Source organism: Amycolatopsis sp. M39 (genome assembly GCF_001651785.1).
In the GTDB taxonomy this organism is placed as follows: Bacteria; Actinomycetota; Actinomycetes; order Mycobacteriales; family Pseudonocardiaceae; genus Amycolatopsis; species Amycolatopsis rubida.
Window position 1 is genome coordinate 168,944 of the sequence record NZ_LWSF01000018.1, and the last position, 51,565, is coordinate 220,508.

Annotated in this window: 53 protein-coding genes, 2 pseudogenes and 7 riboswitches; of the genes and pseudogenes, 34 read left to right on the plus strand and 21 right to left on the minus strand. The window is 70.3% G+C overall.

Annotated features, from left to right (window positions below; genetic code table 11):
• From A4R44_RS30630 to A4R44_RS30640, 3 genes are all read left to right on the plus strand, one after another.
• On the plus strand, positions 1 to 2,441 hold a 2,441-nt coding region (locus A4R44_RS30630), incomplete at its 5' end, for an amino acid adenylation domain-containing protein (protein WP_067588456.1).
• The gene (locus tag A4R44_RS30635) at positions 2,438 to 3,127 is read left to right on the plus strand and encodes a thioesterase II family protein (protein ID WP_067588458.1); all 690 of its coding nucleotides are present in this window, start codon (positions 2,438 to 2,440) and stop codon (positions 3,125 to 3,127) included. The genes A4R44_RS30630 and A4R44_RS30635, both read left to right, overlap by 4 nt.
• A 16-nt stretch (positions 3,128 to 3,143) precedes the next feature.
• Positions 3,144 to 3,482, plus strand: coding sequence for a GYD domain-containing protein (locus tag A4R44_RS30640; RefSeq protein WP_067588464.1), 339 nt, complete (start codon positions 3,144 to 3,146; stop codon positions 3,480 to 3,482).
• On the opposite strand, the gene A4R44_RS30645 is transcribed toward A4R44_RS30640, so the two are convergent.
• The 5 genes from A4R44_RS30645 to A4R44_RS30660 all read right to left on the minus strand — a co-directional run bounded on the left by A4R44_RS30645 (position 3,437) and on the right by A4R44_RS30660 (position 8,462).
• Positions 3,437 to 4,732 (minus strand): APC family permease, encoded by a 1,296-nt coding sequence (locus tag A4R44_RS30645; RefSeq protein WP_067588622.1) that lies wholly within the window; start codon positions 4,730 to 4,732, stop codon positions 3,437 to 3,439. The genes A4R44_RS30640 and A4R44_RS30645 overlap by 46 nt on opposite strands.
• A gap of 76 nt (positions 4,733 to 4,808) precedes the next feature.
• Positions 4,809 to 5,198, minus strand: a complete 390-nt coding sequence (locus tag A4R44_RS50970) for a hypothetical protein (protein WP_232791863.1) — start codon at positions 5,196 to 5,198, stop codon at positions 4,809 to 4,811.
• 229 nt (positions 5,199 to 5,427) lie between these two features.
• Complete coding sequence (locus A4R44_RS30650) at positions 5,428 to 5,661, minus strand: hypothetical protein (protein ID WP_067588465.1); 234 nt, start codon at positions 5,659 to 5,661, stop codon at positions 5,428 to 5,430.
• A gap of 1,187 nt (positions 5,662 to 6,848) precedes the next feature.
• Complete coding sequence (locus tag A4R44_RS30655) at positions 6,849 to 7,352, minus strand: OsmC family protein (protein WP_067588624.1); 504 nt, start codon at positions 7,350 to 7,352, stop codon at positions 6,849 to 6,851.
• Positions 7,353 to 7,415: 63 nt separating this feature from the next.
• Positions 7,416 to 8,462, minus strand: a complete 1,047-nt coding sequence (locus tag A4R44_RS30660; protein WP_067588467.1) for a 3-oxoacyl-ACP synthase III family protein — start codon at positions 8,460 to 8,462, stop codon at positions 7,416 to 7,418.
• A 941-nt stretch (positions 8,463 to 9,403) separates the two neighbouring features.
• On the opposite strand from A4R44_RS30660, the gene A4R44_RS49365 reads away from it, so the two are divergent.
• On the plus strand, positions 9,404 to 10,558 hold the full coding sequence (locus A4R44_RS49365) for a hypothetical protein (protein WP_198545486.1): 1,155 nt from the start codon (positions 9,404 to 9,406) through the stop codon (positions 10,556 to 10,558).
• Positions 10,559 to 10,729: 171 nt separating this feature from the next.
• Here the strand turns inward: A4R44_RS49365 and A4R44_RS30670 are convergent, their stop codons facing one another.
• The gene (locus A4R44_RS30670) at positions 10,730 to 11,014 is read right to left on the minus strand and encodes a DUF211 domain-containing protein (protein ID WP_067588471.1); all 285 of its coding nucleotides are present in this window, start codon (positions 11,012 to 11,014) and stop codon (positions 10,730 to 10,732) included.
• 80 nt (positions 11,015 to 11,094) lie between these two features.
• Positions 11,095 to 11,179: riboswitch (Fluoride riboswitch) on the minus strand.
• A gap of 176 nt (positions 11,180 to 11,355) precedes the next feature.
• Here A4R44_RS30670 and A4R44_RS48385 point away from each other — a divergent pair.
• On the plus strand, positions 11,356 to 11,517 hold the full coding sequence (locus A4R44_RS48385) for a hypothetical protein (protein WP_157905045.1): 162 nt from the start codon (positions 11,356 to 11,358) through the stop codon (positions 11,515 to 11,517).
• Between the two features lie 126 nt (positions 11,518 to 11,643).
• On the opposite strand, the gene A4R44_RS30675 is transcribed toward A4R44_RS48385, so the two are convergent.
• The gene (locus A4R44_RS30675; protein WP_198545487.1) at positions 11,644 to 12,189 is read right to left on the minus strand and encodes a Chromate resistance protein ChrB; all 546 of its coding nucleotides are present in this window, start codon (positions 12,187 to 12,189) and stop codon (positions 11,644 to 11,646) included.
• Between the two features lie 94 nt (positions 12,190 to 12,283).
• On the opposite strand from A4R44_RS30675, the gene A4R44_RS30680 reads away from it, so the two are divergent.
• Entirely contained in the window at positions 12,284 to 13,498 is a 1,215-nt protein-coding gene (locus tag A4R44_RS30680) for an MFS transporter (protein WP_067588473.1), read from the plus strand.
• On the opposite strand, the gene A4R44_RS30685 is transcribed toward A4R44_RS30680, so the two are convergent.
• From A4R44_RS30685 to A4R44_RS30705, 5 genes are all read right to left on the minus strand, one after another.
• Complete coding sequence (locus A4R44_RS30685) at positions 13,459 to 13,911, minus strand: NUDIX hydrolase (protein ID WP_067588474.1); 453 nt, start codon at positions 13,909 to 13,911, stop codon at positions 13,459 to 13,461. The genes A4R44_RS30680 and A4R44_RS30685 overlap by 40 nt on opposite strands.
• The gene (locus A4R44_RS30690) at positions 13,911 to 15,410 is read right to left on the minus strand and encodes a DNA mismatch repair protein (RefSeq protein WP_067588477.1); all 1,500 of its coding nucleotides are present in this window, start codon (positions 15,408 to 15,410) and stop codon (positions 13,911 to 13,913) included. Before A4R44_RS30690 ends, A4R44_RS30685 begins: the two co-directional genes overlap by 1 nt.
• Positions 15,407 to 16,942, minus strand: a complete 1,536-nt coding sequence (locus A4R44_RS30695; RefSeq protein WP_198545488.1) for a hypothetical protein — start codon at positions 16,940 to 16,942, stop codon at positions 15,407 to 15,409. Before A4R44_RS30695 ends, A4R44_RS30690 begins: the two co-directional genes overlap by 4 nt.
• A gap of 21 nt (positions 16,943 to 16,963) precedes the next feature.
• A riboswitch (Fluoride riboswitch) is annotated at positions 16,964 to 17,027 on the minus strand.
• Complete coding sequence (locus A4R44_RS30700; RefSeq protein WP_198545489.1) at positions 17,011 to 18,318, minus strand: MFS transporter; 1,308 nt, start codon at positions 18,316 to 18,318, stop codon at positions 17,011 to 17,013. It overlaps the preceding riboswitch by 17 nt.
• Positions 18,319 to 18,442: 124 nt before the next feature.
• Positions 18,443 to 19,261 carry a PP2C family serine/threonine-protein phosphatase gene (locus tag A4R44_RS30705; protein ID WP_067588478.1) on the minus strand — a complete coding sequence of 273 codons (819 nt, stop codon included), beginning with the start codon at positions 19,259 to 19,261 and terminating at the stop codon, positions 18,443 to 18,445.
• A 23-nt stretch (positions 19,262 to 19,284) separates the two neighbouring features.
• A riboswitch (Fluoride riboswitch) is annotated at positions 19,285 to 19,349 on the minus strand.
• A 172-nt stretch (positions 19,350 to 19,521) separates the two neighbouring features.
• Here A4R44_RS30705 and A4R44_RS30710 point away from each other — a divergent pair.
• The 7 genes from A4R44_RS30710 to A4R44_RS30740 all read left to right on the plus strand — a co-directional run bounded on the left by A4R44_RS30710 (position 19,522) and on the right by A4R44_RS30740 (position 24,232).
• The gene (locus A4R44_RS30710) at positions 19,522 to 19,743 is read left to right on the plus strand and encodes a hypothetical protein (protein WP_067588480.1); all 222 of its coding nucleotides are present in this window, start codon (positions 19,522 to 19,524) and stop codon (positions 19,741 to 19,743) included.
• A 378-nt stretch (positions 19,744 to 20,121) separates the two neighbouring features.
• On the plus strand, positions 20,122 to 20,427 hold the full coding sequence (locus A4R44_RS30715; protein ID WP_067588481.1) for a DUF3040 domain-containing protein: 306 nt from the start codon (positions 20,122 to 20,124) through the stop codon (positions 20,425 to 20,427).
• Positions 20,428 to 20,481: 54 nt separating this feature from the next.
• Positions 20,482 to 20,545: riboswitch (Fluoride riboswitch) on the plus strand.
• Positions 20,546 to 20,566: 21 nt separating this feature from the next.
• Positions 20,567 to 21,859 carry a phosphopyruvate hydratase gene (gene eno / locus A4R44_RS30720; RefSeq protein ID WP_067588483.1) on the plus strand — a complete coding sequence of 431 codons (1,293 nt, stop codon included), beginning with the start codon at positions 20,567 to 20,569 and terminating at the stop codon, positions 21,857 to 21,859.
• 36 nt (positions 21,860 to 21,895) lie between these two features.
• Positions 21,896 to 22,291 carry a fluoride efflux transporter CrcB gene (gene crcB / locus A4R44_RS30725; RefSeq protein WP_067588485.1) on the plus strand — a complete coding sequence of 132 codons (396 nt, stop codon included), beginning with the start codon at positions 21,896 to 21,898 and terminating at the stop codon, positions 22,289 to 22,291.
• Positions 22,288 to 22,653, plus strand: coding sequence for a fluoride efflux transporter CrcB (gene crcB, locus A4R44_RS30730; RefSeq protein WP_067588487.1), 366 nt, complete (start codon positions 22,288 to 22,290; stop codon positions 22,651 to 22,653). The genes crcB (A4R44_RS30725) and crcB (A4R44_RS30730) overlap by 4 nt, the downstream gene beginning before the upstream one ends.
• Positions 22,647 to 23,732, plus strand: coding sequence for a DUF190 domain-containing protein (locus A4R44_RS30735; protein WP_232791852.1), 1,086 nt, complete (start codon positions 22,647 to 22,649; stop codon positions 23,730 to 23,732). The genes crcB (A4R44_RS30730) and A4R44_RS30735 overlap by 7 nt, the downstream gene beginning before the upstream one ends.
• 44 nt (positions 23,733 to 23,776) lie before the next feature.
• A complete protein-coding gene (locus A4R44_RS30740) occupies positions 23,777 to 24,232 on the plus strand; it encodes an NUDIX domain-containing protein (RefSeq protein ID WP_067588489.1) in 456 nt (151 codons plus the stop codon).
• Between the two features lie 143 nt (positions 24,233 to 24,375).
• Here A4R44_RS30740 and A4R44_RS30745 read toward each other — a convergent pair whose 3' ends face one another.
• The 4 genes from A4R44_RS30745 to A4R44_RS30760 all read right to left on the minus strand — a co-directional run bounded on the left by A4R44_RS30745 (position 24,376) and on the right by A4R44_RS30760 (position 26,236).
• Positions 24,376 to 24,858, minus strand: coding sequence for an inorganic diphosphatase (locus A4R44_RS30745; RefSeq protein ID WP_067588491.1), 483 nt, complete (start codon positions 24,856 to 24,858; stop codon positions 24,376 to 24,378).
• Between the two features lie 21 nt (positions 24,859 to 24,879).
• Positions 24,880 to 25,221, minus strand: a complete 342-nt coding sequence (locus A4R44_RS30750) for a DUF190 domain-containing protein (protein ID WP_067588493.1) — start codon at positions 25,219 to 25,221, stop codon at positions 24,880 to 24,882.
• A 2-nt stretch (positions 25,222 to 25,223) separates the two neighbouring features.
• On the minus strand, positions 25,224 to 25,688 hold the full coding sequence (locus A4R44_RS30755; protein ID WP_067588495.1) for a CrcB family protein: 465 nt from the start codon (positions 25,686 to 25,688) through the stop codon (positions 25,224 to 25,226).
• Between the two features lie 116 nt (positions 25,689 to 25,804).
• Positions 25,805 to 26,236 carry a DUF190 domain-containing protein gene (locus A4R44_RS30760; RefSeq protein ID WP_067588497.1) on the minus strand — a complete coding sequence of 144 codons (432 nt, stop codon included), beginning with the start codon at positions 26,234 to 26,236 and terminating at the stop codon, positions 25,805 to 25,807.
• Positions 26,237 to 26,262: 26 nt separating this feature from the next.
• Positions 26,263 to 26,341: riboswitch (Fluoride riboswitch) on the minus strand.
• Positions 26,342 to 26,421: 80 nt separating this feature from the next.
• Positions 26,422 to 26,485, plus strand: a riboswitch (Fluoride riboswitch).
• 102 nt (positions 26,486 to 26,587) lie between these two features.
• On the opposite strand from A4R44_RS30760, the gene A4R44_RS30765 reads away from it, so the two are divergent.
• From A4R44_RS30765 to A4R44_RS50975, 9 genes are all read left to right on the plus strand, one after another.
• Positions 26,588 to 27,538 (plus strand): respiratory chain complex I subunit 1 family protein, encoded by a 951-nt coding sequence (locus A4R44_RS30765; RefSeq protein ID WP_067588499.1) that lies wholly within the window; start codon positions 26,588 to 26,590, stop codon positions 27,536 to 27,538.
• A complete protein-coding gene (locus tag A4R44_RS30770) occupies positions 27,538 to 28,230 on the plus strand; it encodes a hydrogenase (RefSeq protein WP_198545490.1) in 693 nt (230 codons plus the stop codon). The genes A4R44_RS30765 and A4R44_RS30770 overlap by 1 nt, the downstream gene beginning before the upstream one ends.
• 4 nt (positions 28,231 to 28,234) lie before the next feature.
• Positions 28,235 to 29,695 carry a proton-conducting transporter membrane subunit gene (locus tag A4R44_RS30775; protein WP_067588501.1) on the plus strand — a complete coding sequence of 487 codons (1,461 nt, stop codon included), beginning with the start codon at positions 28,235 to 28,237 and terminating at the stop codon, positions 29,693 to 29,695.
• Positions 29,692 to 31,146, plus strand: coding sequence for an NADH-quinone oxidoreductase subunit C (locus tag A4R44_RS30780; protein WP_067588504.1), 1,455 nt, complete (start codon positions 29,692 to 29,694; stop codon positions 31,144 to 31,146). The genes A4R44_RS30775 and A4R44_RS30780 overlap by 4 nt, the downstream gene beginning before the upstream one ends.
• Positions 31,147 to 31,920, plus strand: a complete 774-nt coding sequence (locus A4R44_RS30785) for a ferredoxin (RefSeq protein ID WP_067588505.1) — start codon at positions 31,147 to 31,149, stop codon at positions 31,918 to 31,920.
• Positions 31,917 to 33,956, plus strand: coding sequence for a proton-conducting transporter membrane subunit (locus A4R44_RS30790; RefSeq protein ID WP_095213725.1), 2,040 nt, complete (start codon positions 31,917 to 31,919; stop codon positions 33,954 to 33,956). Before A4R44_RS30785 ends, A4R44_RS30790 begins: the two co-directional genes overlap by 4 nt.
• A 15-nt stretch (positions 33,957 to 33,971) precedes the next feature.
• Entirely contained in the window at positions 33,972 to 34,235 is a 264-nt protein-coding gene (locus tag A4R44_RS30795) for a DUF2180 family protein (protein ID WP_067588507.1), read from the plus strand.
• 595 nt (positions 34,236 to 34,830) lie between these two features.
• The gene (locus tag A4R44_RS49370; protein WP_232791853.1) at positions 34,831 to 35,100 is read left to right on the plus strand and encodes a hypothetical protein; all 270 of its coding nucleotides are present in this window, start codon (positions 34,831 to 34,833) and stop codon (positions 35,098 to 35,100) included.
• 17 nt (positions 35,101 to 35,117) lie between these two features.
• The gene (locus A4R44_RS50975; protein ID WP_232791860.1) at positions 35,118 to 35,531 is read left to right on the plus strand and encodes an undecaprenyl-diphosphate phosphatase; all 414 of its coding nucleotides are present in this window, start codon (positions 35,118 to 35,120) and stop codon (positions 35,529 to 35,531) included.
• A 62-nt stretch (positions 35,532 to 35,593) separates the two neighbouring features.
• Here A4R44_RS50975 and A4R44_RS50980 read toward each other — a convergent pair.
• From A4R44_RS50980 to A4R44_RS30820, 4 genes and pseudogenes are all read right to left on the minus strand, one after another.
• Positions 35,594 to 36,266: pseudogene (locus A4R44_RS50980) on the minus strand (ABC transporter ATP-binding protein); the annotation flags it as partial.
• On the minus strand, positions 36,253 to 36,750 hold the full coding sequence (locus A4R44_RS30810; RefSeq protein ID WP_095213746.1) for a phosphatase PAP2 family protein: 498 nt from the start codon (positions 36,748 to 36,750) through the stop codon (positions 36,253 to 36,255). The gene A4R44_RS30810 and the pseudogene A4R44_RS50980, both read right to left, overlap by 14 nt.
• Before the next feature lie 5 nt (positions 36,751 to 36,755).
• Positions 36,756 to 38,444 carry a dynamin family protein gene (locus A4R44_RS30815; RefSeq protein ID WP_067588511.1) on the minus strand — a complete coding sequence of 563 codons (1,689 nt, stop codon included), beginning with the start codon at positions 38,442 to 38,444 and terminating at the stop codon, positions 36,756 to 36,758.
• Entirely contained in the window at positions 38,441 to 38,911 is a 471-nt protein-coding gene (locus tag A4R44_RS30820; RefSeq protein WP_067588513.1) for an NUDIX hydrolase, read from the minus strand. Before A4R44_RS30820 ends, A4R44_RS30815 begins: the two co-directional genes overlap by 4 nt.
• Positions 38,912 to 38,955: 44 nt before the next feature.
• Positions 38,956 to 39,019, minus strand: a riboswitch (Fluoride riboswitch).
• A gap of 181 nt (positions 39,020 to 39,200) precedes the next feature.
• On the opposite strand from A4R44_RS30820, the gene A4R44_RS30825 reads away from it, so the two are divergent.
• Genes A4R44_RS30825 through A4R44_RS30865 form a run of 9 tightly spaced genes read left to right on the plus strand, consistent with a single transcriptional unit; the run spans position 39,201 to position 46,512 of the window.
• The gene (locus A4R44_RS30825; RefSeq protein WP_067588515.1) at positions 39,201 to 40,079 is read left to right on the plus strand and encodes a DUF4129 domain-containing protein; all 879 of its coding nucleotides are present in this window, start codon (positions 39,201 to 39,203) and stop codon (positions 40,077 to 40,079) included.
• Positions 40,076 to 40,510 (plus strand): hypothetical protein, encoded by a 435-nt coding sequence (locus A4R44_RS30830; protein ID WP_067588517.1) that lies wholly within the window; start codon positions 40,076 to 40,078, stop codon positions 40,508 to 40,510. Before A4R44_RS30825 ends, A4R44_RS30830 begins: the two co-directional genes overlap by 4 nt.
• A complete protein-coding gene (locus A4R44_RS30835; RefSeq protein ID WP_067588519.1) occupies positions 40,507 to 41,460 on the plus strand; it encodes a MoxR family ATPase in 954 nt (317 codons plus the stop codon). The genes A4R44_RS30830 and A4R44_RS30835 overlap by 4 nt, the downstream gene beginning before the upstream one ends.
• The gene (locus A4R44_RS30840; RefSeq protein ID WP_067588521.1) at positions 41,457 to 42,692 is read left to right on the plus strand and encodes a DUF58 domain-containing protein; all 1,236 of its coding nucleotides are present in this window, start codon (positions 41,457 to 41,459) and stop codon (positions 42,690 to 42,692) included. Before A4R44_RS30835 ends, A4R44_RS30840 begins: the two co-directional genes overlap by 4 nt.
• Positions 42,689 to 43,186 (plus strand): hypothetical protein, encoded by a 498-nt coding sequence (locus A4R44_RS30845; protein WP_067588523.1) that lies wholly within the window; start codon positions 42,689 to 42,691, stop codon positions 43,184 to 43,186. Before A4R44_RS30840 ends, A4R44_RS30845 begins: the two co-directional genes overlap by 4 nt.
• Complete coding sequence (eno, locus tag A4R44_RS30850; protein ID WP_067588525.1) at positions 43,183 to 44,472, plus strand: phosphopyruvate hydratase; 1,290 nt, start codon at positions 43,183 to 43,185, stop codon at positions 44,470 to 44,472. The genes A4R44_RS30845 and eno (A4R44_RS30850) overlap by 4 nt, the downstream gene beginning before the upstream one ends.
• Before the next feature lie 5 nt (positions 44,473 to 44,477).
• Positions 44,478 to 44,915: a hypothetical protein gene (locus tag A4R44_RS30855; protein ID WP_067588637.1), complete on the plus strand. Its 438-nt coding sequence runs from the start codon at positions 44,478 to 44,480 to the stop codon at positions 44,913 to 44,915.
• Positions 44,912 to 46,234 (plus strand): hypothetical protein, encoded by a 1,323-nt coding sequence (locus tag A4R44_RS48395; RefSeq protein ID WP_067588527.1) that lies wholly within the window; start codon positions 44,912 to 44,914, stop codon positions 46,232 to 46,234. The genes A4R44_RS30855 and A4R44_RS48395 overlap by 4 nt, the downstream gene beginning before the upstream one ends.
• Positions 46,231 to 46,512 carry a hypothetical protein gene (locus tag A4R44_RS30865; protein ID WP_067588529.1) on the plus strand — a complete coding sequence of 94 codons (282 nt, stop codon included), beginning with the start codon at positions 46,231 to 46,233 and terminating at the stop codon, positions 46,510 to 46,512. The genes A4R44_RS48395 and A4R44_RS30865 overlap by 4 nt, the downstream gene beginning before the upstream one ends.
• 431 nt (positions 46,513 to 46,943) lie before the next feature.
• Here A4R44_RS30865 and A4R44_RS30870 read toward each other — a convergent pair.
• Positions 46,944 to 47,802: pseudogene (locus A4R44_RS30870) on the minus strand (aldo/keto reductase).
• 1,177 nt (positions 47,803 to 48,979) lie between these two features.
• On the opposite strand from A4R44_RS30870, the gene A4R44_RS30875 reads away from it, so the two are divergent.
• The 3 genes from A4R44_RS30875 to A4R44_RS30885 are packed head-to-tail and all read left to right on the plus strand — an operon-like array spanning position 48,980 to position 51,127.
• Entirely contained in the window at positions 48,980 to 50,014 is a 1,035-nt protein-coding gene (locus A4R44_RS30875; RefSeq protein ID WP_067588531.1) for a zinc-binding dehydrogenase, read from the plus strand.
• Between the two features lie 33 nt (positions 50,015 to 50,047).
• Positions 50,048 to 50,914: a molybdopterin-binding protein gene (locus A4R44_RS30880; RefSeq protein ID WP_067588533.1), complete on the plus strand. Its 867-nt coding sequence runs from the start codon at positions 50,048 to 50,050 to the stop codon at positions 50,912 to 50,914.
• Positions 50,915 to 50,929: 15 nt separating this feature from the next.
• The gene (locus A4R44_RS30885) at positions 50,930 to 51,127 is read left to right on the plus strand and encodes a hypothetical protein (RefSeq protein WP_067588535.1); all 198 of its coding nucleotides are present in this window, start codon (positions 50,930 to 50,932) and stop codon (positions 51,125 to 51,127) included.
• Positions 51,128 to 51,565: the final 438 nt, after the last annotated feature.

The following is a 51,565-nucleotide window of genomic DNA, read 5'->3' on the forward strand; positions in this document are numbered from 1 at the left end:
GCGGGCTCGGCCTCGGCGAGACCGAAGCCGTTGTGCTCGCCGAAGAACTGGGGGCCGCCGCGCGGCCCGCGGCTGTCCTGGAACACGTCGCCTGCGCGGAAACCCTGGCCGCGCGACACAACGCGGCCACCGACGAAATGCTCGGCGAGGCCCTCCTCGGACGCCGACGGCTCCGGCTGGACCTGCCCGTCGTCCCGCGCGACCGAGTCGAACAGCCGTCCTGGTGGCTGCGGCTGAGCGCGCACCTGCTGGGACTGAGCCGCCGAGCTGTCCGGCTCGCCGCCGAACGCAGCCGCGAGCGCCGTCAGTTCGACGGTCCGATCGCCCGGTTCCAGGGCCTGGTCCTTCCCCTTGCCGCGCACGCGGCCCGCATCGGCGGTCTGCGACTGCGCCTCCACCAGCTGGCCGGCGAACTCGACCGCAGCGTCGCCGACCCGCGCGACGTCGCGGTGTTCGCGCAGTCCGTGCGCGCTCATGCCTACGAAGCGGTCAACCACGCCGTGCACGTCTTCGGCGCGGCCGGGCTCACCTACGCCGAGCCGATCAGCGCCTGCCATCAGCGCATGCTGGAAACCGGCACCCGGCTCGTCCCGGACACCGGCCACGACCACAAGCTGCCCGCGCCGGAACCGTACTGGCGCACGGCATTGCGGCGGCGCGTGCCGGAAAGCCGGTGGGCGGGCAAGCGCGTAGCCCGGACCGCTGAACGGGTCCACGACCTCGTCCGCGCCGCAGCCGCCCGCCACCACGACCAGACCGCGGTCACGATGGCGGGCGAGGAACCGCTCAGCTACCGCGACCTCGACCGGCGCGCCAACCAGCTGGCCCGCCTCTTGCGCGAACGCGGCGCAGGGCCGGGGGAACTGGTGGCAGTCTGCCTCCCCCGCTGCGTCGACCTCGTCGTCGCGCTGCTCGGCGTGCTCAAGAGCGGCGCCGCCTACCTTCCGCTGGACCCGGAATACCCGGAGACCCGCCTGGCCTTCATGCTCGAGGACAGCGGCGCGTCGGTCGTGCTCACCCAGGACTGGTTCACCGAATGGCTGCCCGAGACTCCGGCCGCCGTCATCCGGCTCGACACCGACGAAGACCTCCCCGGTCAGCCGGCGACGCCGCCGGAAGAACAGGCCACCGCGGCCGACCTCGCTTACGTCATCTACACCTCCGGGTCGACCGGCACACCCAAGGGCGTCGAGATCGAGCACCGCGGTCTGGTCAACCGGCTCTGCTGGGACATCGGCACCTTCCCGCTCGGCCCCGGCGACGCCGTGCTGCACCACACCTCGCTGTCGTTCGACATCTCCGCGATGGAGATCTTCGGCGCGCTGGTCAACGGCGCCCGCGTGGTGCTCGCGCCGCCGGGAACCGAGCGCGACACCGCGACGCTCGCCCGGACCATCACCGAGGAACAGATCACCGCGGTGCCCTTGGTCCCGTCCGTGCTCGACGTCCTGCTGGAGGAACGCCCGGGGCTCAAGGAAGCGACTGCGCTGCGGTACCTGTTCTCGGGCGGTGAAGCACTGTCCGCCGACCTCTGCCGCCGAGTATTCGCCACGGTGCCCTGGGCCGAACTGCACAACTTCTACGGCCCCAGCGAAAACAGCGTCGACGTCACCGCATGGCACTGCACGCCCGACAGCATCCGCGACAGCGTCCCGATCGGCGTCCCGCTGGACAACGTCACCGTCTACGTCGTCGACGACACCGGCACCCCTGTCGCCGGCGGCGCCACCGGGGAACTGCTCGTCGGTGGCGCCGGGCTCGCCCGCGGCTACCGCAACCGGCCGGAGCTGACCGGCGAACGATTCCTGCCCGACCCCTTTTCCCTCGACCCGCGCGCACGGGTTTACCGCACCGGCGACCTGGTCCGCCACCGCCCCGACGGGGCTCTTGAGTACCTGGGCCGGCTCGACGAACAGGTCAAGATCCGCGGCTTCCGCATCGAACCCGGCGAAATCGAGACGGCGCTCGAGCAGATCGCGTCCGTCCGCCAGGCCATCGTCAAACCAGTCGGCAACGTCCGGCTCGACGCCTACGTCACCTGCTTCGACGACCGGACGCGGCCGGATGAACTGCTCGACCAGGTCCGCCACCGGCTTCCCGCGCACCTGGTGCCCAGCCGTCTCGACATCCTCCCGGCGTTTCCGCTCATGCCCAACGGCAAGATCGACCGCTCCGCGCTCGCCGCCTCCGACGACGCCGGAGGCGGCAGTGAACACGAAGGCGGCCTCCGCGGCACGGTCCGCCGGCTCATGGCCGACGTGCTCAACCAGCCCTCGGTCGAGCCTGCCGCCGACTTCTTCGACCTCGGCGGCACCTCGCTGCAAGCGGCCCGATTCGTCGCCCGCGTCCGCAGCTCCACCCCGATCCGGCTCGACCTCGGCCGGTTCATCCAGGACCCGACCTGCGAAGGGGTTCTGGCACACCGCTCGGAGGCATCATGACGACGCTCTACTGCCTGGTGCACGCCGGCGGCACCCCCGCCGGGTACCGGAGCTGGATCAAAGACCTCTCCCCCGGCCTGAAGGTCGTGCCGGTGCAGCACCCTCGGCCGGGCGGGGGAACATCGATGACGCTGCAGGCGTCGGCGCGCGGTGTGGCCGAGCAGGTCGGCACCGAAGACTACGCGTTCTTCGGCCACAGCCTGGGCGCCGTGATCGCCTTCGAGGCGGCGCGCGTCCTCACCCAGGGCGGAGCGCCACCGCGGCGGCTTTTCGCCTGCGGCAGCGCGGTCCCTCCGGTCGAGTCGGCCCGCGCCCGCGACCTGCGGCTGCTGCCCGACCGGGAATTCCTCGACGAGATCGCCCGGCTCGGCGGCCTGCCCCCGGCCGTGATCGCCGACGCGGAACTGCGCCACGAGTTCCTGCCCGGACTGCGCGCCGACTACACCCTGGCCGAAACCTACGACTACCAGGAAGGCCCGCCGCTGACCTGTCCGATCTCGGCGTTCCGGGGCCGGACCGACCCGCACGTCGACCTGGCGGGACTGCGCCGCTGGCACGAGCACACCGAAGACGACACCGTCGTCCGCGAAGTGCCCGGCGGCCACTTCCCCCTGCAGCACGCCAGCCTCTTCCTGCATCGCGCCATCCGGAAGGACCTGGACATCGACCTGCCCGCGCACCGCTGAAGGAAAAGAGAAAGCCATGCACACCGTCGTTCTCGCCACCGCCACCGACGAAGCCTGCAAGACCGAAGCCCACGAGCTGCACCGGTTCACCAGCCTCGTGGACCGGCTCGAACAGCACGACGCCCGCTTGGTGGCGGCGTGGAACCTGCTGGGCAAATACGACTACCTGATGGTGCTGGAAACGCGGGACGATCCCCGCGCCGCCTTCGGCGCGATGTCGCTCATCGCCCAGTCCGGCTCCATGCGCACCGAAACCATGGTGGCCATGCCGCTGACCGAGTACTTCGAACTGGCCGGCGAAGTCGCCGGTCAGTCCCCGGCCCCCACGGCGCGCCGAGCGGAGAACTTCACGTAGACCAGCGCTCCGGCCGCCAGCGCCGCCGGGAACACCACATACCAGCCGGCGAGCACGAACACCCCCAGCACCAGCACCACGGCCGCGAACGCGACCCACCACTGGCGCCGACGGGCCGGCAACAGACGCAGACCGGAGAGCATCGCGACAAGGTAAATGCCCGCGAGGCACGCGTTCTCGGCCCGCAAAGCCGGTTCGAGCCGGAATCCCGTCAGAACCGTGACCACGAAACTGACCGCGATGCCCGCCGTCACGACCAGCAGGCTCCGGCGCGGCACCTCGCCCGCATCGCTTCCCTTGGCCAGCCACGACGGCAGCGCCCCGTCGCGGCCAAGGGCGGCGCCCAGCTTGGACATGCTCGCGACGAAAACGTTGAGCACCCCGAGCGTCACGACCACCGCCACAACCGCGGCGATCACCCGGACAGACGTGCCGAGCGAGCGGCCCAGCAACTCGGCCAGCGGGGCCTGCGCGGAACCGGCGGCCGGACCGAGCACCAGGATCGTCATCCCGCCCACCGCCAGATACAACACGCCGATCACGACGATCGAGATCCCGGTCGCCAACGGCAGGTCCCGCCGCGGGCGGCGGAAATCGGGAGCCAGGTGCGTCACGGTCTCCCACCCGGTGAAGGACCACACCAGCAAGCTGACCGCCGTCGCCACGCCTCCGACACCATGCGGCGCGAAAGGCCGAAGGTGCTCCGGCCGGGCATGAGGCACCGAAACCACGACCGCACCGACCAACAACACCGCAAGGAACGCAGTGAGCACCAGTTGCACACGCCCTGAGAGCTCGACACCGACCGCGTTGACGCCGACCGCGACGAGCACGAGCACCACGGCGACAACCACCGTCGTCGTGCGCCCGCCGCCGACCAGGGCAGTCACATAGGCGGCACCGAAGGCACTCGCCGCGGGCATCCCGGCCAACGCACCGAAGTAGAACCACCAACCGGCCACAGCCGAGGCGCGGCGGCCGAAAGCGCGATGAGCGAACGTCGCGGGCCCGCCCGCGTCGGGATGGCGGCCCGCCAACGCTCCGAACGTCGCCGCCACTGGCGCCGAGACCACGACCAGGATGAGAAACGCCACCAACGCGGCCGGTCCCGCCGCCTTCGCCGCCAGCGACGGCAGCACGAGCAGGCCGGTTCCCAGCACTGCTCCGACATAAAGACCCACCCCTTGCAGCACGGACAGCTGGCGCTTCGCAGTGTCTCGCTCGGCCCGCGCCGTCGGTTGCCCTCCCATGCCCGCCGAGTACCCGATCACCCGCGCCCGAACACCCCAGGCCTGGGCGCAGCCGCTGGGCCGTGTTTCACAAGGCTTAGCCACTCGTTGATGGTGGCGATGTGGATGGTGGCTTCGTAGCGGACGGCGAGCTTGTCGCAGCGGGTGGCCAGTGCTCGGTGGTGTTTGAGGCGGTTGATGCCGCATTCGACACCGTGGCGTTTCTTGTCGATGTCCGGGTCGAAGGCTGGTGGCCTTGATGCTCCTTGACCTGAGCAGCGTCGGCTCCGGCTGGCGGCTGGGTGCCCGATGGTGTGAAGGGCATCCGCAGGTAGGCGCAGATGATGTTGACGATGCTCTGCCGTTGGCCGGGGTTGTCATGGGCCAGGCGCTCCAAGGCGTACAGCTCGGTGACGTTCTTCTCCGTCGCGTTGCTGCTCGCGCCAAGAGAACAGCACAACGCCTGCCCGGCGAATTCGCCGGGCATGACGGAACACTGTGGTAATTTCACGATCGTCGCGGCATGGTGCGACCACATGCGGTCGTCGCGGCCGACGCGAACGCGCCCGCGATCGGCACCAGCGCGAACGGCTGGACGTTCCTCCTCGCCGTCGCCGACAACGGGAATATGCCGGTGGCCCGCCAGACCGGAGCCGGGACACGCCCCGTTCACCGGCTGGGTGCCGGTCGGCCCGCAGCCTCCGGAGCGGACCGGGTCACGCCGACCCGGGCAGGGACGCGGGTTCGACCGCACCAGCCTCGGCCATGTTGCGGAGTGTGTCAGCAGTGATGACCGCCGCGGCGCGAACGATGTCGCCGTTGCGGTACGTCACTCTGCAGTCCGAGTGGGTCGCGTAGATCAGTGACGAACCATTGGTTTCGCGGTAGCAGGCGACCGCGTCGCCGGCGCTGTCGTCCGTCTCCGAGGATGTCTCGACAGTCTCGGGCACCAGTTCTCTCCGTCCGGCCCCGTCTGATGCGCNCCGACGAGCCGTTGGTTTCGCGGTAGCAGGCGACCGCGTCGCCGACGCTGTCGTCCGCGTCCGGGGATGTCTCGACAGTCTCGGGCACCAGTTCTCTCCGTCCGGCCCCGTCTGATGCGCCTGATGTTCCGATCGACGCGCCTCGCGCGCCCGCGATGCTAGTTCGACCGATCGGGAGCGGCGATGCGACATGCTGTGGCAGGTCGCGTAGCGTTCGACAACCCGCCGTCCTTCCAGACGCGACCGTGCGGGGTATCGCTTGGCCCGAGGGCGGCACACGGTCGCGGTGTCCCGGCACGTCGGAATGCCCCGAAGGCTGCCGGTGACCACCCAGGATCGGCCCATGACGAAGGTCGTCGACTACGCATCCCCGGATCGCTCCCCAGTCTCGAATGCTTCGGGTCGCGTGGTGGCCGTCGCGACGATGAAGGCTTCGTCTTCAGGGCCGGACTGGCCATGCCCGTCTGGTTGAACCGATGGATCACGTCCTCGTCGCCCCGCACCAGCCAGGCGATCGCCGGGACAGTGTTACCGCCGACCGAGGCGAGCACCACCATCGCCCGGCGCAGCCGCCGCTGCCCTTCATGATCAGTCAACCTGCGCACCCGGACTGGATCTGCCATCCATCCAGCCTGACGGCAAACCCATCACCCACCCCGAACGCTGACCGGCGTGGCACCAAACCGGCCAACGTTCATGGACAGAGCACTAGCATCGCCGCCGAGCACGCACAGTTCCGCGATCGAGGACTGGTCTCCACCCAGCGCAGCGTCCAGGATTCTGTCGAGTACGCCGACTGGCCTGTCCCCTTCGGTCAACTCGATCTGGGCGGCCCATCGCTGATCGGGCCGCCCTCGGCGAACGCGTTCACTGCGACGCCGTCTCGCGCAACTTCTTCGCGTGCAGGTCCGGAACGTATGGCTCAGCAGCGATGGCTTTCCTCCACAGCGCAGCAGGAACAAAACCGGCCCGGTTTCGGTACCCGGCCCCGTCGCGTTGTTCCCGATGCCTGGCCTGACCGGATACCAAGCACATCCCGCCGGACCGGCTGCCAGCCGAGCCGCTCCAGCGACGCCGCGGCCCGAACACCCGGGAACCAGTTCCGTCGAACGGGAAACTGTGCAAGACCCTGTCCACCGCGTTCGGGGTGAACCTCAAGTACTCATCGGGTGGCTGGGTGCGAGTTCGACCGAGACCGGCACCACGTTGCTGAGCGTGTGACCGACCGGCGACGAGGCGATCACTCTGGCGTGCAGTGCTTCGAGGTCAGCGCGTGACGCCTCGGCAACGATCCGGACGCTCGCGGTGATCGAGTCGAAACCCGCGTGGCCCTCCTTCAGTCCCAGAAAGACCTGGAGGTCCAGGCTCCCCCGAATCTCGACGGAGAGTTGTTCGATCGTGATCCCGGTCAGGGCGGCGTTCGCCGCGTAGCCCACCGCCAGGCAGTTGCCAAGCGCGCCGAGGAGATGCTCGACCGGGCTCGGTGCACTGTTTCCACCCGCCAGTTCCATGGGTTCGTCGGCCTCGGTCGGGGCGAGGCCGCGGGTTCGGGCTTCCGAGCGGAAGCCGCCGAGCCACCTGACGCGGCTGCTCCACGTGGTGCGAGCGTTCGCAGGGTCCTGCCGGACCGACTCCACCAGCGTTGCCAAGGACTGCATGTTGACGCCGTTGATCCCTGCCTCGTTCACGTTTCGCCCTCCGGCCGGTCCGGTCGTCCACGGTCAGGAATCTCTTTGCGAGCAGGTACCATCGCTCGCAGTGAGTTCGCCGCGTGCCGGTGGCGCCGACCGGTAGGCCAGCGCTCCCCAGGCCATGCCGGCTCCGACCGCGGGCATCAGGATCAGTTGTCCTGGGCGCAATGCGCGTTGCCGGCGCGCGGCGACAAGGGTGATGGGGATCGAGGCCGCCGCGGTGTTGCCGAGTTCCGCGTAGGTGGACACGACCCGGTCGCGGGGATAGCCAAGTACGTCCCCGTAGCGAGTGAGAACCTCGTCTGAGGTCTGGTGGGGCACGATGAGCGAGACGTCGGACAGGGTTGCGCCCGCGCGGTCCAGCACCGTCCGGGTGGCGTGCACCATGCGGTCGACGGCCCACGGCCCGATCCTCGCGTACCGCAGCCGGAGGTGGCGCCGGCCGCGGTTGGGCGGGTGCCCGCCGCCGGGCTCGCGGAAGGTGACGTAGTGGCTCAGGTGGCCGTCCGAGCCGGCGCTGTGCGCGATGATCCCCACACTGTCGTCCCGGTGGTGTTCGACCACGACCGCGCCCGCGCCGTCTCCGAACACTGTCCGGGAAACCCAGTCGTCCGGCGCGAACAGCGGGGAGCTGACGTCGGCTGCGACGACGAGGGCCCGCTGGTACCCCTGGCACCGCAACAGTCCGTCGGCCACGAGCATGGCATCGACGAATCCGGTGCAGGCCGAGTCGAGCTGGAGGAACTTCGCACTGCACCCGAGATCACCCTGCACGTGGCTGGCCGCGGGGGGCACCCGGCCTCCGGTGAAGGTGGACAGGACGATCACGTCGATGTCGTCGGCACTCACGGCGGCGTCGTCGAGGGCGGCCCGGGCCGCCCCCGCTGCCAGGCTCGATGTGCTCTCCGGCGGCCTGGCGACCCGCCTGGTCCGGCCGCCGTGCTGACTTCGCGACCATTCGTCCAGGCTGACACCCGCGTACCGCGCGCGGTCGTAACCCGAACTCCGTTCGATTTCCGGATTGGTTATCACTTGTTCGGGCAGGCGCCGGCCGATCCCGATGATGACGGTTCCCACGACAGCCCTCCGTGTCCTGATCCGGTAGGTCCCGCGCCGAAATCCCTGAGGGGTGCCGGAAATTGATCATTAATAAGGAAGCCGACCAAAGCGGATCGAGGTTGTGGCGTGGTTCGGAGAATGGAATCCAATAATGTCCACGGCGACGGTTCGGCTCAACCATACAGTGCGCTTTATCGCTCGGCAAGGCCCCCGCCAGGCCCGTGCGGGAATTCGCCGCATTGGCGACAGGTAGGTCGAGAGCAGGGGTCGCTGCCGTAGTTCGGCCATATTCCGCGCCGCCCAGCGCGAAGGATCCGACAGTCTGGGCGACGGCACAGCCCATCTTCCAGCGACTGGCGTGCCTCCAGTTCTCTCGTGCGCAGCCGCACCGACTCGGACAGCGCGCGATGTTCGGCTGCCGAGGCGATCAGCCGGATATTCCAGCTTCGGCTTCGTACCAGGCTATTTCCTTTTCGCGGTTCACGAAGAATAGTGGGTCGACGCTTTCGGTCAGCTCTGGGATCGGCGGATGCCGGACACCGGGCACCGCACCCGGTCTCCGCTGCCGGAGTGACGTTCTCCTCCGCGCAGCGGCAGAACCCCGCGTTGCTCTTGCTGTCGCGCTCGCGCGTACCGCAATCCGCCCGGCACGCAACCGAAACAGCCGAACCGCCGTCGAGCGTGCCCCGTGCGCCTGGCCGCGAACTCCCTCCCTCGGCTCGGCCGCCCCAGCCGGCGACGACGACGGGTTCATCGCGACCTCGGCTTCATCCACTCCCCACGCACGAGCGGACCTGGAATATTCCGTCAGACCTACACTCGGTTTCATGCCCCCACGGAGCTCGTCCACGCGCAACCGCGAAGCGCCTGCGCGCGAGTTTCGACCGACGATCACCGGATATGAGTATGTTCCGGGGAAGTGTGCTCGTCTCCGGCCCGGTTCGGGCGACGTGCGCACTGTGGTGAAACTGCTCGCGGATCTGGCCGTTCCCGAGGTGATGGGCAGCTCGTTCTTTGATTCGCCGGCTGCTGACTGGTCGGTTGAGCCGCCGTGGCAAACCCTGTCCAGGAATCACGTGCACAAGCTGACGGCATGGGATCGCGAGAATATTGCGGAGTTCGTCGACCTGGAGCGTCACGTCTGCGACGTGTTGTCCGCCGGAACCGGCATCGCGCACGGGGACGTGTCGGAGTCCAGCATTCTGATTGACCGCAACGGGTTTCCCGGGATTGTGGGGTGGACATGGGCGGCTCGTTCTCCCACGTGGGTCGACGCGGCTGTTGTCGTCGTGCGGCTCGTGGAGGCGGGATGCGCACCGGAAGAAGCCGAGAACATCGTGTCGGCAGTGCCGGCATGGGCAGAAGCCAGCCCGGCTTCGCTGAACGCGTTCGCCGTTGCGCTGCTGGGGTGTTGGATACTCAGCAGTCGGCAGCCGAGTCTTACTGACGCGGCACGGTGGTATACCCAATACCGGCTCTACGACGCGACCCACTGTGCGCAGGGCGACATGACGAACGAGGTTGACTACCACGCGCTCGCTGCGTCGGCGATGATCCTGCTTCTGCCTGTCATCTCCACCGCGGTGTCCATCGGTGGTTCATGGTTCATCGCGCGCCGCAAGGAGAAGAAGATGAACGCCGACAACGCGGACGACACTGTCCAGTTCAGGCGGACGGGCGAGCTGGGGAAGCCTCTCACGGTTGACGACCAGACGATCGGCAGATCGTCGTCACGGCCCGGCCGCCACGGCGCTCGCCACCGCTTGCCCGGCGTCGCGGCTCCGCAGTGGCCGGGAGGCGATCCGGATTTCCCGGATCGCAGTCGAAACGAGCGGGGCGGCGGCCGTGACCGCGGTCGCGCGCTCGACAAATTCGACGACAGCCTGCTGGGCCAGCACTCCGGCCCCACCCGCGTCGTGCTGAGCACCTACGTCGACTTCCAGTCCTGGGCCATGAACGACCACCTCGGGATCCCCGACGCGGCACAGATCGCCTGGGACCGCAGGCGCGCCAACGCCGATTCCATGATGTCGGTGCGCGCCAGCGCGCTGGCGATCAACAAGCAGTCCCACGGTGCCACCTACGCCGGGAAGAAAGCCGGCGACACCCAGTGAACACGGCCGTGACGAGCGAGACGATGCCGACCCGCACCGCCAGCCACACATCCAAGCCGCGGCCGTGCAGCACCGCCCCGGACGCGAGCGTCAACGCACTCAGGATGCCGTCGGCGACGCCAAGCGAAAGCGGAAGCAGCAGCCGCATCTGCCACCGGGACCGGACTCCGCTCACCGGATCCGCGGCACCCGGTCGATGACGCGGTCCCCGGCCACGATCTCGTCGATGCTGTGCAGCGCGGCACCGGTCTTCTCGATCGCGGCGAACAAGCGCGCGACGTCGATGCCGTCGCCCTCGACGGTGACCTCGGTGCCCATCGTTTCGACGTCGATGTCGGTGACGGTGATGTTCACCGCCTCGACGCCCGGCACCCCGTCGATCGCCTCGGCCAGGTCCAGCAGGTCCGGGCGGGCGACGGCTTTGTCCACGTCGAGTTGCAATCGGCGGATGTTCACCGGGCCTCCCCGCCCGACCGCAGACCGGCAGCAGACGCGACGACGGACGGAACAGATGGTGCGGACATGGCAGCCCCTTCAACTCAGGAGGAGCCATCAGCCGCTGCGGCAGTTCGAGAAGCACCGTGCGTCGCTTCCCCGGCGAGCCCCATCGCCTTGTCCGGCGACCAGTGTGGCAGACCGGTCCCGCACGATGGCCGGGCAACCGCCATCCGAGACAGTCATGCATACGGTTTGTAACAGCCGTTATGTTCACACCATGACACTCGACGACCAGAAGTCATCGCGATCGGAGCGGCTCATCGCCCTCAGATTCGTGCGGACCCTCGGCATGGCGTCCGATGCTTGCCGATGTCGTCTACGAGAACGCCCGCGACCTCACCGACCCCTGCCTGGCCCCCTTCGGCGCATCGGCGGCGACGGTCGGCGCGGGTGTCAGTGCCGAGGAGACGGCCGCGCGGGCGGTCCGGCTGTTCTCGGCTCAGTTCTGGATCTACCGCTGATTCACGGCACCGACCATATTCGACTACGCCACCTTCTGCGCGCTCTCCTGCCACCCGCAAGCAAAGTTGGCCAGCATCGTCATCTCTCCGAGCTGTCGGCCGCGCGGGAACCCGGCGAACCTGCCGTCAGTGACCGTCAGCGTCCTCGGCGTACACCTTCGCCGCGTATTCCTCCAGTGTCTGTTCGCACCGCTCCAGCGCCCTCAGGGCGTCCGCGCGGCCTGGTGCGCTGAGCACGTCTCGTCCGGCGACCTTCGCCAGCCAATTCCTCAGCTTGGTCAGGTCTTCCTCGTTCTCTTCGAGTTCTGCGTAGGTGAAGTGCTCGGCGGCAGTTTCTTTTTCGATTTCGGCGAGGAAGTCCTGGCACTTGTCGACGATTTCCGCGTACTCGTCGTCGCGCGCCGCCTGGAACGTGGCGACGATGTCCGCCTGGCCCACCAGCGCGCTGCTGGTCAGCAGCTGTGCGGTGCCGCCCATTTCGACGATCTCGTGCCGCAGTTTCCGCAGCGCGCGTTCCGCTGCCGGGGCGGCCGGCAGAGTGGCGACGGAGTTCTGGAGGTAGACCGCGCCGAGCCCTTTGAGGCGGCGCCACACCGTCGCGCGCAGACGCGTCGGCTCTGGCGGGACGCGGTAGATCAGCACCAGCCATCCGGTCGTCTTCTGCTCAGGCACCGCCACAGTCTGCCGGATCCAGCCGTCGCGCGCTGGTGCGTAACGATCGTTACTTTGCTACCGTAACGCTGTCCTTCTCAGGCGGTGGTGCGGCATGAGCGAGCAGGCCGGTCGACAGCGGAAGTCGGCCGCGTTGAAGTTCGTGCTGATGGTCGGCGCGATGAGTTTCTTCGCCGACTTCGCCTACGAGGCCTCGCGCGGGGTCATCGGCCCTTACCTCGGGCTGCTCGGCGCGGGAGCCCTGGCTATCGCGGTGGTCACCGGGTTCGGCGAGTTGCTCGGCTACGGGCTGCGGCTGTTCTCCGGGCGCGGCGCGGATCGCACCGGCCGGTACTGGCCGATCACGATCGCGGGGTACGTCTTGCAGATGTCGGTCGTCCCGTTGCTGGCGCTGGCCGGCAGCTGGCAGGTCGCCGCGCTTCTGGTGATCCTCGAACGGGTCGGCAAAGCGATCCGCAACCCGCCGCGCGACGCGATGCTGTCCCACGCGGCCAAGCAGATCGGCTACGGCTGGGGCTTCGGCGTGCACGAGGCGCTCGACCAGTTCGGCGCACTGTTCGGCCCGCTGCTGATCGCTCTCGTGCTGAGCCTCAGCCACCACGACTACCGGCTGGCCTTCGCCGTCCTCGCCGCCCCGGCCGCGATCATGCTCTGTCTCCTCGCTGTCGCGCGGCTGCTCTATCCGCGCCCGCAAGACCTGGAACCGGCCGTCTCGGAGGTCCGGGCAGGGGGATTCCCGCGCCGGTTCCGGCTTTACCTGGCGGCGGCGGCACTGGTGGCGATCGGTTTCGCCGACTTCCCGGTCATCGCCTTCCGGTTCCAGCAGAACGGCACCGTGTCCGCTGACTTGATCCCGGTCTTCTACGCCGTCGCGATGGCCGTCAGCGGCGCGGGGTCGCTGCTATTCGGACGGCTCTTCGACCGGTTCGGCATCCGGCTGCTGATCCCGCTCACCGTCGTCGCGGCGGCGTACGCGCCGCTGGCTTTTCTCGGCGGGTTCTGGCCGGCGCTGATCGGCATGTGCCTGTGGGGACTGGGCATGGGCGTGCACGAATCGATCATCCCGGCCGCGGTGGCCCCGATGGTGGCACCCGACCGGCGGGCGTCGGCTTACGGCCTGTTCACGGGCGTCTACGGCGTCGCGTGGTTCCTCGGCAGCGCGGCGATCGGCGCGTTGTTCGGCGTCTCCCTCTCGCTCGTGGTGTTGTTCTCGGTCCTCGCCCAGCTCGCGGCAGTCCCGCTGCTGATCCTCGTCGGCCGCGGCAGCGGTCAGCTGAGCGGCGACGGCTGCCAGACATTGCCGAGGTAGGCTGCGACCCGGTCGTCGCCGCGGTGCAGGGCCTGGATGTGCTTCCCGATCGGCGGTCGCAGCGAGAGACCCGGCAGCCGTTGCAGCGGAACGAATTCCGGCGCAAGACCGGTCTCCGTCTCGTACGGCTGCGCGCTTTTGCCGGCCGGATGGGCGAGGAAGACGATCTCCATCAGGTACTGGCCGGCCGCGGAGTTGGTCGCGTCCAGCACGAACGCCACGCCGACCGGAACGACCTCGAGTCCGGTTTCCTCCAGGGTTTCCCGCCGCGCGCAGCCCGCCGCGGACTCGTCTCCCGCCGGTGTGCCGCCCGGCAGCACCCAGCCGTCGGCACGGCGGCACAGCAAAACGGTGTCCTCGCGCAGGACCAGGGCGGAACAACGCAGATTGACCGGTCGCCGATCAGTGCTCATCACGCCTCCGCTTCCGCGAAAATCCGGCGGTAAGAATCCTCGCCGTAGCTGGTCGGGAGCGGCTCCCCCGGCGACAGCCGGAAAGTGCGGCTGCCGTCCGGACGACGCTCGGCGCGCAGAAAGGTTCCTGCTCCGGGCTCCTGCTCGTACAGGCTGTGCGCGAGGTCGAACAGATGCGTCACGAGCACCACTTTCACCTCGTTCCCGGTGAACGCCCGCAGGACCTGCCTGCCGATCTCGGAGCCCTCCCGCTCGTTGGTGGACGCGAAAGATTCGTTGCACAGCACGAGGTCGCCGGGCTCGATCAGGTCGGCGATCTCGCTCATGCGCGCCAGTTCCTCGTCGAGTTTCCCGGTGGTCATCGTGGCGTCCTCCTCTCGTGTGAAATGGGTGAAGACCCGGCGGCGCAGGTCTGCGCGGAAGGCTTCGGCCGCGACGAACATCCCGCACTGCATCATCAGCTGGGCGAGCCCGATGCTGCGCAGGAACGTGGACTTGCCGCCCTGGTTGGCGCCCGTGACCACGACGAGTGCGGAGCCGTCGGCCGCCAGATCGTTGCCGACGGTGCGCTGTTCCTGCGAAAGAGCGAGTCCCACGTCGTACACCCCCTTGGCGGCCAGCACGCGCTGCCCGCACGGTTCCGGCTCCGGGAAGCACACCGGCTGGCCCCGGCGCTCCAGGCGTTCGCGCAGAGCCAGGCAGCCCAGGTAGAAGGCGAGTTCCTTGCGCAGCACCGTGAAGAAGTCCAGCACGTGGTCGGCCGACTGCGCCAGCGCGTTCGCCGCCAGGTTCACCCCGTGCCCGGCCAGGTCCGTCAGCGCCCGGGCGCCCGCCTCGTCCCGCGCCGGGACCTGGAAACCGGCGCTGTCGCGGTCGTGTCCGGTCAGCCGTTCCCACCAGGACAGCTTTTCCGGCGTGTGCAGGGCATGCCGGACGCCCTTGTTCCCCGGCCCCAGCTCCGCGCTCATCAGGACGCCGCGCGGCAGCTCCAGTTCCTGGAGGTGTTCTTCGAGAACCGCGAAGTACCCGGCGTCCAGTTCCTCGGACACCATGGCGAAAAACCGTCGGAATCCGGTCGAACGGAACTGCCCGGCCTGCTCCTGCGCGAGCAGGCTCAGCTGCTTGAGGTTTTCGGTCAGCACCTCCAGGATCTTCACCGACCGGTGCAGGATGTTCTCCGGCGAGGAATGCAGGAGAATCCCGAACCACACCTTCTTCGGAGCTTTCAGCGCCTCCAGCGCGATGCCGTACAGTTCGCGGACGATCCGGTCGTGGCGCAGGCAGTCGGCGAGGACGTGCTGGCGGTAGCGGATGACCTCCGGATCGGCCGATCCGGCGGCCAGCACCTCCCGCGCGACGTCCCGCCGGAAGCCGTCTCCTTCGGCCATCGCGTCGTAGAGGACGTCCAGTTCCAGATCGGCGGTCAGGACCGCTTCGTTCGCCGGGAGCGCGCCTCCGGCGTCGAAATCCCGGTCCGGATGCAGCAAGAAGACCTTCATCGCGCGATCCGCCTCCGCAACGTGTCGTAGGAAAGCCCGTACTTGGCGGCGATCGCCTCCGCGTAGGCGATCCCGTCCGCCGGACGCCGGGTGATCTCGTACGTTCTCTCGGCCGGGTCTTCGGGCGCGACCGCGCCGACCATGCTGACCACGGCCTCGTCGAGCGCGGCGAGTTCGTCGACGAAGGTGACATACACCGCACAGGCGCCCAGCCGCAGGACGGCTTCGAGCACTCTGGCTCCGATGAACCGGGCGTCGTGCAGGGTGGTCGAGGCGAAGCTTTCGTTCAGCACGAGGATGCTGCCGCCGGTCGCCTTCGCGAGGATCTCGCGGATCCGGACCAGTTCGTCGTCCAGTTTCCCGCGCAACGTGGCCAGGTGCTCTTCTCGTTCGAAGTGGCTGAACACCCGGTCCGGCAGGAACATCCTGGCCGAGGCAGCCGGGACCGGGAGCCCGAGGCCCGCCAGGTACGGCAGCTGGCCGAACATCCGCGCGAAGGTCGTCTTGCCGCCGTTGTTCGGGCCGCTGACCACGATGACGCGTTCGTCTCCGGTCAGCCGGAAACTGTTGCGCACCACGGGAACGCGTTCGGAGACCAGCTTTCCGGCCAAGGCGAGGTCGAACGCGTCCGCGACCTCGATGTCGCGCGAGTCCGGCGAGAGCTCCGGGTAGCAGAACGCGAGCCCGGAGACCTCGATCCGGCGCATGTGGTCCAGATACGCCAGGTAGAACTGCACTTCGCGGTCGAACCGGGCGACGGTCGGGTCGAGGTAGCCGCGATGCCGCGCGCAGAAGTCGCGCAGCCGCTGGAACGCGTCCGGGAACAGTTTCGCCACGCAGTCGAGCACTTGCGCCTGCACGTGGTCCATGTCCGCGTCTTCGCGGAACTGGACCCGGTAGTCCCGGGCCGCGCCTTGCTTGAAGCGGGCGAAGACCTTCTCGACCTCGTCGGTGTAATCGGATTCCCCGGTGTAGCGGCGGACGTCCACGCGCAGGCCGCGGATGTGCACGCGGTACTTGATCCTGGCCAGGTCTTCCCGGCAACGGCGAGTGTCCGCGACGAGTGCGAGATATTCCTCCGAACGCAGGTAGCCGCTGAGGAATTCACGCAGCCCGCGCAGCGCCGGCGAGGAAAGCTCGCACTCGCCGAGCTGCGCGCGGAGCGACGCGACCGTCGCGCAGTAGCTCTCGACTGCGTCGAGGAACCACCGTTGTTTCTGCTTCTCGTAGTGAAGTTTCCCGCTGGTTTCCTGTTGCTTGCGGACCTCGCGCATCCGCCGCGCGAACTCGTCGACGCAGGCGCGCACATCCTCGCGCCGCACATCGCGCAAGACCTCGTGCCGGTACCGCACTTCCGCGCAGTCGGCCGACGGGGCGTAAAAGAAAGGCCGGAGGTCGTACTCGTCGCGGCCGGCGGTCACCGCGTCGACGATCTGGTCGAGGTTCAGGTCGCGGAAGAATTCCGGCTCCGCGTTTTCGCCGGGGTTTCGTCCCGGGAAAAGGACGCTCGGGAAAGGGCGCACTGTGCTCACCACCGCGAAATATCGGTTTTTCTGCCGGTAGAAGCCATCAGCCGCGGTGGCGGTGGTGCAAGCGGGCTTCATCGCCTGCCGACAGCGTACCTGAAGCGCCGCTTGCCCCGGAACCGCCTGCTCGCGAGCAGCACGGCCAGCGCGACAGCCTGGATCACGGCGACACTGACCGCCAGGACCGGACTCGACCGGTCGTAAAGGACCCCGGTCAGCGCGCCGCCGGCGAACGTCCCCAGCCCGGCGACCCCGGCGAAAAGGCCGTAGGCGGTGGCCCGGCGACGAGCGGGCGCCAGCTCGGCGACCGCGGCCCGGAGGGTCGACTCCTGGATTCCCGCGCCCGCGCCCCACGCCAGAGCGCCGAGAACGGCGAACCAGGTGCTGCCGCCGAAGGCGAGCACCGGCACCACCGCCGACAACAGGGGCAGTACCGCGACTGTGCGGCTGCCCAGCCGGTCGTAGAGCCAGCCGCTGGCCAGCGCCGCGACGGCATCTGCCGTCATGGCGGCGGCATAGACCACCGGCACCGCGGCGGCGGGCAGCAGGCTGTGCTCGACGAGGTGGTAGGACAGCAGGCCGAAAGTGGCGAACCCGGTCAGCGTGACGGCGGCGAAGCCGGCATATCCCCAGAACGCCCACGGCAGTCGCGCTTCGGCGGTTCCCGGCGTCTCCGGCGTCTCGTAGACCCCCGGATCCGGCACCCGGGCGCGCAGCCGCAGCAGGAGGAACAAAGCGAGCACGCCCGGGACAGCGAGCATTCCGAGCGCGGGACCGTAGCCGTCGTCCGTGACCGCGAGGACCCCGGCCACCGCGAGCGGACCGAGGATCGCGCCGACCTGATCCATCGCCTCGTGCACGGCGAAGCCGCGTCCCCTCCCGATGTCGGCCGTCGCGTGCGACAGCAGAGTGTCTTTGGCCGGGGAACGCACCGCTTTTCCGACCCGCTCGGCGATCACCAGGGCGCCTGCCGCCCCAAGCACGCCGGTCAGCCCGAGCAGCGGGACCGCCGCGACCGTCACCGCGTATCCGGCGATCGTCCAGGACCAGAACCCGCGGGTGCGGTCGGCCAGCGGGCCGGACACCAGCCGGAGCGCCAGTGCGGCCGCTTCGCCAGCGCCGGTGACGAGACCGACCACGGCCCCGGAGGCGCCTAAGTGGGCCAGCAGCGGGCCGACGACGGAACGGCCGCCCTCGTAGACGAAGTCGACCAGCATGCTCACGATGCCGAAGGCGAGCACGAACTGCCATGAGGAAGGAGCGCGCCGCGCGCCGCGTCCGCCCGGCGCGGTGGGCCGCGCCTGGTCGTCCTGGCCAGGCTCGTCGGCAATTTCCGGGAGAAAGCCCGGCCCCCGCCTGGATCGCGCGCGACTGTTCTCCACCGGCTGGCTCCGTTCGCTCTGCCCGGACCGTGGTCAGCCAGAACTAACCATCGTTAGCTTCTGAAGCAAACCGGTGACCAGTCAGTGAGACTGAGCTCGGGCGCATCTCGCTTCGCCCGCAACGTCAAGCGGTGCGCCAGCGCCGGCGGCCAAGGCCGTTCAACGGCCGCGTGGCCGGGACACCGGCTTCGTTGCCGAGTTCGCGGACGATCGGCGCGGCGCGGTCCGCGCGCCGCACGTCGGCGACGACGACCGTCACGTTGTCCGGCCCACCGCCGTCGAGAGCGAGTTCGACCAGCCGGTCGGCGCAGGCTTCGAGGTCGGGCGCCCGCAGGGTCTCGGCGATCGTGCCGTCGTCGACCACATCCGAGAGGCCGTCCGAACAGAGCAGATAGCGGTCCCCCGCCCTGGCCTCCCGGAGGCTCGCGGAGGGGTGCTCGCCGAGGCCCCCGGTCAGCGCGCGCAGGATGATCGACCGCCGAGGGTGGTGCCGGGCTTGTTCGGCGGTGATCCGCCCGGCGTCGACGAACTGCTGCACCAGGCTGTCGTCGTGGGTGAGCTGGGTGCAGTTCCCCTCCCGCACGAGATAGGTCCGGGAGTCGCCGATGTTGACCACGGCCAGCCGATCGCCGGCGAACAGCACCGCCGTCAGCGTGGTGCCCATGCCGGCCAGGCTCCGATCCCGGGCGACGAGATCGCGGATGGCGGCGTTCCCGGTTTCCACCGCCCCGGTCAGCGCACCGAGCGGGTCCCGGCCGGGGTCGGCGTGGTCGAGAGCGGCCAGTGCCGCGATCACGGCAGTGCTGGCGATCTCGCCGGAGGTGTGCCCGCCGACCCCGTCGGCGACCGCGAGCAGGCGCCTGCCCGCATACACGGCGTCTTCGTTGCCGGTGCGGACCAGACCGCGGTCGGTGCGGACCGCGTAGCTGAGCATGAGCGTCATCGCGACTGTTCCCTCGTCACTCGCAGGAAGCAGACGCCATCAGCGCGGGAAGGGCGCGGTTTCGGCGGGCATCATCACCGTCGCCGCCGATCCTAGCGTGCGGCAGCGTCGGACGGCCTTGCGGCAGAACCGATTCCCCGCCATCGGCGGCCGCGGCATCGTGAAAGCGCGATGGGCGGAGGGACCCGCCACCGAACCGCGGCCGCGCGCCGCCGATGGTCCCTTGCCGACGGCCCGGGGCCGTCCGGGAGGCGATCGCCATGGGATGGACCATCCTCGTTCTCGGCGGGGCTGCCGCACTCGCGGCGGGTCTCTGCGCCTACGTCGTCCTTCTCGCCGAGCTCGCCCGGCATTTTCCGGACGACCGGCGTCCCGCGCGCCGCGAAGCCGGCCGGCAGGCGATGGTCGCCGCCGGGTTCTTCCTGATGCTCGGCGCGGTCCTCGCCGTCGTCCTGCCCCGGGTGCTCGCCAGGGCTCCCTGAGCAGCGGCGGGCCTGCCCCGCGCCGGGAGAGCCGGGGAGATCCGGGTCCCGTCCGATCCGCTCGTTCCCGCTGGCCCGCGACGGCATCGCCGCGCCTGTACCGGGTTCTCGTTCGCAGGCTCGCGAGGAACCGGACCCGCCCGAGCCGGAACCAGGGGCGAGGCCCGGCGCGGATGCATTACTCTCCCACCAGCGCTCGCGCCCGGCGGTGGGGCCCGCCGGACCAGAACCGCGACCTCGGTCGCCAACGGTCCCTGCCTGATGCGGTCGTGCCCGTTCCGGAACAGGCGGGAGTGCCCGGTGCTTTCTCCCGCGCTGCCGGCGAAACCGCCGCGTCGGGTCGATCCGCCACGACAGACCAAGGCATGCGGAGGCCCCATGGCGCTGCCCGACGACGAGCAACGCAAACTCGACGAGATCGAACGCTTCCTCACCGAAGAGAACCCCGCCCTGGCGCACCGGTTCGCCGAAGCGCGCCCGCCCGGGATCGGCAGTCTCCTGTGGACCGCGGGCGGCATGCTGGCGCTGCTCGCCACCGGGCTGGTGATCACCTGCGTCGGGATCCAGCACGCGGATCCCCTGGTGATCGGCGCGGGTGCGCTGCTGACCGCGCTCGTGCCGGGAATGACCGGCTGGTACGTGCGCCAGCACGGCTGGCCGGGCAGGCGGGACCGGCGGCAGTGAGACCGGCCACGAGACCGGCCACCGGACCGGCACCGCACGGCCGGGCATGGCACAATCGGCACCGGCGATGGGGCTCGCCTTCAACCGCGGAAATCCCGCTGACGGTCCCTGGCAACGGAGAACTGTGCCAGGAGGACATGTGCCCGCACTCGAAATCGCGGACCTCGACGCCCGGGAAATCCTCGATTCCCGGGGCCGCCCCACGCTGAGGGTGACCGCGAGCGCCGGGAAACACCGCGCCTGGGCGGCGGTGCCTTCCGGCGCGTCGACCGGTCGCAACGAGGCGCATGAGCTGCGCGACGACGATCCGGACCGCTACGGCGGCGCGGGAGTACGGCGCGCGGTCGGTTCCGTCGCCGGCGAACTGCGGGACCTGGCGCTCAGCCGGCCGTGGCCCAGCCTCGCCGATCTCGACGAAGCCATGATCGACCTGGACGCCAGCATCGGCCGGTACCGGCTGGGCGCGAATGCGATTCTCGGCGTGTCCATGGCCGTCAGCAGGCTGTTCGCGCAGCGGGACGATCGGCCGTTGTGGGCCGCGCTGCGTCTTCCCGGCCGCGCCGCGCGCCTGCCGGTCCCGCACTTCAACGTGCTCAACGGCGGTGCGCACGCGCACACCACGCTGGACTTCCAGGAGTTCATGGTGGCACCGCTCGGCGCGCCTTCGATCGTCGAAGCAGTCCGGGCCGGGGCCGAGGTCTACCGGTGTCTTCGTGCTCTCCTCGCCGCAGCGGGCCACAGTGTCGGGCTCGGCGACGAGGGCGGTTTCGCGCCCCAGCTCACGCACCCGGAAGAGGCGCTCAAGCTGCTGGTCCAGGCCATCGGAAACGCCGGATACCCACTGGGCGACAACGGAATCGCCATCGCACTTGACCCGGCCGCGTCCCAGTTCCGGAGCGAGGACGGTTCTTACCAGGTCGGCGGCGAGCGGCTCAGCTCCTCCGAACTCGTCGAGCGCTACGGCGAAATCGTCGGCAGTTTTCCGGTGTGGAGCATCGAAGACGGCATGGCCGAAGACGACGACGCCGGCTGGCGCGAACTGACCGATCGCCTCGGCGACCGCGTCCAGCTGGTCGGCGACGACAACTTCGTCACCAATGCCAAGCTGATCCGCCGCGCCGCCGCCCGCGGAATCGCCAACGCCGCACTGATCAAACCCGACCAGGTCGGTACCGTCACCGAAACGCTCGCCGCGGTGCAGGCATGCCGCGACCACGGCTACACCTGGATGATTTCACACCGATCGGGTGAAACCGCCGACGACTTCATCGCCGACCTCGCCGTCGGCACCGGAGCGGGTCAGATCAAGGCGGGCGCGCCCGCCCGCGGCGAACGCGTCGCCAAGTACAACCGGCTGATGGACATCGAAACCGGCGACCCGGGACTCCCCTACGGTGCACAGCACGCGCCGCTGTCCGATACTGCCCGATGAACCCGGGGAAGAACCGGAAGGAGGTCGCGGCGGACCATGGCTCGCGATCGGCGTGAACTCGCCGCGATCTTCGCCGGAGGCGCGATCGGGACCGGAGCGCGCGCGTTTCTCGGCACCGTCCTCGCCGCCGGTCCGGACGAATGGCCGTGGGCCACGTACGCGGTCAACATCGCCGGCAGCTTCCTGCTCGGCTACTTCGTCACCCGCTTGCAGGAGCGGCTCCCGTTGTCCAGCTACCGGCGGCCGTTGCTGGGGACCGGTCTCTGCGGCGGGCTCACCACGTTTTCCACCATGCAGGTGGAAATCCTCCGCATGATCGATCACGGGGCCTACGGTCTCGCCGTCGCCTACACCGCGGCCAGCGTCGGCGGCGGCTTGGCGTCGATCTACGTCGCCACGGCGCTGGTGCGGCGAGTGCGGGTGCGCGGATGAACGCGTTGGTGTGGGCGGGGGTCCTGCTGATCGGCGGCACCGGTTCGGTGCTGCGGTTCCTGGTCGACGGTTTCGTCGCCGGCCGGGCCGGGAAAACGTTCCCGTTCGGGACGCTCGCGGTGAACATCTCCGGTTCGGTGCTGCTGGGGATCGTCGCCGGAGCGGGGCTCGGTCCCGACGCCGCGCTCCTCGCCGGAACCGCCGCGGTCGGCTCGTACACGACGTTCTCGACATGGATGCTCGAAACGCACCGGGTCAGCGAGGAACGCCAGTACGCCGTCGCGTTCGCGAACATCGTGCTCAGCCTGGTGTTCGGCATCGCGGGAGCAGCGCTGGGCCGATGGATCGGAAGTGCGTGGTGAACGAAGACTGCTTGAAACTGACCAGCTATTTCGGCGAACGGAGCCGCGTCGGCGGCCGGTTCTACGCGGACGCGGTGATGGACGTGTACGGCGCGCACGAGGTCGCTGCCAGCATCATGGTGCGCGGCGCCGCGGGATTCGGGCTCAAGCACCACTTGCGCACCGACCAGTCGCTCACCCTGTCCGAAGACCTGCCCGTCGCGACGATCGCGGTCGACACCCGCAGCCGGATCGAAGCACTGCTCGACGACATCACCGGAATGCACCCGGCCGGGCTGACCGTGCTGGAGCGCGCCCGCATGCTCCAGCACGACGTCGGCCCCGAGATTCTCCCTGAGCAGCTGCACGAGGGCACCAAGCTGACCATCTACATCGGACGCCAGGAACGCGTCTTCCGGATGCCCGCCTATCAGGCGGTCTGCCGTCTCCTGCACCGGCGCGGGATCGCCGGGGCGACCGTGCTGCTCGGGGTCGACGGCACCGTACACCGACAGCGGCAGCGGGCGCGGTTCTTCGGCCGCAACGCCGACGTGCCCATGATGATCATGACGGTAGGCGACGGCGAGCGGATCTCGCGCGTCCTGCCCGAACTCGGCGGCCTCCTGGAGCGCCCGCTGCTCACCCTCGAACGGGTCCGGATCTGCAAACGCGACGGCCGGCTGTTCGAACGGCCGCACGCCCTGCCCGAAACCGACGAACGCGGCCTGCAGCTGTGGCAGAAGCTGACGGTCTATTCGTCGGAATCCGCCCTGCACGAAGGAATGCCGATCCACCGCGCTCTCGTGCAGCGGCTTCGCCGCTCCGGCACCGCACGAGGCGCGACCGTGCTGCGGGGCATGTGGGGCTTCCACGGCGACCACCGCCCGCACGGCGACCGGATGCTGCAGCTGAGCCGGCACGTCCCGACCGTCACCGTCGTCATCGACCGGCCGGGCAACATCGCCGCGTCCTTCGACATCGTCGACGAGCTGACCCGGGACCACGGACTCGTCACCACCGAGATGGTGCCCGCCTTGACCGCGACCGACGGCCACGGCAACCGGCGCGGCGGCACGACTCTCGCCGACCATGATTTCTGACCAGCGCGAAGCCCCGGTCCCGGACGGGCGAAGGAAGGTACCGAGTGGACGATCAGGACACGATCAGCTTGCGCTGCTCGGCGCTCGTCCTGCGCCGCGGCGCGGTGCTGCTGTGCCGCCGCAGCGAGGACTGGGTCCTGCCCGGCGGGACGCCGCAGCACGGCGAATCGGTCGGAGCCTGCGTGCGGCGGGAAATCCGGGAGGAAACCGGGCTGGCGGTGCATCCGGTCAGCGTCGCGTTCGTGCTGGACGCCACCAACGCCGCCGCCGGGCATCACCTGATGGAAATCGTGCTGTCCGCCGAGGAGGAAAGCGGAGGCGTCGCGGAACCGGTCTGCCGCGAAGCGGGGCTGCATCCGGAATTCGTGCCGCTCGACGCCTTGGCCGGGCTCGGCATCCGACCTCCGATCGCCGGGCACATCCGCGCGTTCCACGCCGGAGGCGGCCGCCGTACCGCCGCATATCTGGGAAACGTGTGGCGACCCGCTCCTCGCGGCTGAAGCACGAAGCCGGTTCCCCGCCGGAATGAACGACGGCTGCCGGTGCCCCGAACGGGCACCGGCAGCCCCGAGAACCGGCCCAGGTGCGCGAGGAACCGGCAGCGGCTCGGACAGGTGCCGCGAAGAGGCGAAGCCGTGCCAGCTCAATGCCCGCCGAAGCGATCAGCCGCCTCGCGCACGACCTGCTCGGCTTCGGCCCGGCCTTGCCAGCCGCGCACCTCGGTGGACTTCCCCGGTTCGAGATCCTTGTACACGTCGAAGAAATGGCCGACCTCGCTCAGCAGATGCGCGGGCAGATCGGCCAGTTCCCGCAGGTGGTCCTGCCGCGGATCCCCGGCCGGCACGCACAGCACCTTCGCGTCCGGACCGTGCTCGTCGCGCATCCAGAACACCGCGACCGGCCGCACCGGGATCCGGCAGCCGGGGAACGTCGGGTGCGCGACCAGGACGAGCGCGTCCAGCGGGTCGCCGTCCTCGGCCAGCGTGTCCGGGAAGTAACCGTAGTCGGCCGGGTACTGGGTGGCGGTGAACAGGGTGCGGTCCAGCCGGATCCGGCCCAGTGCGTGGTCCATTTCGTATTTGTTCCGCGATCCCATCGGGATTTCGACAATCGCGTCCAGCTGCATCGGGGGAGTTCTCCAGTGCGGTCACGGTCGGGGGGTTCGGTGCGCGGTCATCACTTCGACCTCGTCCAGCAGCACGGCGCCTTCGCCGATCAGCTCGTCCAGTTCGGGCAGGAAGGCGCGGATCTTGTCCTCCCGGTCGACGATCAGGATCAGGACCGGCAGGTCCTCGGACATGCTGAGCAAGCGCGTGGTGTGGATCATCGCGTGGATGCCGTAGCCCTCGCAGCCGCGCAGCACCGTCGCGCCGGCCAGCCCGGCGTCCCGGGCGCGCCGGACGATTTCGCGGTGCAGCGGCTGGTGGTGCCAGACGTCGTCCTCGCCGATGAAGATCGACATGCGCAGGGCGTAGCCGGTGAGCTGCATGATCAGGCCCTCTCCTCGATGCGGTGTGCCACGCCGGTCACTGTCCTGGTCAGCCAGACCGCGGCGAGCACGGCCAGCATCGCGCAGATCAGGGTTCCCGCCAGGTATCCGACCGCGAGCACCGCGGTGCCCGGCCGCAGCAGTTCCCGCGATTCGACCGCATAAGCCGAAAAAGTGGTGAATCCGCCGAGCACGCCGACTCCGAGGAACGGCCGTGCCAAGCGGTGCGCCGTCCACGCCTCGGTGATCAGGACCATCAGCACGCCGATGAGAAAGCAACCGGACACGTTCGTCACGAACGTCGCCCACGGAAACCGGCCGGGCCCGGCGGGAAACATCGCGGAGAGGCCGAACCGGGCCAGCGCGACGACCGCGAGCACCGCGCCGTGGGTCCGGAGCAGTTCCCGCCGCTGGGAAACGACCCGGAGATCCACATCCGGATCGATCGCCTCGGTCTCGTCGCGCACCCGCGCCTCCTGCTTGTCCTGAACGCGAAAACCGGCCAAGCAGGGACCGTTGGCGGCCGTGGCGGCCGCGGTTCTTCCGGGCGAGACCCGAAGCGGCGAGCCCCACCGCCGCTGCTTCAGCGTAGCCGACGCGCTGATCGTGTGCAGCGGGCCGGGCAGCGGACGCCCGGGTTCACATCGACGACCACCAGTGCGTGCGCTTCGGCTCTGATGCGACGTAGCGGATCGACTCGATCTCNCTCGATCTCGTCGACTACGACCAGCCCGCTGATCTCGAGGTCGTCCAATCGGTCGAGGAACGCCCGGATCTTCTCCTCCGAGTCCACGATGACCACCAGCAACGGCAGGTGCTCTCTCAGCAGGAACACGTGCTGGGCGTGGATGTGCGAACTCGCGCCGTAGCCCTCGATGCCGCGCAGCACGCTCGCTCCGGCCAGCCCCGCTTTGTGCGCACGACGCACGATCTCGACGTACGTCGGCCGGTGGCGCCAGTTGTCGCCCTCGCCGAGGAAAATGGAGAGGCGCAACGCCCTCTTGGCGACCTTCACAGCGATCCTCCTGGTCCGGCAGCACGCGTCGGCCAGGAACCATCAGCCCCGCGAAGGCGGTTCGGGCCGCGGGCGGCCCCGGCGGGATCCATCGCCGGGTCCAGTACATCGCCGCCGGTCGCGGAGGTCAAGGACCCGTCCGGGTCGGGCTCGGACTTGCGCGGCGACGTCCCGGTGGTCACACTGGGCACACAGGCGATGGGGCTCGCCTCAACCGCGGAGCACTCCGCTGATGGCCTCTACCGCACCACCTTCGTGTTCGCACGCTGGCAGGCCGGTAGAGGAGGTCCGAGTGGACGAGGATTCCGCGATCCCCGATCATCGGCTCGCCGCCCGGCACGGGGAACCGTCGTGAACGCGCCGTCGATCCAATTCGCCCAGGTGCTGACCGTGCTGGTCGCCGCTCCCGGGGTGTCCGGGGTGATCGCGCGCGTGGAATCGCGGCTGCAGGGCAGGCGCGGCACCCGCGTGCTGCAGCCCTACTACGACCTGGGCAAGCTCTTCCGCAAGGAAACCCTCGCGCCGCACGGAGCCAGCTGGGTATTCCTGGCGGCGCCGCTGGGCGCGATGGCCTGCTACCTCACCGTGCCGCTGCTGATCCCGGTGCTCACCACATTTCCGCTCCCGCTCGGATACCTCGGCGACATCCTCGGCGGCGGATTCATCCTGTCCCTGGCCAGTTTCGCCGTCGCGGTGGCCGCCGCCGAGACCGGTGCGCCGTACGCCCAGCTCGGCGCGAGCCGGGCGAAGACGTTCAGCGCGATCACTGAACCGGTAGTGCTGTTCGTAGTCTTCACCGTCGCGCTGGTGACCGGGACCGACCTGCCCTACGCGCTCGCCGAGACCGTCCGCTCCTCGGCCGAGCAGATCGTGCGTCCTGCGCACCTGCTCGCCGCGGCGGCGTTGTTTCTGGTGATCCTCGCCGAAACCGGGCGGATCCCGGTCGAGACGCACACCGGCACCAACGAATTCGGCATGATCGAGGAGGCCCGGCCCTTCGAGCATTCCGGGCCGTACTTCGCGATGCTGCGGTGGGGTTCGGCGATGAAGCAGCTGATCCTGTTCGTCATCCTGATCAACGTCTTCATCGCGCCGTGGGGGCTCGCCTCCTCCGCCGGCGCCGGAGCAGTCGCGCTCGCGCTCGCGGCGCTGCTGGGCAAATGCGTCGTGCTCGGCGTCGTCATCGCCGTCATCGACAACTCGTTCGCGAAACTGCGGCTGTTCAAGATCACCGAATTCGTCGCCGCCGCGTTCCTGCTCGCGGTGCTGGCCGTGTTCACCCTCTACTTCGGAGGCGGCTGATGGACGTGCTCGCTGCGGACCCGGCCGCCGTGGCGCCGCCCGGGATCTACGCCGGCATCGCGAACGGCCTGGCGGTCGTGGTGCTGCTCACCGAATTCGCCATGCTGCGCACCGCGCTGCTGCGCGCTCAAGTCCGGGTGTACGCCGCGCAGTCGCTGCTGGTGTCCGTGCTCGCGGTGGTCGTCGCGGTAGCCCGGGACGTGCCCGAACTGTACGTGCTGGCCGGATTGTCGTTGGCGCTCAAGGTGATCGTCGTGCCGTGGCTGGTGCTGCGGATGCTGCGCACCGCCGGCACGGAGATCGCCGGCAGCGGCGCGCTCGGCGTCGCCAGCGAGGTGCTGCTCGCGGTCGCGGTCGCGGCGTTCGGGTTCTTCGCGACCGGCCGCTTCCACGTGACCAGCCCGGCGCTGCCGGAAACCGCGCTCGCCCTCTCCGTGGCGGTGATCCTGGTGGCGTTCGTCCTGATGATCGTGCGCCGCGACGTCGTATCGCAGGCGATCGGGTTCTTCTCTCTGGAGAACGGCGTGTCCCTGGCCAGTCTCGTGGTCGCCGCCGGGATGCCGCTGATCCTCGAAGTGGCGTTCCTGTTCGACCTGCTGGTCGCCGTCGTCGTGTTCGGCGTGCTGATGCAGGTCCACCACCGGCGCTCGGAATCCCTTTCCACGCAACACCTCACCCGGCTGCGGGGGTGACGCGATGCCGGTCGTGCTGATCCTCCTGACGACGCTGCCGCTGGCGCCGGCGCTCGCCGCGCTGGCGGGACGCGCCCGGGTGAGCGAGACGCTCAGCCTGGTCACCGCCTTGAGCAGCCTCGGTCTGGCCGTCGCGCTCGTCCCGGCGGCCGCGCACGGCCCGGTGCAGTTCGGGATCCTCCGCGCCGACGCGATCTCGGTCGTGTTCCTGCTCGGCACCACGTTCCTCTACGCCGCCACCGCGACTTACTCGATCGGGTATCTCGGCGCGGAACGCCGCCACCCCGGATTCTCCCGCTACGCCCGGAGATTCCACCTCGGCCTCAACCTGTTCGCCTGGTCCATGATGTGCGCGCCCCTGATGGACGGCCTGGCGCTGCTGTGGATCGCGGTGGAGATCACCACCGTCGTCTCCGCGCTGCTGGTCGCGCTCGACGACACCGACAACGCCGCCGAAGCGGCCTGGAAGTACGTCCTGCTCGCCTCGGCCGGGCTCGGCATCGGGCTGCTGGCCACGATCGTCATGTACTACGCCGGTTCCACCGTGCTGGGCTCGTCCTACGACGTCGCGTTCGCTCCCCTGCTCACCGCCGGGACAGCGTTGCCGCACACCGCGGTGCAGCTCGCGTTCGTGCTCGCCGTGGTCGGGTTCGGCACCAAGGTCGGGCTGTTCCCGGTCCACACCTGGCTGCCGGACGCGCATTCCGAAGCGCCCACGCCGGTGTCGGCGATGCTGTCCGGTTCGCTGCTCGCGGTGAGTTTCTACGCCGTGCTGCGCTACTACCAGGTCGCGGCGCGCACTCTCGGCTCCGGTTTCCCGCGAACCGTGCTGCTGGTGTTCGGCGTGCTGACGCTCCTGCTGGCCGCGTTGTACCTGCTCGAACAGCGGGATCTCAAGCGGCTGCTGGCGTATTCGAGCGTGGAGCACATGGGCATTCTCGCCATCGGGGTCGGACTCGGCGCGCCGCTCGCGCTGGCCGGGGTGCTGCTGCACGTGATCGCGCACGCCGCGGCGAAGGGCAACGCGTTCTTCGGCGCCGGCGTCCTGGTCCGGAAGTACCGCACGAAGGACACCGCGGTCATCCGGTCCTGTTTGGACACTCTGCCGTGGACGGCCCCGCTGTTCCTGTCCGCGATACTGGCCCTGTCGGCGATGCCGCCGTTCGGCTTGTTCCGCAGCGAGTTCCAGATCATCGCCGGCGGGCTCGCGAGCGCGCACGACACGATCACGGTCGTGCTGGTCGGCCTGGTCACGCTCGCGTTCCTGGGCCTGTCGGTGGCGACCACGCGAATGCTGTTCGTCCGCGGCGGCGGCGACCTGCCGGCCCGGGGCGAGCCGAGCGCGTGGATGGTCGCGCCGATGGTGGCCGGGCTGCTCGTACTGCTGGTCCTGGGCGTGCACCCGCCCGCGGACTTCGCCGATCTGCTCGCCCGCGGGGTCGCGGAGCTGGGAGGCGGGGCATGACCGCCGAAGACATCCTCGCCCGCATCGGCGACGGCGCGCGGTTCGCCGCGCTGGCCGGCGACGGCGACCTCACCGAGGGCCTGACCCTGCACGTGCTGCTCGCCCGCCCCGGCGGCGTCGACGTGGCGGACCTGGCGCTGCCGCCGGGATGCGACCGATATCCGGCGCTCACGCCGGGAATCCCGGCGGCCTTCTGGTACGAGCGGAAGCTGCACGACCTCTACGGCGTGCTCCCGCTAGGACACCCGCGGCTCGACCCGCTGGTGCTTCCGCACGCCGAGGACAACGAACCGCTGCCCAGCCCCGGCGCGGCGTTCCACCCGGCGCACGTGGAGCCGGACGAGCGGGCGCTGCCCAGCCACGTCGCCGGCACCGGACTGTTCAGCTTCCCGCACGGCCCGGTCCGCTCCGGGGTGTTCGAGTCGGTCGAGTACGTGGTCGAGACGCCGGGCGAGGACATCCCGCACGTGAACGTCCGCCCGCACTTCAAGCACCGCGGTCTGGAAGTGCGGTTCGAAGGCATGTCCCCGGAGCACGCGGTGCTGCTGGCCGAACGCGTCGAGGGGATCGCGTCGGTGGCGCACGCGCTCGCGTTCTGCCACGCCGTCGAAGAGCTGGCCGGCGCGCAGCCGCCGCTGGCAGCACAGCTCGTGCGCGTGCTGCACGCGGAGCTGGAGCGCATCGCCAACCACCTCGACGTCGCCATGAAACTCGCCGACGCGGCCGGTCTCGCGGTCGCGGTCGCCCGTTTCGGCTGGCACAAGGAACGCGTGCTGCGCTTGGTTTCCGCGTTGTGCGGCAGCCGGTTCGGGCGCGGGGTCGCGATCCCCGGCGGGATCCGCGCCCTGCCGCTGCTCGGCCGCGACGCCCTGCGGTCCACAGCGGACAAGCTGCGCCGAGACGTCGAAGCGGACGCGGCCGCCTTGATGCAGACGGCGTCGTTCCTCGACCGGTTGCGCGGAACCGGCCCGCTCGACGAGGCCTTCGCCCTCGAACACGGGCTGCTCGGCCCGGTCGGGCGCGCCAGCGGAACCGAAGACGACGCGCGCTGGCAGCGTCCGTACGACGCCTACCCGAAACTGACCCGCCGCCGGGCGCCCGAACACCGCGACGGGGACGTGATGGCCCGGCTGCGCGTCCGCTGGGACGAGGTCGCCGAGTCCTTCGACCTGCTCGGCCAAATCGCCGACCTGCTCAGCGACGACGACGTGCTCAGCGTCCCCGTCGAGCCGGTCGCCGGACAGGCCGTCGGCTGGGCCGAGGCACCGCAGGGCGAAGTCCTGTACTTCCTCGACGTCGGGGCCGGCGGCCTGGTCCGGCGCTGCGCTCCCCGCTCGGCGTCCTTCCACAATCTCGCCGTCTTCTCGCGCGCGTTCCGCGGCGACGTGCTGACCGATTTCCCGTTCATCGAGGCCAGTTTCGGCCTCTCGATCGCCGGGGTGGTGATGTAGATGCCCTGGGTCTTCCGCGGTCTGCGCGACGGGATCGTCACCACGCGGTACCCCCGGCGGCCCGACGCCGACGACGTCCGCACGGTCGCCCGCCCCTCCCCTGCCGCCCGGTGGGAACCAGGACTCGACGACCTGTGCCCGACCGGCGCCATCCGCCCCTGGCACGGCCGGGTGCGGCTCGACCAGGGCCGCTGCATCGGCTGCGGCGACTGTGTCGCCGCCCGGCCGGAGGTGTTCGGCTGGCAGCGGGGCATCGACACCGCCTGGCTCACCCGGGACGGTCTCGTCGTGCCCGAGCTTCCCGAAACCGACGCGGATCTGGATCGGGTCTGCACCGCGCTTTCGCGCCGCACCACGGCGTTGCGCCGGTCAGTCCACATCAGACACGTGGACGCCGGCTCCGACGGCTCCGACGAGTGGGAGGTCCAGGCGCTGCTCAACCCGGTCTACGACGTGCACCGGCTGGGGATCTTCTTCACCGCCAGCCCGCGCCACGCCGACGTCCTGCTGGTCACCGGGGCCGGCGCGCACGGCATGGCCGCGCCGCTTGCCCGCACGCTCGAGGCGATGCCCCGTCCGCTGGTGGTGATCGCCGCGGGCACCGACGCGATCAGCGGCGGCCTGGTGTCGCCGTCCTACGCCACCGCGGGCGGTCTCGGCGACCTGCTGCCGGTCGACGTGTGGGTGCCCGGCTCGCCGCCGAGCCCGTTCCGGCTGCTGCACGCGATCCTGCTGGCCACCGGCCGCATTCCCGTACCGGAGCGGACGCGATGACCGCCGTGCTGATCGCCGCCCTAGTCCTGCTCGGCCTCGGCCTGCTCGCGGACCTCGTGTTCGGCGTCGGCCGGGCCTGGGCCCGGCCGCTCCCCTACCTGCTCGGCGCGGCGGCTTCGGTGCTGCTGACCGTCGTCGGCTCCGCCGGTGTCGCCGGAACGCCGATCCGGCTCAGCCTGGACGCGTTTCTCGGCTTCGGCTCAGCTGACCTCACCGTGGACCGGCTGTCGGCGCTGTTCCTGGTGATCAGTTTCGCGGTGGCGGTCCCGGTGTCGCTGGCCTGCGCCGCGTGGGCGGTGCGGCCGCACCGGGTCCGTGCGCGGGGACTCGGCTGCGCGTATGCGTTGACGCTGCTCTCGGTCGCCGTCGTGCTCACCGCGGACCACGTGTTCGTGTTCCTGTTCGCCTGGGAGTGCCTGACCGTCGCCTTCTACTTGATCACCGCGCACCGCCGCGGCTCCACCGCCACCCCGGCGATCGTCACCGTCGTGCTCGGCAAGGCCAGCGGCGCTTCCCTGCTCGTCGGCATGCTGCTGCTGGCCGGGCAGACCGGCAGCTTCTCCTTGCCCGGCTTCGCCGCGCTCCCGCACACCGCGGTCCGCGACGCGGCCTACTCCCTGCTGGTGCTCGGCTTCGCGGTCAAGATCGGCCTGGTGCCGGTGCACGTGTGGATGCCGCGCGGGTACCGCGCCGCTCCCGGCCCGCTGCGCGCGGTCATGGCCGGGGTCGCGGTCAACGTCGGCTTCTACGGCCTCTGGCGCACCCTGGCGCTCCTGCACCAGCCTCCGCCGTGGCTCGCCGTCGTCGTCCTGCTCCTGGGCGGCGCGACCGCGCTGCTGGGCATCGCGCACGCCACCGTGCAGACCGATCTCGCCGAGGTCGTCGCCTACTCCAGCGTCGAGAACGCCGGGCTCATCAGCGTCGGCTACGCCGTCGCGATGATCGGCGCGACGACGGGGAAACCCCCGCTGATCGCAGTCGGTCTCCTCGCCGCCACCTTGCAGACGATCGCGCACGCACTCGCGAAATCCCTGCTGTTCGTCGCCACCGCGGGCATCGAGGACGCCACCGGCACCACGGAGCTGGACGAGCTGCGCGGTGTCGGGCACCGGCTGAGGTTCTCCGGCACCGGGCTCGCCCTCGGCGCGCTCACCCTCGCCGGCCTTCCGCTGACCGCCGGATTCGTCTCCGAATGGTTCCTGCTCGAAGCTCTTATGCAGCAATTCCGTCTCGGTGCGCTCGGCTACACCCTTCCGCTGGCCGTCACCGGCGCGCTGGTCGCGCTCACCGCCGGGTTCGCCGCGGTGGCGTTCGTCCGCATCGTCGGGCTCACCGTTCTCGGCCCGCGCGGCCCCCGCGACGAAACCCACGCCCGCGGCAGCGGACCGCTCGGCGCGCTCGGCATCGTGCTGCTCAGCCTCGGCTGCACAGGCGCGGCGACTGTCGCACCGCTGCAAGTCGAACTGATCGCAGCCGGGCTGTCGCCGGCCGTCCCCGCGACAGTCACCCGAGGGGCTCTGAAGGAATCCTGGGTGCTTCAGCCGGTGTTTCCCGGGTTCTCGGCACTGTCCCCGTCCTGGCTCACGATCGTTCTCCCCGCGTTGTTCGCCGCGGCGGGGCTGCTGTGCCTGTTCTTCGGCCGCCGCCGGGTGTTCGCCGTCCGCCGGGTGCCCGCCTGGCGCTCCGCGACCGGCGGCGTCGAAGGCGAAAACCAGTACAAGCCGTTCGCCTTCGCCAACCCGACTCGCAAAGTCCTGGCCAACGTGCTGCTCACCCGCGCCGAACTGCGCACCGTCGAACGCCGGAGCGGCGGCCGCGACGACGACCCACGGCCCGATGCCTCCGGCGCCCACCTCGGGTACACCTCCGACGTCGTCGAAGCCGTCGAACGCTTCCTCTACCGCCCGCTGCAGCGCCCCTTGCGAACCGCCGTCCGCGCCGCGAAGCGCCTGCAGAACGGACGGCTCGACGCCTACGTCAGCTACCTGCTCATCGCGTTCGTCGCCGTACTCGCCCTCGTGCTCGTCCTCACCTGATACGAAAGGAACACCATGCACTGCCTCGACTGCGTCCTCGAAGGCCAGACCCGTCCCGCCGTCGGAATCTGCACCAGCTGCGGTGCCGCCGTATGCCGCGACTGCGTCCGCGTCGGCCGCCACCTGACCCGCCATGTCACCGGATTCAGTTCCGCGGACCTGTCGGCCACCGAAACCCGGCAGCTGGCGTGCCCGACCTGCGCCGGAGCCCTGTCCGTCCACCACGCTCGCGAGTACCAGTTCGAGCCGTCGGCTCGCCCTCCCGCCGCCACGCAGTAGGCTCCGTGCCAGCGCACTGGCACGCTCGAATCCGCCGGCTCGCCGGACCCGAACCGCGGCTGCCGCCGCCAACAGTCCCTGCCTGGAGCGATGATCGCACAGGTAGGGAGACCGCACGTGGCAACCCTGGTCATGCTCCTCGGTTTCGCACCACGATCGACGCCGCCGGACGCGCCGGATCCCGCTGGTATCCGGCGTTCGTCAGCGTGATCGGCGGCTTCGCCCTCGGGACGCTCGCGGGCGCGGCCCTGATCGGTCTTTCCGGCGACAGTCCTCTTGCCGCGGCATCGGCCTCTCCGCGGCAGTGACCGCCTTCTGCGTCTTCGGCCCCGCCACCCGTTCCCTGACCCACCACGGCTTCTCGCGCCACAACGCCCTGGCCGCCTTCGGCCATGCCCTGTCCGGCTTCGCCGCCGTGACCGGTGGCGTCGTGCTCGGTCGACGATTTACTGTCAACGTTCGTCATTCTCCCTCGGTCTCAGGAACCCGAGCGCCGTCATCGACATCGGCCAGGCGATCGTCCTGGGCATCGTGGAGGGCGTGACCGAGTTCCTCCCGGTCTCCTCCACCGGGGCACCTCAAGATCACCGAAGGCTTGCTCGGCATCCCGGTCGCCGGCCAGTCACCGGTCGGCTTCACCGCGGTGATCCAGGTCGCCGCGATCGCCGCGGTGCTCGTCTACTTCTATCGCGGCATCCGCCGCTTCGCCGCCGCGTGGGGCCGCGGCCTCGTGCACGCCGGCAGCGGCAGCGCCACGGCTACAAGTTCGCCTGGTGGCCGTGTTGACGACACTGCCGATCGGCGCGGCGGGGCTGCTGTCCAAACCGCTCGTCCCGCTGAGGGTGGTGGCCGGGCCGCTCGCTGATCTGGGGCGCGGAACGCGTGGGGCGGCTCAAGCGCGGCGAGGACGACCTGTCGTTCGCCGACGCGATGCTCGGCGGCTCGTCACAGATCCTGGCGCCGCTGTTCCCGGGGTTTTCCCGTTCCGGCGCAACGATCTCGACGGCGCTGGTCCGGGACCACTACCGGGTCGCCGCGACCCGGCTGTCGTTCTTCCTGTCCGTTCCCGCGCTGACCGGAGCCGGACTCTGCGAGCTGAAGGACGCGGTCGGCGGCGGGATCGACCTGCTGCCGGTCGCGGTCGGCACGCTCGTGTCGTTCGCCGTCGCCCGCGCTTCGATCGCCTGGCTGCTGAAATTCGTCGCCAAGCACTCGTTCGCCTCGTTCGTCGTCTACCGGATCATGGCCGGCGCGGCGCTTTTCGGCTTGCTGGGCTTCGGCGTCCTCGGCGACTGAGCGCCGACGGTAAGCGCGCACCACGCCCGCGGCGGAGCCGGCCCGCACGATGCGCCCGGACTCCAGCCACAGCGCCGAATCGCAGAGATCCAGCAGGAGCTCTTCGGTGTGCGAAGCGAACACCAGCAGCCCGCAGCGGTTGACGAGGTCGTGCAGGCGGGATCGCGCACGTTCGAGGAAGTCCGCGTCGACCGCGCCGATTCCTTCGTCCAGCAGCAGGATTTCCGGGTCGATGGACGTGACGACGCCGAGCGCGAGCCGGACCCGCATGCCGGCCGAGTAGGTGCGCAGCGGCATCCGCAGGTAGTCGCCGAGTTCGGTGAATTCGGCGATCTCGTCCGTGCGGGCGCGCATCTGCCGCCGGGTCATGCCGAGGAACATGCCGCGCACCACGATGTTCTCCAGCCCGGACGTCTCCGGATCCATCCCCAGCCCGAGGTCGAACACCGGCGCGACCCGGCCGGAACGCCGGGCGGAGCCGCGGGTCGGTTCGTGGATGCCGGCCAGCAGGCGCAGCAGCGTCGACTTGCCCGCGCCGTTGTGCCCGACCAGCCCGACCCGGTCGCCCTCCTCGAAAGACGCTGTGAGGTCCCGCAAGGCGGTGACGACCGGAACCTTCGCGCCGGTCTGGATCCTCCCGCCGGGCGAACCGAGCACGCGTCTCTTCAGCGACCGCGATTTCGCGTCGAAGACAGGGAATTCGACGAAGGCATGGCAGAGGTCAACTCCGATCACGGCAACACCCCCGCACTCGCCGCGTGCTCGCCAGTGCCGCCGCGGCGAAGAGCCAGCCGCCGAGGATGTCGCTGGGCCAGTGCACGCCGAGAACGATCCGGCTGAGCCCGACGGCCGCCGTGACGGCAGCGGGCCGGGGCAGGACGTTCGCGGCCGCCAACGCCAGTCCCAGGGTGCCGAGAGTGGTGTGCCGGGACGGAAAACTGGGCCCTGACCACGAATCGCGCCACAGCCGCTCCGGCGGCCGTTCGCGAGAGACCAGCTCGGCGGTGACGCGCCGGACCGCGGCCGCCAGAGTGAGCAGCCGCGGCACCCGGCGGTCCGCCCGGGCCAAGCAGGACGCGCCCACGACGGCCCACACCATCGGGGTCTCCCCCAGCACGGTCACGACCCGGGCAACTGACACGACCGGCGGCGAGGTCCGATCGTGCACCCAATCCAGCAATCGCAGTTCCGCACCAGTCCAGCGGGCACCGGAAACCATGGCCGTCACCGCGCCTGGGCCGGGGAGCCGGAACTCGCCAGCTCCAGTTCGCGGACCGCCTGCTGCACCGAGGCAATTCGCCCGTCCAATTCCGCGAGCTTCGCGCCGGGCGCGCTGCCGCGGCCGCGGCCCGCCTCGCCGAGACCCGCTTCGAGCGCGGCGAGCTGGGTCCGCCAGATCTCGGCCAGCGCCCGTTCGTCCTCGCGCACCACGTCCCGCAACCAGTGCTGCAACGTCGAGCGCGCGCGGCCGAAGGGCCGGGGCACCGTGTTCTCCGCCCAGGCCGAAAGGTGGCGGTGCAGTCGCTTGCGCCGGACCGAGGCAGGCAGCCGGTGCGCGAGCGCGGTCGTGACCAGTTCGCGCCACACCACTTCCGGCCCGAGTTCCAGCCCCGGCAGCCGCGGCGGGACGGGCGGGTCCGGCACCGGTGCGTCAGACAGCCGGAGCTCCAGGACGCCGGCGACGGCGTGGCGGGCCCGGACCAGTTCCGCCGTCAATCCGGCGGTCGCTTGCTGTGCGGCGTCGCGCGCGACAGCCTCCAGTTCCTCTCCGGTTTGGTGGAACCATCCGGTGCCCGACTCGATGACTCGCTCGCTCAGCTGCCCTCGGACGACGTCGGCGGCCGCTTCGGGGCTCGCGGGCTCAGCGGGGAGTTCGGTGCCGAGCTGCTGTCTCGCAGCGGCGGTCGCGGCGGCGACGGCGCGTTCGTGCGAAGCGTCCAAGCGAGCGCGCGAACGGCGTGCTTCGCCGCGCACATGGTCGATCGCGGCGGTTTCCGCGCTGCGTGCGCGGTCGATGATCGCCCGCAGCTCCTCCACCGCGCGAGTGCTGTCCTCGGCGGTCCGGCCGAGGATTTCGCGTTCGATCCGGAGGCCGTCGAGGACGGCCGCGGACTCTCGGCGCCATGCTCGCGCGGTCGAGGCGACGACATCCGTCTCCCCGCTGCGGGCGATTCGCTCGGTCAGCCAGGCGACCAGGTCGTCCGGGCCGGACGTGCGCAGCGACATCGGCAGCACCGGAACCTCGGAGCCGAGCGGTCCGGCGACCGCTTGCCGGGTGAAGGCGACGATCTCCGCCACGTCGCCGGCCTGGACGAGGTCGATCTTGTTGACCACCACCGCAAGGGCCGCCGCGGTCGCCGTCACGTCGGCCGCCAGCGCCAGTTCCGCCTGCGACACCGGAGGATCGGCCGAGACCACCAGCACGGCGAGATCGACGCTGTCGCGCGCTCGGGCTGCCTCGTCGGTATTGGCCTGGTGCACCGACCCGGTGCCGGGCGAATCGACCACCTCGGTGCCTGCGGGCAGGTACGGCGACGGCGCCGTGATCCGCACGGTGTCGACGTTTCGGACGTTGCCCGGGTTTCCGCGCTCGCTGACCAGCTCCGCCACGTCGCCGAGGCGCAGCGGGTGCCGTCGCCCGTTCCGGTAACGGACTTCGGCGTCCACAGTGGACTCCACAGTCACCGAGGTCGCCACCGACGTCACCGGGAGCGCGCCGGTGGGCAGCAGCTCCCGCGCGAACAGGGCGTTCACCAGCGTGCTCTTGCCGCGTTTGGCTTCGCCGAGCACCAGCACCCGGACCCGGCCCGCCAGCGCGCGGGCGATCGCGTCGTCCAGCGCCGGCAGCCGGTCGGGCGGCAGGTGCCCGCGGACCCGCTCGGCGAGGCCCGCCAGGCGCACGGCGGCGGTCACAGCGCCCGCCGCGCTTCGGACGGCGCCGGCCGCCAGACGTTGCCGAGGTAAGCAGCGGTGCGCTGGGCGCCGCCGCGGTGGAACGCGCGCAGGTACCCTCCGATCGGAGGCCGGAGACCCAGCGCCGACACGCGTTCCAGCCGCACGAACGAGGGCACCAGGCCGTCCTCCGTGCCGCGCGGTTCGGCGTCCGGGTCGTCGGCGACCGCATGCAGGACGATCTCCACCATCTGCTGCCCGTACTGCGGGTTGGCGGTCTCGAGGACGAACGCCACCCCGGCCGGGGTGACCGCGAGCCCGGTCTCCTCGCGCACCTCGCGCCGTACGCACGCGGCGACCGACTCGCCGTCCCGCTGAGTGCCTCCGGGCAGCACCCAGTCGGTGATCCGCTGGCACAAGAGAACCCGCTCCTGCCGCAGGACCAGCCCGGTGCAGCGCAGGTTCACGGGTTGGGCGTCCAGACCCATGGCTCCTCCTCGTCCGGTCGTCCGAACCAGAGATGCGGACGCGGTCACGGGCAGAAGCCATCAGCGCCGAGCGGCGCGGTCGCGGCGAGCTCCATCGCCGGTGGTGGCGCGGACGCCACCGACTTCTTCACGGTAGCAGCCGATCATCTTCTCGACTACCGCCCGCGGCTCGGCCGATCGCGTCCCCGGCCGAGCCGTGGCACAATCGCAGGCAGGTGATGGGGCTCACCCGCAACCGCGGCACATCCGCTAACGGTCCCTGACGACTGCGTCGGGGAGAGGTGTGCGGATGCGGCGCCAAGACGACACCACGCTGCCGGGATCGGTCCCGGCAGCCGGACTGCTGCTGGCGCTCGGGGCGGCGGGACTGCGTGCGCGTGCGGAAAGCAGCTGGTCGCTGCGAGGCCCGCTGGCGCACGCGAGCGGCACGACGCTGACCGTTCTCATCACGGCGCTCGGCGTGGTTTCCGCGCTGCTGGCCCTCTGGTCGATCACCGGCTTGCGGCGTCGCCGCAAGCCGCAGGACGACGATTTCCAGCACGTGTACGAGCCGCTGGGCACAAAATGGGGACGCCGGTGGGCCGTGCTGGCCGTCCTCGGGGCGACCATCGCGCCGATCGTCGTCCTGGCCGTCGTCGCTTCCCGTGCCAGGCCGGTCGCGACGCCCCCGCCTCAGTTCGCACCGCCCCCCGCGGCAACCCCGGCGCATCCGGCAGCCGACAGCCACGCCGACGGCGGATCGCCCTGGCTTCTGCTGCTCGTTGTCGTTCTCGCGGTGCTGGCGCTGGTAGCGCTCACCCGAATCCGCGTCCGGCGCTCGCTGGGAACCGCGGCTCCGACCGGGCTGGCAGAGGCCGCCGAAGCCGGGTTGCGCGAACTCGGCGAGTTCGCCGAGGACGGCCCGCGCGCTGCGATCCTCCGCTCGTTCGCCGCCATGGAACGAGCGCTGACCCGCACCGCCGAAGCTGCTCCGCGACCGGCGGACACGCCCACTGCGGTGCTGTCCCGCGCCGCGAACGCCGGACTCGTGCAGCCCGCACCAGCACGTCTTCTGGTCGAGGTGTTCGCCGAGGCCAGGTTCAGCAGGCACCCGATCACCGCCGCACAGCAGAACACCGCCCGCCGCGCGCTCGACGAACTCCTCGCCGGCCTGGGCAGGCGGCCATGATCACCGCGGGTCTGACGGTCGCCGCGGCGTCGCTGCTCGCCGCGGGCTACGCGGTCGCCGCTACCGCGGGTTTGTTCGTCTGCGCCGTTCTGCTCACGGTGCTCGCAGTGGCCGGAGCCCGTGCGTCCTTGCGCAAAGCCGACCCGCCGCACGAGCCCGCGCCCGTCGTCCGGCGACCGGATTTCCCCGGCTACGACCACCTCGCCGCGGCCGTCTCCTGGTGCGGCGTCTCCCGGCACGCCTGGGACTGCGACATGCGGCCGATTCTGGTGCGGCTGCTGCGAAACCGCTCCGACGGCCGGGCAGCGCTCGGCGACGAACTCTGGCCGCTGGCCGACCCGTCCCTCTCCCGCTCCGGCGACCGGGACGCCCCAGGACCGACCCGGAAGACGCTCGAACGGATCCTCGACCGCCTGGAGGCTGCCCGATGACCACCACCGGCGTCCGTGCGGCCGCCGTGCTCGACGAGGTCGAACTCGCCGTGGTCGGCAAACGCGCCGTGCTCGAGCTGATCCTGCTCGGCGTGCTCGCGCGCGGGCACGTCCTGATCGAAGACCTGCCCGGGCTCGGCAAAACCCTCATCGCCCGGTCGTTCGCGACGGTGCTGGGCCTGCGCTTCGCGCGGATCCAGTTCACCCCGGACCTGCTGCCCTCGGACATGACCGGCGCGGTCGTCTACGACCAGGCTCAGCAGACCCTGTCCTTCCGGCCGGGCCCGGTCTTCGCGAACCTGCTGCTGGCCGACGAAATCAACCGCACCCCGCCGAAAACCCAGGCGGCGCTGCTGGAAGCGATGGCCGAGAACCAGGTCACCGTCGACGGGAGCACGCATCCGCTGCCGGACCCGTTCATCGTGCTCGCCACCGACAACCCGATCGAGTACGAGGGCACCTACCCGCTCCCCGAAGCCCAGCTCGACCGCTTCGCGCTCCGCGTCCGCATCGGCTACCTTCCCGCCGAGGACGAGCAGGCCCTGCTGCGCCGCCGCCTCGAACGCGGGTCCGCGCCGCCCGCACTGCGCCGGATCCTGGCCGCGGGCGAAGTGCCGGTGCTGCGCGAATCGGTGGAACAGGTCCAGGTCGATCCCGACGTGCTGGCCTACGTCGTCCGGCTCGCCGACGCCACCCGCGGGCACCACCAGGTGGTGGTCGGCGCGAGCCCGCGAGCCTGTCTGGACCTGCTGCAGCTCGCCCGCGCGAAAGCGCTGCTGGCCGGCCGCGACTACGTGGTCCCCGAAGACGTGAAAGACCTCGTGCCCGCGGCCTGGGGCCATCGGCTGAGCCTCCGTCCCGAGCTGTGGGTCCGCCAGGTCCGCGGCGAAGACCTGCTCGCCCGGATCCTCGACGAGGTCCCGGCCCCCCGGGCAGGGAGGCCGGCATGAACACCGTTGCCGCGCAATGGCATCCCACCCGGCTCGCGCTCGCATTGGCCACTTGCGCCGGGCTGACCGTCCTCGCCGCCGCCGTTCTGGGCAAGCTCGAACTGCTCGCCTTCGCCGCACCGCTGCTCGGCGCGCTCGCCAACAGCCGACGCGAACCCCCGGCCGGCTCGCTCGCCGTCGACATCGCGCTCGCCGACGAACGCTGCCTCGAAAACGACGAGGTGCACTTGACCGTCGACGTCCGCCCCGAAGGCACCGTCGACGACATCACCGTCTCGCTCCGCTCGCCCGTCGCAGAGGCGTCCACAAAGAACGGACGCACCTTCACGGTGCGACCGCACCGGTGGGGCCGATGGTCACTCCGGCCACGCGTCACCGCCTATGCCTTCTCCGGGCTGGTCGAAACCAACGTGCCCGCCGGAGGGCGAGAACTGCGCGTCTACCCGCGTGCGGTGCCACCGGAACTCCTCCCGCGCCCGGCGGACCTGCCCGACCGCGTCGGTGTCCACATCGGACGCAAACGCGGCAGCGGCATCGAATTCGCCGCGGTGCGGCCGTATCAGCCCGGCGACTCGCTCGGACGGATCAACTGGGCGGTCAGCTCCCGCCGCCGCGGCCTGCACGTCACCGATCGGATCGCCGAACAGGCCGCCGAGATCGTCGCGGTCGTCGACACCTTCTCCGACGTTGCCCAGCCCGGAGCGTCCACACTGGACCTCGGCGTGCGGGGAGCGGCTTCGGTCGTGCGGGCCGCGTTGCGCCGCGGAGACCGGGCAGGAGTGGTTTCGCTCGGCGGCGTTCTCCGCTGGATCGGGCCAGACGTCGGAGAACGGCAGTACTACCGCATCGCCGACACCGTACTGGAAGCCCGGCTGGACGACGCCGTGGTCCAGCCCGACCTCGCCCGGATCCCACGCCCCGCCCTGCCCTCGCGCGCGGCGGTGGTGCTGTTCTCGCCGCTGCTCGACGAGCGGGCGCTGACCTCGGTGCACGATGTGCGCCGACGCGGATGCCCGCTCCTCGTCGTCGACACCTTGCGCGCCGAACCGCCCGGAGATCCCGGAAGCCGGATCGACGAGATCGCGCGGCGCGTGTGGCGGCTGGAGCGGCGCACCGTCCTGGCCCAGCTGGCCGACGCGGGCATCCCGGTCGTCGCCTGGGCCGGCGGCCAGTGGCTCGACGACGTCCTGGGACCGCTCGCCCGCCGTCCGTTGCCGGGGAGGACCGCATGAACGACCTCCTCCGCGGACCGGTCCCGACGGTCGCCACCGGACTGCTCATGGCCGCGTCGGCCTTCGGTGCCGACCCGCTCGCCGCGATCCTGACCGCGGCCGCGGCCCTGCTCGTGCTGATCGCCGCGCGATGGCACGAATCGGCGGCCGCCACCCCCGCGGTCCTGCTCGCCGCCGCCGCGCTCGCGAACGGCGATCCGCAGCTTGCTCGCGGCTGCGCGACCGGGCTGCTGGCCCTCGCGTTCTTGATGACCGCCGACGCGCGGCGCACCCTCGCCCCGTACGCCGACCCGCTGGCCTGGCTGCGCACTCGCGGCCGGTTGCTCCTCGGCGGCCTCGGCGGGGTGATCGCGGCGCTCGCCGGCGCTCTGTGGAGCGTCGGCTCCACGTGGCTCGCCGCGGCCGGAGTGCTCGCGCTCGGGGCCATGTACCTGCTCGCCGTGCGGCCCCTCGCCCGGCTCGCCACCCGCCCACACCGGAGGAGGACGTCATGACGAATGTGCGATTCACCGACCTGCGCGCCTGCGAGATCCTCGACTCGCGGGGCCGTCCCACGCTGTCGGTCACCGCGGTGCACGGATCCCGGTCCGCCACCGCGACAGTGCCCTCCGGTGCGTCGACCGGACGCAGCGAAGCCCGCGAACGCCGAGACGGCGACGAATCCCGTTACGGCGGAGCCGGGGTCCTCGGCGCGGCCGACACCGTGCGCACCGAACTCCGGGAACTGCTCTGCAGCCGGTCGTGGCCCAGCCTGGCCGACCTCGACGCGGCGATGATCGCGCTCGACGGCACCGACGACCGCGGCCGGCTCGGCGCCAACGCGATCGTCGGGGTGTCGATGGCGGCCGCCCGGATGTTCGCCGAGCTCCAGGAAGTTCCGCTGTGGTCGTGGCTGCGCGTCGGCGATGTCGAGCCGCGGCTGCCGATGCCGTGCTTCAACGTGCTCAACGGCGGCGCGCACGCCCACACCGGGCTGGACTTCCAGGAATTCATGATCGCCCCGGTCGCCGCCGCCACCATGGCCGACGCTGTCCGCGCCGGAGCCGAGGTCTACGCCGCCTTGCGCGGGCTGCTGGCCGAGCGCGGGCATTCCGTCGGGCTCGGCGACGAAGGCGGCTTCGCGCCCGAGGTGACCCGGCCCGAGGACGCACTGCACCTGCTGCTGCGCGCGATCGAAGACGCCGGCTATCCCGCCGGTCCCGACGGCATCGCCATCGCGCTGGACCCGGCCGCGTCCCAGTTCCGTCAACCCGACGGCAGCTACCTGCTCAACGGCCACCGGCACAGTTCGACCGACCTCGTGCAGCGCTACGTCCAGATGGTGCGCGACTTCCCGATCTGGAGCATCGAAGACGGCCTGGCCGAAGACGACCTGTCCGGCTGGCGCGAACTCACCGCCGAACTCGGCGACCGCATCCAGCTCGTCGGCGACGACAACTTCGTCACCAACGCCGCCCGGATCGCCCGCGGCGCCAAACTGAACGTCGCCAACGCCGCGTTGATCAAGCTCAACCAGATCGGCACCGTCACCGAAACCCTCGACGCGGTCGAAACCTGCCGGCAGCACGGCTACGCGCAGATGATCTCCCACCGCTCCGGCGAAACCACCGACGACTTCATCGCCGACCTCGCTGTCGGAACCGGCTGCGGACAGCTCAAAGCGGGCGCTCCCGCCCGCGGCGAACGCGTCGCGAAATACAACCGGCTCCTGGAGATCGCCGCGGCCCGGCCCGAACTCCCCTACGGAACGACCGAACTCTCCGCCGCCCGCATCGGATGAACCCGATGCCCGGTTTCCTCAGCCGCTTCCGCCGCCAGCGCCTGTCCGCCGGGGAGCAGCTGACGAGGCTGGTGTCCGTCCTCGACCAGGCCGCCGCGGCCGCGCCCGAGGCCGACGACGCGGTGCGGGCCTGCGGCGCTCCCGGCGACATCCCCGGCCGCCTCGGCCGCACCGCCGGCGAACTGGTCAGCACCTATCACCGGCTGCGCGAAGAACTGGCGGCCATCCCGGTCGACGGCGACCGCGTCGGCCTCGCGGCGGAAGCCGAACGGCTGCTGCAGTACCACCAATGGCTCCTGCACACCTCCCTGCAACTGGCCTTCTCCCTCAACCCCGACCCGCGCAAAGAAGCCATGCGACGGCGCCTCGACGGCGTGGGTCCTCCTGCCGCCCGTCTCGAAGCCCTCCGCGACCGCGTCGCACACCTGCGGAGCACGACATGAAGAGCCCGTCACGGCACGCCGACGAACGCCGCGCACTCCTGCGCGAACTGACCGGCGAGGGCTGCCTGCTCTGCCGGGACGCCGAGAGCGCGGAACACCACTGGCGCACCTGGTACGTCATGGAAACCCACCGCGACCCGGACTACCGCCGCCGCGTCGCGCACACCGGCGGCTTCTGCGACCGCCACACCAGACTGCTCATGTCCACTTCGGACAGTGCACAGGTGCTGCCCGGCCTCCTCGGCGACCTGGTCTCCTCCGCTCTTGCCGGCACCACCAGCGGCCGCTGCGACGCCTGCGCCAAAACCGCGGCCTCGACCGAGCGACGCCTGGACGCCATCGTCCGGCGGCTGGACGACCCGGAGATTTTCGCGGCGACCGGCCGCCTGTGCAATTCGCACCTGCTGGACCTCCTGCACTCCGCGCCATGGCGGCACGCGGCCACGCTCGCGGGACTGGCAGCTCATCAGCAGCCCGTCGATCCGTCCGATCCCGACGTCCCGGTCCGCGCCGCCCTCCTGGCCCGCGCCGCCCAGGTTCTCGCCGAGAACGACAAACGGCTCACCCAACTGTCCACAATCGACCGCGTGGTCGATGACCTTGGCCGGGACTGCTGCCCCGGCTGCCGGAACCGCGCCCAGGGCGAACTGCGCTACCTGAGCTGGCTCCTCGACCAGGATCCCGACCGGCTCGACCCTTCCGAACCCTGGCTCTGCGCCCGCCATCTCGGCGACGCCACCGTCCTCGACGACCTGGGCGCTCGCCGCGTGCGCGGCCTGATGCACCAGAAAGCCCGCGCACGGCTGACCCAGCTCGCCGAACGGCTCACCGCCGCGCCCCGCCCCCGCCCGCTCGCCCGGCTCCGCCGCTCGTGGCAGCCCCTTCTGCGGAGACGCTTCGACCTCGCCGCCGCCGAACTCCGCCGCCCGGACCGCCACGTCGCCGAGACTCTCCTCCATTTCCGTCACACCGCGCCCACCTGCTCCGCCTGCGCGGCCGGTGTGGTGAGCGAACGCCGCGAACTCGACCTCCTCGAAGCCGCCGCCGGCCACGAAACCGTCCGCGAAGCCTGGGTGCACGGCCACGGACTGTGCCGCGACCACGCGCCCATGGCCGCACCGGAACTCGCGAAACCCGTTCTCCGCAGCCGGCTCGCGCTCCTGGCGTGGGAACTCGACGAAACCCGCCGCACCCAGGCCTGGCATACCCGCCACGAACCCTTCACGCCGGCCCAATCCTCGTGGCCGCGCGCCGTTCCCTTCCTCCGCGGCAACGCATTCCTCGGACTCACCACCGCCGAATACCAGGACGCCCCGTGAGCTCACCGCACACCCCTGATCCCGGATACGACCGCCGCGGCCCGATGTTCTGGCTCCCGCCGCACGGATTCGGCAACGGCATCCGAGCGCGGGCCTGGGCCGAGATCGCCGACCTCACCGCCCAAGAACTCGACCAGGTCTTCACCGCGCTCACCGACGCGAACATCGCCGCCTACGCCGCGACCGTCCACGGCCGCGCCCGCCGCTACCGGCTCTGGGTCGATTCCCTGCGCTACCTGCACGCAGAAGACGTGCTCATGGAAGTCCTGGCCACCTGAGTTTGCTCGTACTCGGCACCGAAAGGTTCGACGAGCTCAGCCGCCCGTGCTCTGGTACTCCTTGGCAGAGCTGTCGTTCCCGCGCACGGCAGGCACAGGTCGGAGGGACTTTTCTCCCGTGGCCGCGTGCTGGTCTCGCGTGATCGTCTCCGACTTGAGCCGGAAGGTTCTGACGGCTGTTTCCCCGCGTTCCCGCCGGGACATCCGCGTCTTCCGGCGCCACCCGATGCTTCCGAAGCTTTTACCGGACGGGCATGATCTCTACTCCCACGCAGGACAGTCCGGTCTTCTTCGGCTAAGTCCGACGGTCGAAATCCTCCGCGAGCGCGCAGACCCGGCCGCGCAGCTCCTGGGAAGCGGACGTTCGGTGTCGATCTGCCAGTGCGTGCCGATCGCGGCGAACCGGAATGGGTCGCCGGTGGTCATCGGGCTCAGGCTTCGGGGATGTCGCGATCGAAGGCTTCCATGGTGACCGCTTCGGGGTCCGGTCCGCCGCGGACGCCGGTGTCGAGCGCGGCGATCGGCGCGAGCTGGTCGGCGCTGAGGTCGAAGCCGAAGACGTCGAAGTTCGCCGCGATGCGCTCGGGGTTGACCGACTTCGGGATCGCGGAGCGTCCTTCCTGCAGATGCCAGCGCAGCATCACCTGAGCGGGCGTCTTGCCGTGCGCGGCGGCGATCTCGCCGGTCACCGGATCGGTGAAGATCGATGTGCTGCTGTCGCCGCGGTAGCTGGTGATGCCGCCCATCGGCGACCACGCCTGGGTCAGAATGCCGTGCTCGGCGTTCGCGACCTGCACCTCGACCTGGTTCATCGGGGGGGGATCACGCCGGTCTCCTTCAGCAGATCCGAGAGAACGCCGGGCACGAAGTTGCTGACGCCGATCGCGCGGACCTTCCCGTCGGCCAGCAGCTTCTCCAGCGCTTTGTACGCGCCGATCGTCTTGGCGAAATCGGCCGGGACGGGCTGGTGCAGCAGGAGAAGGTCGATCTGCTCGACGCCGAGCTTGCCCGCGCTCTTGTCGAACGAGTGCAGGGTTTCGTCGTAGCCGTAATCGCTGATCCAGATCTTGGTCTCCACGAACACGTCCGAACGGTCCACTTCGGACCGGCGGATGCCTTCGCCGACCTCGCGCTCGTTGAAATACGAAGCCGCGGTGTCGATCAGCCGGTAGCCGACGCGCAGCGCCTCGGCCACGGACGCGGAGGTGGTCTCGGGCGGGGTCTGGAACACGCCGAAGCCCAGCGCGGGCATCNCTCGACGCCGTTGTTCAAAGTCAGTTTCACGCTCATGCCTCCACGGTAAATCCCCCGCTGCGATTCAGGGAGCCCGCCTTCATCGGGCAGGCATAGCCAGAAAACCGTTCCTGTTCTGCGATACTTGTTCCCGCAGACCCCGCCAGGACCCTGACGCCGAGGTGCGGCCCACGCGCGCGAACAGCTCGAATGCCGGGATGCGGCGACCCTCCGGGACGGTCGCCGCGCTGCTGCGGCCCCGGTGGCTGTCCGGCTTCCCGTGCCGGACGGCACGATCACCGCCGAGCAGCCTTCCGGGGCGAGGTTGCGTCGAACACGGTATCTGCGGAACTGCGACGGCGCTGTCGGGTCTCGTTGTTTCAATACCGGCAAGGGGACGGTACGTCCCGCGGTCCTGGTGTTATCTCTTTCTTCCGGCTCCTGCGAGGATGACGTACACGCTGGGGTCGTCGCAGGAGAGGCCAGGCTCGGCGGGGAGTTTCTCTTCGGGATGCCATTGCGTGGTCCAGGTCAGTCCTGGAGATATGCGGTCGAATTTTCCGAACAGTTCCCGCACAGCGGCCGACACGGTCGCGAGATGCTTTCCGTTCCGGCAAAGCGCCAGGCCCGCGCTCCGGTTCTTTCCGGCCTCGCCGACACGGCAGGGCTGGCGCCGCCAGGACGTGGGCAATCGCTGTGCGGGAGAGCGCGGTGGCGCACACATGCCGAGATCGCAAGTCGCCCTGCGGAGAGCATTGCTCCGGCGAATCTCCGGGGGGGTGTCCACTCGACCGTCGACGTTCCGGCAGGCCAGGTCGCCGAGCGAATCTGCCGCGGCACCTCGGCGCGGCCCGCGCCTCGATCACGATGGGATACCCCGCTACGCATTGGGCGGGGAACAGATCCTCCCCCGACTTCACGAAATGGACGGCAGAACGGAACGAGGCCCGCGGACTCGGCCGGAACTCCGCGCTGCTCCGGTCCGCTTCGCGGTGAGCACCCCGCAGGACCGAGTGCCGCACGCGGTTCGCTCGCAAGAACGAGACTTCGGGCGGGCAGGGTAGCCACGGCCCATGGCACGCACAATCCAGAGCCCTCAATTGTGCGCCTAGGGATATCCGTGCGAACCCAACGCGCTCCCCCTCCGGCGAAGTATTGCCTTCGCCATTCTCGCAATGTGCAATTACCGGATCGTGTTCGGCCCGCCCAACTCGCTTCCCGCGCTGGAGTCGCCATGTTTGCAGCTGTGTTGCACGGTCCCCGCGACGTCCGGTTGGACCGTGTTCCCGACGCCCGGATCGAACGGCCGACCGACGCTGTCGTCGAGGTCGCGCTGAGTGCGGTGTGCGGCACGGATCTCGGCGGCTACCTCGGTGTCGACCCGGTCTCGGGCGCACAGCGGATGGGGCACGAGTTCGTCGGCGTGGTCTCCGACGTCGGCCGTGCTGTCCGGTCCGTCCGGCCGGGCCAGGCCGTCCTCGCGCCGATGGGGTGGTCGGACGGCACCTGCTCGTTCTGCCTCCGCGGGTTGCCGACATCGTGCCGCAGCGGCGGGCTCTGGGGCGAGGCGGGCGCGGACGGCTGTCAGGCCGAAGCGGTCCGGGTTCCGCACGCCGACGGGACTCTGGTGCCGGTACCGGGCACCGCAGATGCCGAGCTGCTGCGACGGGTGCTGCCGCTGGCCGATGTGTTGTCCGCGGGCCACCACGCGGGCGTCACCACCAAGGTGCGGCCCGGCCGGACGGTCGCGGTCGTCGGAGACGGCGCGGTCGGCCTGTGCACTGTGCTGGCCGCGCGGCGGCTGGGCGCCGAACGGATCATCCTGATGGGCACTCATGCGCCCCGGCTCTCGATGGCCCGCGAATTCGGTGTCGACGACATCGTCCTGAGCAGGGACCAAGCCGCGATCGACGAGGTCCGGGCGCTCACTGGCGGAGACGGCGCCGACGCGGTCATCGACGCGTTCGGCAGCGAACAGTCCCTCGCGACGGCGGTGGGCGTAGCGAAAAGCGGGGGCGACGTCTGCCTCGTCGGCGTGACCGGCCAGCCGACCTGGGTCGATGTGAACGCCATGATCCGGCGCAACATTACCCTTCAGGCGGGCGTCGCGCCGGCGCGCAACTACCTTCCCGAACTGCTGGACGCGGTACTGGCCGACCAGATCGACGCCTCGCCGCTGTTCGACAAGAGCGTCCCGCTGGCCTCGGTGGCCGACGGGTACGCGGCGATGGGCGAACGCTCGGCGATCAAGGTGCTGGTCAGTCCCTGAGTTCTTCATTCCAGGCACGGCGAGGGAGATCGGATGACCGGTTCGGCCGCGATCATCGTCATCGGCGACGAAGTGCTTGAGGGCAGCACGACGGACACGAACAGCAGCTGGCTCTGCCGTCAGGTGAGCGGGAGAGGCAGCCGGGTCGTGCAGGTCTGCGCGGTACCTGACGACCGGGAGCGCATCTGCGCCGCATTGACAGATTCTTTCTCGCTCGGAGCGAACCTCGTACTCACCTCAGGGGGGCTCGGCCCGACCCGCGACGACCTCACCGCGGCGGCGATCGCCGGATACGCCGGAGTGCCGGTTCGGCTGAACGAGCCCGCTCGCGAACTGGTCGAGCAACGCTACGCCGAACTGGCTCGCGCTGAGGCCGCAGAAGCAGTGCCCTCCGACGAAACGCTGCGCGCCAGAACGAAGATGGCGCTTCTTCCCGAAGGCGCGGAGGCGGTGCCGAACGAGATCGGCGTGGCGCCCGCGATCCATCTGGTCGTCGCCGCCGGTTGCATTCTTGCTTTGCCGGGCGTGCCCGGCGAACTGAAATACATTGTGACACACCGGGGCGGCCATATTCTGCAACGCCGGCTCGGCATCGGTCATCTTCGCTGCGCCACGATTGTGACGTCGACGCAAGAAGAAGCTTCCTTAGCCGGTGCCCTACACGATTTCGACTCGTGCGGAATCGGCGACGTGTACCTGAAGTCGCGTGCCCGAAAATTCGGCCGAAACGTACGTGTGACCGTCACCTTGTCAGTGCGGGGCACGGATCCGGGCCAAGTTGAGCACCTGCTTGAACACGCGTTGACGCTGTTCGGCAAGACGCTCTCTCGACGCGGGATAGAAGTCACAGAGGTGACCTTCGACCATCCCGAGCCAATGCACCACGAAGGTCGGACCTGAGGTAAACCACCGCGAGTGGTCATTTCCCGCGCCGCCTCTCCCCGCTGCCCAGCACTCGGCACCGTGTTCGCCCGCGTCCGCGGCGGTCTCGGCGAACTGGCTTCCTTTGTGCCCGCTGTTACGCGGCACGCGCCGTTCGAGGACGTGGCGGCGGTGCGCGACGCCGGGGCGGACCGCTACGTCACCGACCGGCGGCGGCTCCAGTGCGGTTGACAGCTGCGATCTGGCCATCCGGCATCGCCGTGCCTGCGCTGACCGGCGGAGCCNGGCGGAGCCGAAGCGCAGCCGGGCCGAGTGCCCCAGGCAGGCGTCGACACGGGGCACGCAACCGGCACTGTCCGGTCGCAGGGCAACGGCCACGGAACAGCCCCGGCGACTGAGCACCACGACCGCACCCCGTTCCGATTCTCGCCCTTGCGCCGCTGGCACCGCGGGCTCAGTGCCGGAGGCAGACGCGGAAGCCCTCGCCGGTGGCGACCCCGAGCTAGCCCTGGCCGAGGTAGCTCGCCTTGAACCACGCGGCGATCCGCTGCTGATCCTCGTCGCCGTGCCACGCGATGCGGCACGGCGCGCTCAGCCCGATGACGCCGAAGATCTCGAAAGTCCCCCTCGGCAAGCCGGTGCCGAGACGCCGGACCTCGTCGATGGCCT

Coding starts and splice junctions, on each gene's coding strand:
- eno (WP_067588525.1), top strand. CDS start 43,183: ATGACGAATGTGCGATTCACCGACCTGCGCGCCTGCGAGATCCTCGAC.
- A4R44_RS30790 (WP_095213725.1), top strand. CDS start 31,917: ATGACCGCCGTGCTGATCGCCGCCCTAGTCCTGCTCGGCCTCGGCCTG.
- A4R44_RS30685 (WP_067588474.1), bottom strand. CDS start 13,911: ATGAGCACTGATCGGCGACCGGTCAATCTGCGTTGTTCCGCCCTGGTC.
- crcB (WP_067588487.1), top strand. CDS start 22,288: ATGAACGCGTTGGTGTGGGCGGGGGTCCTGCTGATCGGCGGCACCGGT.
- A4R44_RS30750 (WP_067588493.1), bottom strand. CDS start 25,221: ATGCAGCTCACCGGCTACGCCCTGCGCATGTCGATCTTCATCGGCGAG.
- A4R44_RS30635 (WP_067588458.1), top strand. CDS start 2,438: ATGACGACGCTCTACTGCCTGGTGCACGCCGGCGGCACCCCCGCCGGG.
- A4R44_RS30645 (WP_067588622.1), bottom strand. CDS start 4,732: ATGGGAGGGCAACCGACGGCGCGGGCCGAGCGAGACACTGCGAAGCGC.
- A4R44_RS30690 (WP_067588477.1), bottom strand. CDS start 15,410: ATGAAGGTCTTCTTGCTGCATCCGGACCGGGATTTCGACGCCGGAGGC.
- A4R44_RS30830 (WP_067588517.1), top strand. CDS start 40,076: ATGATCACCGCGGGTCTGACGGTCGCCGCGGCGTCGCTGCTCGCCGCG.
- A4R44_RS30855 (WP_067588637.1), top strand. CDS start 44,478: ATGCCCGGTTTCCTCAGCCGCTTCCGCCGCCAGCGCCTGTCCGCCGGG.
- A4R44_RS30640 (WP_067588464.1), top strand. CDS start 3,144: ATGCACACCGTCGTTCTCGCCACCGCCACCGACGAAGCCTGCAAGACC.
- A4R44_RS30820 (WP_067588513.1), bottom strand. CDS start 38,911: ATGGGTCTGGACGCCCAACCCGTGAACCTGCGCTGCACCGGGCTGGTC.
- A4R44_RS30785 (WP_067588505.1), top strand. CDS start 31,147: ATGCCCTGGGTCTTCCGCGGTCTGCGCGACGGGATCGTCACCACGCGG.
- A4R44_RS30705 (WP_067588478.1), bottom strand. CDS start 19,261: ATGACGCTCATGCTCAGCTACGCGGTCCGCACCGACCGCGGTCTGGTC.
- A4R44_RS30680 (WP_067588473.1), top strand. CDS start 12,284: ATGAGCGAGCAGGCCGGTCGACAGCGGAAGTCGGCCGCGTTGAAGTTC.
- A4R44_RS30715 (WP_067588481.1), top strand. CDS start 20,122: ATGGCGCTGCCCGACGACGAGCAACGCAAACTCGACGAGATCGAACGC.
- A4R44_RS30875 (WP_067588531.1), top strand. CDS start 48,980: ATGTTTGCAGCTGTGTTGCACGGTCCCCGCGACGTCCGGTTGGACCGT.
- A4R44_RS30825 (WP_067588515.1), top strand. CDS start 39,201: ATGCGGCGCCAAGACGACACCACGCTGCCGGGATCGGTCCCGGCAGCC.
- A4R44_RS30835 (WP_067588519.1), top strand. CDS start 40,507: ATGACCACCACCGGCGTCCGTGCGGCCGCCGTGCTCGACGAGGTCGAA.
- A4R44_RS30810 (WP_095213746.1), bottom strand. CDS start 36,750: ATGGTTTCCGGTGCCCGCTGGACTGGTGCGGAACTGCGATTGCTGGAT.
- A4R44_RS30710 (WP_067588480.1), top strand. CDS start 19,522: ATGGGATGGACCATCCTCGTTCTCGGCGGGGCTGCCGCACTCGCGGCG.
- crcB (WP_067588485.1), top strand. CDS start 21,896: ATGGCTCGCGATCGGCGTGAACTCGCCGCGATCTTCGCCGGAGGCGCG.
- A4R44_RS30845 (WP_067588523.1), top strand. CDS start 42,689: ATGAACGACCTCCTCCGCGGACCGGTCCCGACGGTCGCCACCGGACTG.
- A4R44_RS50970 (WP_232791863.1), bottom strand. CDS start 5,198: ATGCCCGGCGAATTCGCCGGGCAGGCGTTGTGCTGTTCTCTTGGCGCG.
- A4R44_RS48395 (WP_067588527.1), top strand. CDS start 44,912: ATGAAGAGCCCGTCACGGCACGCCGACGAACGCCGCGCACTCCTGCGC.
- A4R44_RS30840 (WP_067588521.1), top strand. CDS start 41,457: ATGAACACCGTTGCCGCGCAATGGCATCCCACCCGGCTCGCGCTCGCA.
- A4R44_RS30745 (WP_067588491.1), bottom strand. CDS start 24,858: ATGCAGCTGGACGCGATTGTCGAAATCCCGATGGGATCGCGGAACAAA.
- A4R44_RS30775 (WP_067588501.1), top strand. CDS start 28,235: ATGCCGGTCGTGCTGATCCTCCTGACGACGCTGCCGCTGGCGCCGGCG.
- A4R44_RS30795 (WP_067588507.1), top strand. CDS start 33,972: ATGCACTGCCTCGACTGCGTCCTCGAAGGCCAGACCCGTCCCGCCGTC.
- A4R44_RS30770 (WP_198545490.1), top strand. CDS start 27,538: ATGGACGTGCTCGCTGCGGACCCGGCCGCCGTGGCGCCGCCCGGGATC.
- A4R44_RS30780 (WP_067588504.1), top strand. CDS start 29,692: ATGACCGCCGAAGACATCCTCGCCCGCATCGGCGACGGCGCGCGGTTC.
- A4R44_RS30655 (WP_067588624.1), bottom strand. CDS start 7,352: ATGCAGTCCTTGGCAACGCTGGTGGAGTCGGTCCGGCAGGACCCTGCG.
- A4R44_RS30880 (WP_067588533.1), top strand. CDS start 50,048: ATGACCGGTTCGGCCGCGATCATCGTCATCGGCGACGAAGTGCTTGAG.
- A4R44_RS48385 (WP_157905045.1), top strand. CDS start 11,356: ATGCTTGCCGATGTCGTCTACGAGAACGCCCGCGACCTCACCGACCCC.